A 57,671-nucleotide genomic window follows, 5' to 3' on the forward strand; every position below is an offset into this window, starting at 1 on the left:
GTCACCTTCTGTATGCGCACCAACCAAATGGAGGTGCATAATAAACGCGCCGAACCGTGGCGGGTGACGCTGATTGATACCGGCGATAACACCCTCACCGGTAGCCGGTTAAAACGGGTTGCCGACTATGTACAAGACGAAGAGGCCTTTTGCTTTACCTATGGCGATGGTGTCGCAGATGTCGATATCACCGCACCCATCGCCTTTCATCAACAGCACGGTAAACAGGCTACGGTAACGGCCGTACAACCCCTTGGGCGTTATGGCGCACTGGTCAGAACGGGGAATAGCGTAAGCGGATTTCAGGAAAAACCCCAAGTGACGGAGCATGGATTAACGGGGGATTTTTTGTACTGCATCCTGCGGTACTAAGCAAAATTCCCCATGAAAACTGCTCATGGGAAGGGGAGCCGCTGACCTAGCTGGCAGCTCAAAGCGAACTGGAGGCGTTTGAACGTCGGGGCTTTTGGCAACCGATGGATACCTTGCGTGATAAAAATCACCTTGAAGCGTTGTGGCAGAGTGGGCGTGCGCCGTGGAAGTGTTGGGAATGAAACTATTTAACAGCCTCTATGCTGGAAAAAGGGTATTAATTACCGGTCATACCGGCTTTAAGGGAAGTTGGCTAACTTTATGGCTACAACAGCTCGGTGCCCGAGTTGTAACCGTTCACTCTCCCTCCTTAATCTCCCTCTCCCGGCGGGAGAGGGTTGGGGTGAGGGGTAAAATTTAGCGGGGAGAGTGAACGGTTACCCCGAGTTTACGGTATCTCGCTGGAGCCTGAAACCGCCCCTAACCACTGCTCACTACTGGACTTAAATATAACTGCTGATTATCGCCTCGATATTCGCAACTACGACAGGTTAGCCAAAGCGGTCTCAGCGGCACAACCCGATATTGTGTTTCATCTGGCAGCGCAGCCACTGGTGCGGAGATCATATCGCCAACCACTGGAGACCTGGTCCACCAATGTCATGGGAACGGCAAATGTTTTAGAGGCGTGTCGCCATACGCCATCAGTGCAGGCAATCGTTACGATAACCACCGATAAGTGTTATGCCAATCAGGAGTGGTCATGGGGTTATCGCGAAATTGACCAATTAGGCGGGCATGACCCCTATAGCGCATCCAAAGCCGGTGCCGAATTAGTAGCTGCAAGTTACCGTTCCGCCTATTTTAACCAATCGGGTCAGCCCCTATTGGCCACAGCCCGTGCGGGTAATGTCATTGGCGGTGGCGACTGGTCAGAAGATCGACTGATACCCGATCTGATTCGTGCCATTGCATCAAAACAGATACTGGAAATTCGCTCACCCCAAGCGACTCGCCCTTGGCAACATGTACTTGAGTCGTTAAGTGGTTATCTATTGTTGGGGCAGCAACTTTTAGAGGGCAAAGCCGGTTATACTGAAGCATGGAACTTTGGTCCTGAACCGGATGGTAATCGCAAAGTCATTGAAATATTAACCCATATGCAGCAGCATTGGTCAGCAGTAGAGTGGCAAACGGCAGAGCAACCCCAACCGCACGAGGCGAACCTACTCTATCTTGATAGTGCCAAAGCGCGAACTAAACTGAACTGGCAACCGGTCTGGACATTAGAGCAGGCTCTGGAAAAGACAGTAGCGTGGTATCGAAATTGGATGGAAGAAGATTATATTTTGTCAAAGCAACAACTGAATGACTATATCCGTCAGGCTAATCAGAATAGAGCTGTCTGGATAACTGCATAAACCGAACAATTAATAGGGGAGTAAAATAAATGTATGCAATTGAGTTTGAAACCGAAGTAAGCGATGGTGTGGTTAAAATTCCCGAAAATTACAAATTAACAAAGAATCAGCATGTTAGAGTGGTTATTTTGCTTGAAAATCAAAACCAGGATGCAGAACTTCATGCACTATCGAATCACTCTGCCGGATTAGTAGAAGATTGGCTTGATTTAACTGAGGATGAGATATGGAGGTGACATCGTCCGAAGTGGTTTTATGTGAATTCTATTTTTCAGATTTTAAGCAGAATAAATTGCGGCCTGTGGTTGTATTTAAAGATAACTTACCATTTGATGATTTTGTCGGTATGGCTGTGAGCAGCAGAGTTGATCGATTAAATGATGATGAAATTATTATTGATGACTCTGATTTTATAGCAGGATTTTTAGTTAAACGCTCGAAAGTCATGGTAAGAAAAACATTTGTAATATCAAAGCAGGTTATTGTAAAAAATATGGCACGCTTTCAGAGTCAGCTTTCAAGAAAATACAATACCATTAGAGCGCTTTAACGGAGTTCATCTATGAACTGCCGCCACTGCCACACACCCCTACAACATACATTTATCGATCTGGGCTTTGCGCCGCCCTCTAATGCCTATCTGACCCAATCCGATTTATCAAAACCCGAAAAATATTATCCGCTAAAAGTGATGGTGTGCAATCACTGCTGGCTAGTCCAAACCGAAGACTATACCCAAGCCGATGAACTGTTTAATGCCGAGTATGCGTACTTCTCCAGTACATCAACCGGCTGGTTGAAGCATGCTAAAGCGTATGCCGAAAAGATGACAACGCTACTCCAACTCAATCAGCAGAGTCTGGTGATTGAAGTGGCTTCGAATGACGGTTATTTACTGAAAAATTTCGTTGAAAACAGCATACCCTGTCTCGGCATCGAACCGACAGATAGCACTGCCGATGCGGCTGAAAAGCTGGGTATACCGGTATTACGGCACTTTTTTGGTGAAAAATTAGCCAAGCAGTTAGCCAACGAAGGTAAACAGGCTGATCTCATCGCCGGTAATAATGTCTATGCCCATGTGCCGGACATTAATGACTTTACCAAGGGACTTAAAGCCGGATTAAAACCAACGGGCACGATTACACTGGAATTTCCGCATTTGATGCAACTGATTGCTCATAACCAGTTCGATACCATCTATCATGAGCACTTCTCCTACTTATCGTTACAAACCGTCAGTCAGATTTTTCAGAGTGTTGGATTACGCATTTGGGATGTCGAACAGTTATCAACCCACGGTGGCAGCCTGAGAATCTATGGTTGCCACGATGAAGATAAGCGTGCAACGACAGCTGCGGTAAACGAACTGTTAGCACAAGAGATCCAAAGTAGCTTACAGCAAGTCACTACCTATACCCAATTTCAACAGAACGCAGATCGGGTAAAAAATGATCTACTACAGTTTCTAATTGAACAGAAAGGGGCGGGTAAAACGGTTGCGGCTTATGGAGCTGCGGCAAAAGGCAATACCCTATTAAACTATGGTGGTGTAAAGCCCGATCGACTCCCGTTTGTCTGCGATGCAGCCCAAGCTAAACAGGGTAAATATATGCCAGGAAGCCACATACCCATTTTAGCGCCAGAGGCGATTCAGCAAGCAAAGCCCGATTTTATTCTGATTTTGCCGTGGAACATTGCTCCGGAAGTACAAAAGCAGCTAACCTATATTCGTGAATGGGGTGGAAGGTTTGTAGTAGCCGTGCCAATGATACAGCAAAATTAACAATCATCAGGAGAATAAGTGTCATGCGACAATTTGCAGCTGTTATTGAACATTGCACAGAAACTAATTTATATATCGGTTATGTGCCAGGATTTGATGGCGCTCATTCGCAAGCAGAGACATTGGATGAGTTACACTCTAATTTACAGGAAGTGATCGAGATGCTTCTTGAAGAGGGAGAGCCAAAATTGTCAACTGATTTAATTGGCATACAGAATATTGCCATTGCATAGATTATGGGAAATTTACCCGTATTAAAACCACAAGAGGTGATTGCTATTTTGCTAAAAATGGATTTTGTGGAGGTGAGGCAACGAGGTTCTCACAAACAGTTTCGCCATGCCGATGGTAGAACAACTACTGTTCCCATGCATAAAGGTCGGGACATTTCGCCGCTCCTGTTACGGAAAATTGCTGCGGACATAGGTCTGACCATGGCTGTTTTCATAGGTTCTAAATAACGAGTGCAGTAATATGGAGTGGTCAGAAGTTGTTGATAACCCGATGTTTGCCAACTTGCCGTTTAAGATAGAGTTAACTAGGTTCGGCAAAGTGCTTATGAGCCCAGCTTCGAATGAACATGGTTACATTCAAAGTCGATTGGTAACGCAGTTTGGGAAAAAAGAGAATGGCATTGTCATTACTGAATGCTCAATTCAAACCGCCGAAGGGGTAAAAGTAGCGGATGTGGCATGGTTATCCGATGATTTTGTCAAACAACATGGATTCACTACACCCTATCCAAAAGCACCGGAGTTGTGTGTTGAAATTATGCCGCCATCCAATTCGATGGTTGAAATGAACGAAAAAATCCAACTCTATCTGGCAACAGGGGCAGTAGAGGTTTGGGTTGTTCATGGTTTGGACAAAATTGAATGCCATAGCAAGAGTGGAATCATAGAGCAATCAAACATCTTTCCAAATTTATAACTAAATTTAGTAACTATTCAGGGGTGAATTTCCATAAACTCTGGCCACTTTCCATTGTAGAGCAGTCACAAAGCCTCAGCTGGGGATACCCCATTCTTCTGGCAGGTAGAGAGGTAGCTGCGAATTCTGGCAAACATCATAGCTCCCTCCTTTGAGCGGAAACATCCAGAGATTTTCTGCTGAACCTTGCTCATACGCAGATCGCGCTCTCCCTGATTGTTAGTAAAGGGCACTTCAAGCTCCACCATGAAGCGCAGGACATCCTCCTCGTACGCCAACAGGCGTTCCAGTAAGTTTCTGGATTTAGAACGCTTTAACCGTCCTCGCTGCCCTTTTTTTCGTTGAGACTCATCCGGAGGGGGTGTTTCGTTCTCACCCCTCTTCAGTATTTGCCGGTATCGCTCCCTGTAGCCTTCGACTGCTGCCGTATTGAGTACTCCCCCCGCCATATTCACGGCATCATTGATCTCCAGCAATAATGTTTGCATATCGTGAGCCCACTGAAACTTGTCCTGTTCCCAGGCTCGCTCCAGCTCTCTTATATGATGAGCATTACAGAGGACATGAATACACAGGAGTTGGTAGTAAGGTTTCCAGTGGTCATGGACCAAAATACCGGTATAGTTGGGAAGGACTCCCATATCCACAATAGCCTCCATGCCGCGTTTGTCATGAGGCATCAGCCAAGTCAAGGTGGCACTGCAGACAACATGAAGCCACTTTCTTTTCCCGCCAATGTTGATTCCGGTCTCATCGGCATGGAGAAGGAGTGACTTGGTGAGTTCACTTTTAACCCAGGTTTCAAAGGGAGCGAGCATCTCGTATACCTGTTTATTGAAATTGTAGATGCTGCCCGCACTCAGCGGGATGCCGAATTGATCTGTGAAGTGCTCCTCGATCCGATTGTAGGGTAGCAACTGAAAATTAGACATATAGACGGAGTGACTTTTAACCTCGGAACCATATTGGGTCTTGACCTTCACAAATTCCGGGAAAGGAGCTACCACTCGATTACCCTACCAATCTTCCAGAATCTCAGCCTGATACTCTGTCACCACTCTTGATATCTGGATATCGAAAATCTGACGGCGCTCATAACCGATGCATTGGAATTGACCGTCAGATGGGAGCATGGTCTGATCGACCTTGATCGGTACGATATAGTCCGGATCCTCTACCAACTCAAGATGATGACCTGTATGCCCATTCTGTCCACCGGGCTTTTTATCGGAGCCGGATTTGCCCCTCTTTTTGCGATTAGGATCGGTTGCCGGCGGCTTGCTGCTGTTACGGCTATTGAGTCCCAAGCGATTGAGCAGCAGCGTGACTAGCGTTAGCAGCAACTCCAGTGACATACGAAGTCCCGGAGAGAGGTTCTCCTCCTCTTCTGCAATCTGCTTTTTGACCTTCTCAATGGTCTCTTCGACATTGATGTTTTCGACTTTCAAGTGTAAATTCGCTGCTCAATCATTTACGATAGAGCAATGATATCACGGGATTTTAGATAGGATTTTTTCTCTCTGAGTGGCCGTATGCGGCGATTTCTTCACTGAACATATGGGGGGATGCCTGTTAGTTAAAGGAATGCGTTGTATCGCTTATTAAGGCAGGCTAATCGCGGATTTCTGACATACTGCAGACCGCTTCTGAAAATTCAGTTTTTGAGGAAAAACCCTGTCAAGCACTTTTTTAGATTTTTTTTACTATCTTACCCCCCCCCTGAGTAGTTACTCACCATTTAGGTTATGCAGCCTAAGTTATCAACTTAAAACGGAAGACAACCGGTCGTGCCCCTGATGTTGTTTTGAGTCCGTCCGGAATGGGTAGCTGTAGGCTATAATGCGGGGGAAGTATGTTGAAACTGAGGAGTAGAGGATATGAAATATGTTGCTGAAATCGATTGCCCACCAGAAATTTTACTGGGACTTCATGTCGATGTCAGTCAGTTTGCTGAAATGATCCGTTTTAAAGCGGCGATAGCACTGTTCAAAGAGGGACAGCTCTCTTCCGGTATGGCGGCGCGCTGGTGCAAAATATCGAGAGTTCAGTTCTTAATGAGGGCGATGGATAGTGGTGGAGCAGAGTTACTGGAAAATAGTGAAGACGATTTTTTGCGGGAGATTGGATTGCTTTAATGGTAGTCATCTCAAACACTACACCCTTTATCGCTTTAAGCAGTGTCAAGTTACTGCACCTTTTGCAGCAATTCAGAGTCACCGCCAAACCAGCATCACTACATAGCCTCGCTTTCTTGGCGACAATAACACCCCCTCTTCTCAACATTTCCTTGTTGAAAAGTCAGCTATTTCAAATTGTACAGCAGTGTTGAGTGAGCTTGTCTCCAGTGTGTAATGAGGGTTATCCCGAATTTCGGAGCGGGGATCTCCATCGTCTTTTAATTGATGAGTCGAATCTGGCAGGGGCGCCCGGTGAGTTGGGCTAATTTCGTTACCGACAGTTTTCGTTCAGTCATAACGGCAATCATCTTTCCCCAGATGCGCTTTAAGGTCATCTTCCCCTGCATAACACTTTGAAATGTCTTGCTCAATACCAGTAACTGATTGATGATGTGAGCTATTTGCAAGCACTGGTAGTAATTCTTGGTCGCCAGATAACTCACCCGTGAAAATTTGTGCTCTAATGCATATCCATGATTTTTTTGGGTATTAAAGCCTTCGTTCTCTATTTTCCAGCGTAAGCGTCCGGTACGGCTCAATTCCGGTGCCGTATTCCAGTTGATGGGATAGGAGCTAATGTGAACGAACCGATTTTCAGTTATCTGCCCCTCTTTGTCGGTGGTTGTCTCTATGCATTCCAGCCAGTGTAGTTTCACGCCATGATAGTCAATATCGTTAATCCATATATAGTTTTGCTCAATGACATTATCCTGTTGCCGTATAATGATTTTTCGTTGATTGCCGGATGTTAACTGGCACAAGGATTTAACCTCTTCCCAAACAGATGGCAGATTGCCATCCTTGAAGGTGACTATCCAGCCCCAACCATACTCTGAGCAAATTTCGAAGAATCCCTGATAAGGATAGAGTCCATCGGCAACCAGACAGACGGGTAGACGCGGAAACGCCGATTTCAACTTTTTTGCTAGGCGTTTGAATGCCTTACGCTCACAATCCTGTTTGTCATAGTTGCCCTCTTCGGGGTTTTCCAGCCACTCTGTGGCAATGGAGATGGCGAAGCCGTTAGCGGTAATCAGTTTGGCCTCTAAAACCATGTTATGCCAGCTACTTTTACCGCTGCTGTAGTCTTTGTGCAGCGCCTGATCATGGGGACACTCTGTAAAACTATGAATCCCGCTCGCATCCACCGCGATGACAAACCATTCACCAAACAGCCGTTGATTGTGGAATATCTTCTTTTTCAACAGCGCCCTAACCATGGATTGAGTCAGTTTTTGCAGTTGATCCTCCGTGAGTTGTCGCATGATATTATCGACGGTATCCATATGAGGTAGCGGCATTTTGAACAACCGCTGGTAGTTTTTGCGAAAGCGTTTCTCTTCGCGCAGATTATTCATTTCATTACGAGAACCGGCTTTAAAGAGAAACATGGCAATGCAGGCCGTAATAAGAGCCGCCAAATCATAATTGGTAGATGTCCGGCACTCATCCAGCTCTCTCATCTGCTCAAAGAGAGCAGGAAAGAAGTGTGTGATGGTCAGGTGGAGTTGATAGACGACATCTTTGCGCTGTAATTTACGTTTATTCCGATTCTTTTTTTAGACCGGACGGATTGGTTCGAAGCTGATTTTCGTGCAGTTGACATGCGGTTACCTCTCAAAATTGAAGATATATGGCTATTTTTGCTGGAAAAAATAATTTTTTTGCCAATGTAAGTTTATGAAGTTAGTCGGTTATGGAGCTGCCCCTGAATTGCTGCCGTCATCGTCTAGACTGTACGACACCAAAATGAAGCGGTATTCTGATCGAAGATTCTAGGTTCAGTTGGCTTGAGCAAAAACAGAATATTGCGTGCAATGCATCCGTTGATTACAATGCATTCATTGTTGTCAATCGTGGAGCGACTCATGAGTACCCTAACCGTTCGTAACCTGGACGATGCCATAAAATTGGGCTTGCGCATGCGTGCCGCACAGCATGGTTGGTCTATGGAACAGGAGGTGCGCTACATCCTGCAAACCGTGGTGTCTGGTACTCCCCCTGAAGCTCCGGCGACAAGTTTCGCTGAACGGGTGAATCAGCGGTTCAAGGGGTTGGGTGCTAATGATCTGCCTATTCCTCACAGGCAAGCGCCCCGCCCTGAGCCCGATGCCTCATGAGCAATGCTTATTTGCTCGATACCAATGTGTTGTCAGAACTGATGCGTGAGAACCCTGCTGGCAGCGCCTCTATGATCTCTCCTGGTACATACGCTGCCTGAATGAATACATCGCCCGCGAGGCCAATGCCGAAGACAAGGTCAAAGGACGATTCTGGGAGGGGCGCTTCAAAAGTCGTAACCTTACGCCACCATAGCGTAAAAAGCCCCGAAAAATTTGTTTCAATCGCGACACTGGAGAGTGGCCAACAAATCGTGCTCTACCAGACCGATATCGGCCATGCCGGAGAGTTGATCGATGAGATTCTGCGTCTGCGCCATTCCGGGTTACCCAAACCCACTATCATGTGCGATGCGCTCAGTCACAATCTGCCTACGGTGCTGGATGAAACACAGCGACACGATACATTCTGCAACAGCCACTGTAGGCGGGGGTTTGTGGATGTGGCAGAGCTGCATCCGGATAACGGCCCATGGGTGTTAGCGCTCTACGACCCGGTGTGGCACCACGATGCTCACTGCAAGGAGGAGAAGTACACCCCGGCAGAGCGGCTGGCTTACCATCAGCAGCACTCACTGCCGCTGATGGCGCAGCTCAAACAGTGGGGCGAGGCGCAGATTGAGAGTGGCGATGTCGAGGAAAACAGTCCGCTGGGCAAAGCGATCCGCTATCTGCTCAACCACTACGACAAATTGACCGGATTTTGCCGCATTGAGGGGGCGCAAATCGATAATAACCAGATGGAGCGCATGCTCAAGCTGGTGATTCGGGGACGGCGTAACAGTCTCTTCTTCAGAACGCTCGGCGGAGCCGGTGTCGCCGATGTCATTCTCTCTCTGGTCGCTACTTGCTATTTGGCCGGGGTCAATCCGTTTGATTACCTGGTGGCGTTGCAGCGTTATGCCCATCAGGTTAATCGCCACCCACAGTTGTGGTTCCCTTGGAACTATCAGCAGACACTGGCATCGTTGTCAGTTCCCCTGAAGGCTGCGGCTTAACCGAGCCCACTCCCTCCCTCTGTTTAAGTCTATCAGGCCGGCCCCGGGGCTGTTACGCTATGGTGGCGTAAGGTTACAATTAAACAGAAGCTGATTAAACCGGGCAAAAAGTTGCCGCCAGTTTTTCCCATCGTGATCTATAATGGCGACACACCCTAGAGTGCGGCACGCAATGTGAATCAGTTAATTGAAGCCGTTCCCGGTGGATTACAGATCTATATGCCAAGCCAGCGCTACCACCTGCTCGACGAGGGGCGTACCGCATACGATATCGCCAATAACCACTTTAGTGATATTCTGGAGTTGGAGAATAATCCGGATCTAAAGCAGATAGAGGCCGTGGTCGCCCGGCTGACTAAACAGCTTAAGGGGGAGCACAATCGTGAACTGCGTCGCGCTTTTACTATCTGGATTAACCGTATGGTACTTAAACGCCTGGCACCGGCGGACAAACTACCCAAAATCAATGAGTTAAGCGAGGTACAATCGATGTTAGCGGAGCGAATGACCCAGTTGACCGAAGAGTGGAAACAGCAGGGGGTACAGCTGGGGGTACAGCTAGGGGAAAAGCAGGGCGTGCAAAAAGGTGAGCGCAAAATATTAGAGCGGCAAATCATCCGCCGTTTTGGTTTTAATGCGCTCAGTAACGAACTACGGCAGAAGCTGGCAAGCGCCACAATCGAAGAGCTGGAGCAGTGGGGGGATAATATTTTAGATGCCCAAACACTGGAAGAGGTGTTTTTGTAGGAAATAGATATAATGGAGTGGTCAGAAGTTGTTGATAACCCGATGCTTGCCAACTTACCGTTTAAGATTGAGCTAAACCGGTTTGGCAAACTATTGATGAGTCCGGTATCGAATGAGCATGGCCGTGTACAAATGCGCTTAGGTACCCGTTTAGCTCAGAAAAATAGTGGTGAAGTGATTAGCGAATGCTCTATCCAAACCAGTAGAGGCGTTAAAGTTGCCGATGTAGCTTGGCTTTCCGATTCATTTGTGGCGCAGTACGGTTTTACAACGCCCTATCCCAAAGCGCCGGAGTTATGTGTTGAAATTGTGTCTCCATCTAACTCAATGGAAGAGATGCGAGAGAAGATTCAGCTCTATCTGGAAGCGGGTGCGGTAGAGGTATGGATTGTAAAGGGGTTGGATAGTGTGCAGATTTTTAATGTGGCAGGCGAAGTGGAGCAATCGCAATACTTTTCGGTATAGCAATCCTGGTCAATGTAATTCATCAGATAATTGATAAGATTAGATGTACTATATTTAAGTCCGTCCCGACCTAAGGAGCGCAATAGATGCCCACGATCAGCATACTCTACAACAGGGCAGACATGGCTCGGGCTAGGTGCCTTTGTAGAGAAGATAAGCTCGTCTTTTAAAGGTGCTAGTGAGATGAAGTTCAGCACGGTCTGCCTCCCCGATTTTGCTAATTAGCTTATAATCGAAACTCATCTAAAAAATCAGGCAGAGCACCATAGCGAGGAAAATAGTTATCAGATTCTGTCTGTTCTATGATCCATTGAATCACATCCAATGGCTCTTCACCCGCAGCGAGTTTTTCATCCTCCTCTTTGTATAAGAATTTGATCCATCCCCTTGGTTCATCTTCTAATTCGCAGCTTTTAACAGTTGAGATAACTGATTTTATTCGCTCTATTTTAATCTCAATATTGTTAATCTTTTTCTGTCTGTTTATTAGCTCGTGTCGCATAAAGTCTATCATTCTGGCTGAGTCTTTCCATTTGGTCTTTAAATGGTTAACTATGGCTAAGATAGTCTCTTGGCCTAACTCCCCGCTATGGACTTGATCGTCAACAAATATCCCTTCGGATAGCACAACAAAGATAACTTTTTTATCGGCGCTTTTTCTACCTTCTCCGTACGCATATTTTCCATTGCTATCGAGATAGATTTCATCAAAAAAAACCTGCACTCCTGCCATGCTACCCGACACTAAATCACCACGATAATAATCATTTAATAGGCAGTCAAAACGCTTACTCTGTAACGCTTGTTCGCGTCCATCAATCTCTACATAAAATGAATCAAACATTCCCATTTTCTAACTCTCCTGAAATGGTTTTTCCCGCTGAGCCTAGAGAGGCCAGATGGGGTATGACAGCCAAGTTGACGAAGAAGGGTGGGGCGTTGGTGGAGTTGAAACGACTCTAGGCGCGCTGCCGCCACACTGTGTCACGGGCGGCAAGTGAGGTCGCGGGGAGGGGAATAACGCTCTCTCAGAGCTTGAGAATTGTAACGACCGTCCAGCCGCTCGGTCAACGCCGTTATTAAAATATTTAGCAGAATAGGGCCTACTCCTCTACTATAAGCTAATAAGCTAATGGTAAACTGCCCCCCTCTTTAAAATTTAACGCTTTGACAGGAGCCCATGTGAGTCACGCTACCTCCCCTTCCCGACGAGAGTCGATTCTGGCCCAGCTACAACAACTGATGGCAGAGGCGATGCCGACTGCCCCCTCTGAGGCCGATATTGATCTGCCCTTTTTGGAGATGGGCGCTAACTCATTGATGTTAATGGATGTGCAACGCACAGTAGAGAAGGAGTATGGCCTGACCCTGACCATCACCCAATTTTTTGAAGAGCTGACCACCATCAATGAGCTGGTGAGCTATATCGATACCCAGTTGGCCAGTCGTGACCCTGCGCCTACCGCGACAGCCAAGCCTAAACCTGAACCGCTACCTGCGCCCGCTCTGTCAGCGCCAGCGCTACTGCCAGTGACTCAGGGCTCTGCGTCAGAAATCGAGGCAATATTTGCCGCTCAAATGCGCACTGCCACCGAGGTGATTAATCGCGTGGTGCAGCAGCAGTTACAGTTTCTGCAAGGGGGGGAGGCGATACCTCACACAGCTACGGCTGCCGCGCCCCCCCCTTCTCGTCCAACGACGGCCCAACCTAAATCGTCGGCGGCGCAACAGCCGAATAAAATGCTCTCGCCGCTAGAGATTCGGGCCAGAGGGCTAACGCCGACCCAGCAGGCCCACTTAGAGTCGCTGATACAACAACTTAATCAACGCACGCTACAGTCGAAACAGCAGGCCGATCACTATCGATCGGTACTCGCCGACAGTCGCGCCTCAGTCGGGTTCCGTTTTACGACTAAAGAGATCCTCTATCCGATTGTTGGCAATCGCTCTAATGGGGTGACGGTGTGGGATATCGACGGGAACGCCTATCTCGATATCAGTATGGGGCAGGGGGTGAGCTTTTTCGGCCACCACCCCGATTTTATCGATGCGGCGTTAAAGGCCGAAGGGGAGGAGGCGATCCAGATGGGGCCACGACCCCACAATACCGGTGAAGCGGCCGCGCTAATCGCCGAGATGACCGGCTTTGAGCGCATCACCTTCACCAATAGCGGTACCGAGGCGGTAATGGCGGCACTGCGGTTAGCGCGTGCTCACACCGGTCGCGATAAGATTGTGATGTTTGAGGGGGCCTACCACGGCCACGCCGATAGCGTGATGGGGCTCTCGGAGCGGGGTGAGAACTACACCATTACCACGAAACCGGTCTCCCCGGGGACACCACAAGGGGCGGTCGCTGATCTGTGGGTGCTCCCCTACGATAGTGAAGAGGCGCTCGACTTTATTCGCCACCGTGGTGCCGAAATCGCAGCGGTAATCGTCGAACCGATACAGAGTCGCAATCCGAAACTACAGCCGCGAGCCTTTTTACACCAGCTACGCCAGCTGACTCGTGAGGTGGGGGCGTTGCTGATCTTTGATGAGATGATTACCGGCTTTCGAGTCCATCCTCGCGGAGCGCAGGGGTGGTTTGAAGTGGAGGCCGATATGGCCACCTACGGCAAGCTAGTCGGAGGCGGCATGCCGATAGGGGTCGTCGCTGGGCCGGCGGCGATTATGGATCGAATCGACGGCGGGCCGTGGCGCTATGGTGACAACTCCTACCCTGAAGTGAATCGGGTCGTCTTTGGCGGCACCTTCTGCCAGCACCCTTTAGCGATGAGTGCCGTGGTGGCGGTAATGCGCTACCTAAAACAGCAGGGGCCGGCGCTACAGCAGCGGTTAAACCGGATGACGAGCGACATGGCGACTGAACTCAATCAGTGGTTTGCCGCCGAAGAGGTGCCGATTGAGGTGGTTTGGTTCGGATCGCTATTTCGGTTTGAGTTTAAAACTAACCTAGAGCTGCTGTTTTACCATCTGCTTTTGCGCGGTATTTTGATTTGGGAGTGGCGCAACTACTTTCTTTCAACAGCCCACAGCGAAGCCGATGTAAAACGGGTGATTGAGGCGGTGAAAGAGAGCGTGCTGGCCCTACGGGAGGGGGGCTTTTTGCCGCCAAAAAAGGGGGCTAGGGAGGGGGCGGTGCGCTATCCGCTCTCTTTGGCGCAGCAGCAGTTGGCCGCTTTAGCACAGATATCTCCCCAAGGCTCGATGGCCTACCATGTCTCACCGCTCTTAAAGTTAACCGGAGCGGTTGATAAAGCTGCGCTACAGCAGGCGCTACAGCAGGTGGTTGCCCGCCACCCCGCCCTGCGTACAACGATCGATGTGGTTAAAAAAGAGCAGCAGATTAACGCGCTCGAACTGCCACTGCCCGCTATCGATCTACGCCAGAGTCAGGCACCTGAACAGGCGGCGGCAGAGTGGTTGTCGCAGCACGCTCAAACCCGATTTGATCTCACCACCGGCCCGCTGTTTGTAGCCCATCTACTCCAGTTAGGGGAGCGTGACTATCGGCTAGTACTGAAAGGACACCATATTATTGTCGATGGGCTATCGATGAATCTTATCGTGCAGGAGCTGGCGCAGTTCTACAGTGCCCATCTCACCGCTGAGACGGTGACCCTACCGCAGCCGCTCCCTTTTAGCGCCTATCTACAGTGGCAGCAGCAGCAGAGCTTCTCGGTGGCCCAAGCCTACTGGTTGCAGCAGATCGATCCGGCCATGACACCGCTGGAGTTACCGGCCGATCGCCCTGAACCGACGCTTAAGAGCTATCGCGGGGGGCGCATCAGTCGTCCGATTGGGGTTGAGCTGTTGCGTTCGGTGAAAGCGTTGAGTCGAGCCGAGGGGTGTACCCACTTTATGACGCTACTAGCGAGCTACGCCCTCTGGCTACATCGGTTAAGTGGTCAATCGGAGCTGTTAGTCGGCATGCCGGTCGCCGGTCGCTCGTTAGAGGGGGGGGAGAGTGTGGTGGGCTACTGCACCCATCTGATTCCGATCCGCTCCCATTTTGAGGCCGAACAGCCGTTTAAAAGCTATCTGCGCACGATTCGCACTACCCTGTTGCAGGGGTATCAGCATCAGGACTACCCCTTCTCTCGCCTGATGGAGAGCTTGGCGCTACAGCGTGATGGGCGTCACGCCCCGTTGGTTAGGGCGCTGTTTAATCTAGACCGCCCCGGAGAGGCGCCGCCGATGGCCGATTTGACGGTCGAGTGGCTATCGCAGCCGATCTACTTTACCGCCTTTGAGGTGATCTTTAACCTCACTGAATTGGGTGAGGCGATGGTGTTGGAGTGCGACTATAACGCCGATCGTTTTGAGGCGACGACCATTAGCGCCTGGCTAGAGGGTTTTCTCGCCCTGCTACAGGGGATTGTGGCCACGCCGCAGCGCTCTGTCGCCACCTTACCGCTACTTTCGACCGCGCAGTGGCAGCGGTTGATCATCGACTTTAATGCCACCGAGGTGCCGCTGCCGCCGGTCAGCTCGGTCATTGAGCTGTTTGAGGCCGAAGTGGCCAACGCGCCAGCGGCGACGGCTCTACGCTGGTCGGGAGGGGAGCTTACCTATCTTGAACTTAAGCAGCAGGCAGATGCGCTAGCGTACCACTTAGCGGTGGCTGGGGTGAGGAGCGAAGCGATTGTCGCGCTCTGTCTGTCGCGCTCGCCGACGCTAGTGGTGGCGATTTTGGCGATACTAAAGAGTGGCGGTGCCTATCTGCCGCTCGACCCCGACTATCCGCCCGAGCGGCTTACCTTTATGTTGCAAGATTCGGGGACGCAGCTACTGTTGAGCGAGCAGAAGCAGCTTGCGCGGCTAACTCTGCCCACTGGGGTCACCGCCGTTGAGCTCGATGGCGTCGAGGCCGCTTGGTTAACGGGGGAGTATCGCGCCCCGCAGATTATCACCACACTCGACTCACTCGCCTACCTTATCTATACCTCCGGCTCGACCGGACGACCGAAGGGGACGATGTTGACCCAACGCGGCTTGGTGAACTATCTCAGTTGGGCCGTAGCCTACTATCGGACTCGCGAGGGGCGTGGCTCGCCCCTGCACAGCTCAATCGGTTTTGATGCGACGATTACCAGCCTCTTTACCCCGCTGATCTCTGGGCGTCTGTTACAGCTACTGCCAGAGGGGGGGCGGGAGATCGACTCTATTCGCCAAGCGCTGCTCGGTGAGGCGGGGGAGGGGAACGACTGGTCGTTAGTTAAGCTCACCCCGGCCCATCTGGAGCTATTAAATGCCCTGCTCCCGCCTGAGAAACTGGCCGGATTGAGCCGCTATCTGGTGCTCGGTGGTGAGGCGTTACTGGGCAAAACGATCCATGTTTGGCGGCAGCACGCCCCCGATACCCATATCATCAATGAGTATGGCCCGACCGAGACGGTGGTAGGGTGCTGCATCTACGATGATCGCCGTCCTGAGCCGACAGCCGCCGCGGTGCCGATTGGCCGCCCTATTCAGAATACCCGCCTCTACCTACTCGATAGCCGTTTACAACCGGTCGCCGAGGGGGCCGTCGGCGAGCTCTATATCGGTGGTGCTGGAGTGGCGCGGGGCTATTTAGGGCGAGAGGCGTTGACCGCAGAGCGTTTTATCGATATCGCTAATAGCGGTCTGAACAGTGGCCCGATAGCCGTGCCACAGGAGAGGCTCTATCGCAGTGGCGATCTGGCTCGAATGGGCAGCGACGGTAACCTACGCTATCTTGGCCGAGTCGATAACCAGATTAAGCTACGCGGCTACCGCATTGAGCTAGGTGAGATCGAACAGGCGCTGATAGCGCAGAGGCAGGTTAAAGAGGCGGTAGTGGTGCGACAGCAGCGCAGCGAGCACGATCAGCGCCTCTTAGCCTATCTCGTCGTCGAGGCGGCGAGTACCGCGCCCGAAACGGAACTGCGACAGGCGCTAGCGCAGCAGCTACCGGAGTATATGATTCCCGCGCGGTTTATCTTTCTGCCACAGCTACCGTTGACCCCTAACGGTAAGGTTGATCGGGCGGCGCTGCCGCAGCCGACTGTTGAGTCGGGAGGGGCGGGGGCGCTGCTCTCTCCCCGCTCGCAGGCCGAGCGCCAAATCGTTGCGATCTGGTCGCAGCTTTTGGAGCGGGAGAGTATCGGCGTGGAGCAGAACTTTTTTGAGATAGGGGGCCACTCGCTACTGGTGCTACCGCTTAGCGAGCAGCTCTCGGCGCAGTTTAACCGCAGTGTCGAGCCGGTCGCTATCTTCCAATATCCGACGGTGGCGATGCAGGCCCGTTGGCTAGCGGGAGAGGAGATAACCGCGAGCGGGGGGGGGCAGCGTAAGCGTCGTAGCAGTGAGAGACGACGGCAGGCGCTAGGTGGGGGCAGATGATCAACGCCGCGAGGGGGCAACGGTTACTGCTGCCGCTGTTAGTGGTGAGTGTCGTGCTGCTGTGGCAGAGCCCTGTGATCTATCCGCTAAAACTGCTGGTGATCTTCTTTCATGAGATGTCCCATGCCTTGATGGCGCTCGTTACCGGGGGGCGGGTCTATTCGATGGAGGTCAATAGGTTGCAAGGCGGCTTGGTGCAGTCGAGCGGCGGATCACGATTTCTGATCTTAACCGCCGGCTATCTCGGTTCGCTCTTTTGGGGGGCGCTCATCTACCTGCTAGCGCTACACAGCTCGCGTGATCGCTGGATTGCGGCTCTACTCGGGGTGGTGCTGTTAACCATTACCCTGCTCTTTGTTCGTAACGGTTTTGGGGTGGTATTTGGTCTGTTGAGCGGGGTGGCGCTACTACTCTTAGCTCGCTTTGGTCAGCCGTGGTTGAACGATCTGGTGCTGCGTCTTATCGGCATTACCAGTCTGCTCTATGTGCCGCTCGATATTATTAGTGACACGCTGTTACGCTCCCATCTGCTCTCTGATGCCCGTATGTTGGCCGAGGAGTTTGGTGGTAGTACGATCCTTTGGGGCATCCTTTGGTTGGTGATAAGTCTGATAGTGATCTATTGGGTATTGCGCAGCCGACAGCGTATCGAATTGAAATCTAACTAGGAGTCTATCTATGTCTGAACAGGGTGTTCCCCCGCTTGCGGTCGTGGGCATGAGTCTGCGTGCCCCTGGAGCTGATAATCTACAGCAGTTTTGGCACAACCTCTATCATGGGATCGAGTCGATCACCTTTTTTAGTGAGGCTGAGCTGCGTCAGGCGGGAGTGAGTCAGCGCGAGTTGGACGATCCTGACTATGTGGCCGCAGCCGGCCGACTCGACGGGGTGGAGCTATTCGATGCCGCCTTTTTCGACTTCACCCCGCGTGAGGCGGAGATTCTCGATCCACAGCACCGCCTGCTTCTGGAGGGGAGTTGGCAGGCGTTAGAGCACGCCGCTATCGATCCGCAGCGGTATGAGGGGCGGATTGGCCTCTTTGCCGGCGTGGGGTTTAACGGCTATCTGCTGCACAATCTGCTCGGCCATTCAGAGCTGCTCCAGAGCGTTGGGGGGTGGCAGCTAACTTTAAGTAACGATAAAGATTTTGCCGCTACCCGCGTCGCCTATAAGCTCAATTTGCAGGGGGCGGCGGTGTCGGTCAATAGTGCCTGTTCAACCTCTCTAGTGGCGACTGCGATGGCGTGTCAAAGTCTGCTAAGTTACCAGTGCGATGCGATTATCGCCGGAGGGTGCTCGATCCATCTGCCGCAAGATAGAGGCTACCTCTACAGCCATGGGGGTACCCTCTCGCCCGATGGCCACTGCCGACCGTTTGATATTAACGCCGCCGGTACCATCGATGGCAACGGCGTGGCGCTGGTGGTGCTAAAGCGGCTGGAGGACGCTATCGCTGAGGGTGATACCATTCATGGCCTCATTCGCGGCTTTGCGACCAATAATGATGGTTCGGTGAAGGTCGGCTACACCGCGCCGAGCGTGGAGGGGCAGAGCGAGGTGCTACAGGAGGCCCTAGAGCTGGCCGATCTGCCGCCGGAGGCGATAAGCTATATCGAGACCCACGGCACCGGTACCGATTTGGGCGATCCGATTGAGATTAGTGCCCTAAAGGCGATCTATGGCCGTGAGGGGGCACCGCGCTGTATCCTCGGTGCGGTGAAGAGTAATATCGGTCATCTTGATACAGCCGCCGGTAATGCCGGCCTGATTAAGACGCTGCTAGCGCTACAGCAGCAGACGATTCCACCAACACTCCACTTGACCGCCCCTAACCCCAAACTAGGCTTGGAGGGGAGTCGGTTTCAGATCAATCACCAGCGAGAGCCGTGGCCGCAAGGTGCTGTGCCGCGCCGTGCCGGCGTGAGCTCGTTCGGGATTGGAGGCACTAACGCCCACTTAGTGGTCGAAGAGGCACCGCAGCTCCCCCCCTCTCCAGAGCCGCCCGCTTGGCTGCTGCTGCCACTTGCCGCGAAGAGTGCCGCTGCCCTAACGGAGCTATCGGAGCAGCTAGCGGACTATCTGCACCACCACCCCGAGCTCAATTTGGCCGATGTTGCTGCCACGCTACAGTTAGGACGGAGCCACTTTAACCAGCGACAGGCGTGGGTTGTCCCGGGGGGCGATCTAGCCGTAGCGGTGGCGCGACTGCGTCAGAGCGACTCCCCTTGGCAGGTGGGTGGGATTGTGCGTCAGCGACAGCTAAAGCCGATTTTTCTCTATCCGGGGCAAGATGCGCAGTTTGTCAATATGGCCGCCGGTCTCTATCGGGATGAGCCGCAGTTTCGGGCAGCGCTGCAGCCCTGTATCGAGCTGGCGCAGCAGCGCTACGGCTATGATCTACTGGCTCGACTCTATCCTGAGGGGGTGGCGCAGGCGCAACCGGCGCTCGATCAAGGCGCGACCACTGAGCCGCTGCCGCTCTTTGCGGTGGAGTATGCGCTAACTGAGCTGTGGCGTAGCTGGGGGGTGGAGCCGCAGGCGCTGTTTGGCTACTCGTTAGGGGAGTATGTTGCGGCGGTGGTGAGTGGGGTACTCTCGCTAGAGGATGGCATCGATCTGGCGATGGCTGGGAGTGCGCTACTAAAACAGATGGCGCCGGGGGCGATGATCGCGGCGGCCGCTTCAGCCGAGCAGTTAAGGCCGCTGCTGCTAGCCGATACCCACATTGCGCTGGTGATGGCAGCTAATCAGTGTGTTGTCGCCGGAACGGTGAGTGGCATGGCGGCGCTGCAACAGCAGCTTGAGGGGGCGGGGGTTCACTGGCGCGAAGTCGGGATGGGGCTACCGTTCCACACCCCGCTGATGAGCCCCTTTTTAGCCCCCTTTAAAGAGCTCTTAGAGCGAGTGCAGTTCCACCCGCCGCAGATCCCCTACCTCTCTTCGGTGACCGGCGAGTGGATCACTGCCGAGCAGGCGACTTCGCCCGACTACTATCTGCGTCTAGCGGCCGAGCCGTTACAGATAGAGGCGGCGCTCAATCGGATCTTGACCGAGCTGGCCACCGCCGGTGTGGGGGTGGTGCTGGAGATTGGGCCAGGTCAGCTCTTCACTCCGCTCGTGCTGCAACACGCTGCGCGTCCCGACTGGCTCGCGGTGATCGCCTCTCAGCACGATCCGCGCTATAGCCGTCTTAGTGACTCCCCCCACGAATCGACCCCGGCACTCTTAACTGCGCTAGGGCGGCTCTGGAGTGAGGGGGTCGAAATCGACTGGGCTCAAGTCGCTAGCGAGGGGCGCAGGCGGCTGCCGCTGCCGGGCTATCCGCTACAAAAGCGGCGTTTTTGGATCGAGCCGGCAACGGCTGTGGCGATGGCAGAGGACAAAAGCGGTAGAGAGGCTAAAAACGGTAGAAAGAGTGACATTGGCGACTGGTTCTACCGCTTGCAGTGGCTTCGAACCCCCCTACCTACCGCCACGCCGCAGGGGCGATGGCTGCTGCTAGGTCGCGACCTGTCGTCTCTGGAGAGGATAGCTGCGGCACTACAACACTCAGGCTGCGAAGTTGTGCAGCTACAACACCAGCCACACCAATCACTTAGCGGCTCGGGGGGGCTATTTTCGGGAGATATCACCGATCATGAGCTGCTGCAGGCACTCTTTACCCAGCTCAAACCGCACGCTCCCGACCATATTCTCCATCTCGATCTCTGGGGGTTAACACTAGAGGAGGAGCCGATGAAACAGGCTGCCTTCTACGCCGTTACCGCCTTGGCCAGGGCACTCGGGCGACACTATCTGTCCCATGCGCCGGAGTTGATTCTGCTAGCGGATGGCTTGGTTGAGGTGACGGGGGAGGAGCCGCTCTTCCCAATGAAGAGTAGCGCCCTAGGGCCACTGAAAGTGATGACTCAAGAGTACCCTGATCTCACCACCCGAGCCATTGATGCCCCAACCGAGGCAGCGTTAGCGCAGCTACTGCCGCTACTCGCTGAGGGGGAGAACGGTACCACGGTTGCGCTGCGGGGGCGTTACCGCTGGCAGCTCAGCTTTACCCCCACCCCCCTGCCGCCGGTGACCGAGATACCGCAGCGACTACGACGAGGGGGTGTCTATCTCATTACGGGTGGTTGGGGCAATATCGGCCTGACGCTGGCTCGCTATCTGGCCGAGACGGTGCAGGCAACATTGATCTTAACCGGTCGTAGCGCCCCACCGCCGCAGGCGCAGTGGCCGCAGCTACTAGCCGATAGCTCGATAAGTGCTAAAACGAGAGCACAGATAGTACAGCTACAAGCGATAATCGCCGCTGGGGCAGAGCTACGGCTACTCCAGGCCGATGTGGCCGATCCGATCGCAATGGCCGAGCTGTTTGCGAATGTTAACGCTCAATTTGGTTCGATTCATGGCGTCATTCATGCCGCTGGTATTGTGGGGGAGGCGTCGTTTGCTACCCTAAATGAAGATCACTCTCCTGCCATTATCGAGCAGCAGTTTCGGCCTAAAGTAGAGGGTGCCTTGGTATTGGCGCAGCTATTAGCTGAACAGCCGTTCGACTTCTGCCTCATCTGCTCCTCGTTATCGTCGATTTTAGGGGGACTTGGCTTTAGCACCTATGCCGCCACTAACCTCTATGTCGATGCCCTGTGTAACGCTCTAAATCGACAACAGCCGGGGCGCTGGTTGGCGGTTAACTGGGAGGGGTGGGATTTTGAGAACGAGGCGGCACCAGCGACAGCCGATCATCTGGCGGCCCTAGAGTTAGGGATGCAAGCAGAGGAGGGGAGAGAGGCATTTGCCAGAGTGTTAAACCAGCCCCAACTAGAGCGAATTGTGATCTCCAGTGCCGATCTACAGCAGCGCATCGCCCAATGGATTGAGACAGCCGCGATAGCTCTAGAGAGTGATAGCGAGAGTGGCCAGAGTGCTGCCACAGCCCACCCAAGACCTGAACTACTCGGCGCCTATGTCGCTCCCGAAGGGGAGCAGGAGCAGCGGCTAGCGAAGTTATGGCAGCAGCTACTCGGCATTGAGGGGATTGGCAGCGAAGATAACTTCTTTGAGCTAGGGGGGAACTCGCTGCTTCTGACCCAACTGGTGGCGATGGTGCGGCGTGAATTTCAGCGAGAGTTACCGCTAGCGGCCCTGTTTGAGTCCCCGACCATTCGCGCCATGGCGGCTCACTTAGCTGTTGTTGATGAGGGAGCGGAGGGAGAGGAGTGGGAGGAGGGGGTGTTGTAGGGTGCCCTCATCGGCCTCCCTCTATCCCCGAAGAGTAGGGGGAGGGTGAGCCATCGGGCCGAGTCTGGTAGTAGCGTAGCGACCAAAAATAGTGTTCCGGATGGCGGCGAACCATCGCCTCTAGGGAGTGATTGATACCACTGACGGCAGCCAACTCATCCTCTAGCTGTAGGCCGTTTAGGGGGGGCTGAATCTCAAGTAGATAGCGCCCTCTCTCCGGCGCAAACCAGCAGTGGCAGGGTAGGATCGCGGCACCCGTTAGCTTGGCGAGTTTGACGGGGGTAGTTAAAGTCGCTTTGGGAGTCCCAAACCAAGGGGCAAACAGCGAACCTTTTTGCCCCAAATCCTCATCGACCACCATATAGACCAAATCGAGCTGTCGCTGTTTTAGGGCTCGAATAAGTGGCCTTAACGGCTCGTTGCGGGTGATTAATCGGGCACCGAAGCGACTACGACCTCGCATCAGTAGCCAGTTGAGGAGAGGATTGCGGGTATATTTGGCGAAATAGGCGCTACGGCGGCAGTAACGAGAGAAGGGGAGCCCCCCCCAATCGATAGCGTGAAAATGGGCGGTCACTGCGATAATGGGGCGCTGCTGTTGGCTGAGCTGTTGTAGATGCTCCAGACCCTGAATGTCGATCTGATTCTGTACCGCTGTGGCGCTATGCCACCAAATTAGCCCTAAATCGAGCATCAACTGCCCACCAAAGCCGAAGCTTTGCCGCATAAGCTGGGCGGCGTGAGGGGGGGGGAGCTCAGGAAGAGCTAGCGCCAAATTAGTTTTGACAATATGGCAACGCTTACGGTTTTGGGCCAGCAGCAGCGTGCCGAGTCGGTATCCCAACCGGCGCCGCCATCGGTGTGGTAGGTGGGAGAGTAGCCATAGCAGACCCAGACCTAACCAAGTCGGCCAGAACTGTGGCCCGAAAAAACGGAGTTTAAACGGGGGCAGATTAAGTAGGGGATCAGCCATGGCTCTATGGTAGCCGCTGCTGCTGCTTCTGCCACACCACCACCTTGCTATATTTAGCGAAGACATGGCTAAAGGAGAGCACCGCGACGATAAGTCCGGCAAAACCGTCGAGAAAGCCGCGTTTAAGAAGATAGAGACGGATAAAAGTCCAGAGCCCATGGCTTAGGGGGGAGAGGAGAGTGACCCGCTGGTTGCGGGCGATAAGCTCACGGGCACCAATGTCGGAGAATTTATCTAAAGTCTGAATGTGGGCTGAAATCGAATCGAAGGAGTAGTGGTGGATATCCCCCGCTAGACGGTAGATCCTCTCCCCCTTAACCTCAATTCGGTCATGGGGATTGACTCCGCCCCAGTGGGCCGTGCGGCGGTTAAAGAGGCGAATTTTACGATCAGGGTACCAACTATGGTTGAGCCAGCGATAGACATAGAAGGTTTTGCGTGCCATCTGATAGGCATCGTGCTGATCTAACCTCTCTTTAAGAGCCAAAATCGAGGCCTGAAGCTCGGGTGAGAGGCGCTCATCGCAATCGAGGCTCAATACCCAGTCGTAGCTAGCGAGGCTGAGGGCATAATTTTTCTGTTCAATATAGCCATCGAAGGGGTGCAAGACCACCTTATCGGTATAACGGCGGGCGATCTCGCAGGTGGCGTCGCTGCTGAACGAATCGACGACAATAATCTCATTTACAACCGGTAGCAGGCTCTGCAGGCAGGCCTCAATCTTCTGCTCCTCATTATAGGAGATAATGGTGGCGGAGATAGCTGGCATCGGTTAGCTCGCCTTAAAGGGGATCGGCTCTCCCGCAGTATCTATCTGGTAAACACAGTTACGACCAGAACTCTTAGCCGCATAGAGGGCTGAGTCGGCCAGATCGAGCAGGGCATCCATACTGCTACTCTGGTAGAGGGTGCCGCAGACCGTGCCGATGCTGATGGTGACGCTGATATCGGCCGGGTTGAGCTGCTCGACCTGCTGGCGAATCGACTCTAGGCAGCGCCCCGCATCGGCAGGCTGACGACAGGAGAAGAGTAGGGTGAACTCCTCGCCGCCGTAGCGAATCGCGGTGCAGGCGTCGATACTCTGTAGTAGTACTCTCGCTACACCGGCGATCACCTTATCGCCGGCGGCGTGGCCGTAGGTGTCATTAATCTTCTTAAAGTGGTCGATATCGCACATCACCACCCAGAGTGGTTGATACTGCTCACGCAGGGTGTCGCTATGTTCGGTCAGGTAGCGGCGGTTATAGAGGCCGGTGAGTTTATCGGTAACCGAGAGCAGCCGTAGCTCATTGGCCTGCTGTTTTAGGGCGCGGTACTGCTGTTTGATCATTAATAGCGAGCGGATGCGGGCGATAAATATCTCCTCTAGGAGCGGTTTGGTGACAAAGTCGTTGGCACCGGCGTGGAATATTTCGATTTGGGTCTCGTTATCGTTGTTTCCGGTAATCACCAGCACCGGTAGCTCTTGACGGGAGTAGTGCATTCGGGTCCGTATCACATGGAGTAGATCGCCGCCGGTCATACTCCCTTCGAGATTAAAGTCGGTGACGACAATATCGATTTGCAGATTGTCGCTATCGCGCTCCTGCTGTAGCAGTTGATAGGCCGCCTCTGCACTCGGCAGGTGGGTAACCTGTAGGCCATGTTTGGCAAAGGTTCGGGTGGCGATGAGGGCGGCGGTACGGCTATCTTCGACATAGAGAATATGGCCGCTTAACGCGCCGTTGTGGCGGGCAAATTCGGTGATAAAGTGGCGAAAGGCGCGATAGCCGTTGGCTTTATCAAAGTAGTCGGTCACACCAGCGGCAAACCCCTCTCGCAGCAGGCGCTGATCGGCATCACCGGAGATGACCACGAGCGGTTTATAGCGGTGCCGCTCATCCTTACGCACCGTGCGACAGAGATCGAGACCATCCATATCGGGCAGCATCAGGGCGGTGGTAATGAGGTCAAACTGCTGCTGCTGCAACTGTGTTAGTGCCGCTTGTCCGGTACGGCAGGGGGTCACTTCGACCTTATGCTCTATGGTGTCGCAGATCACCTGCTGCACCAGCCGGCAAGAGACCAAAGAGTGGTCAACAATCAGCACATGGAAGAGACGGGAGGAGGAGGGAAAAGACATAGGGTAACCACTCTCATTTAGCTTTAGTTAGTTTAGGTTTAATCATCTTTTAGGTGACGAGCGACGGCGAGCCAAGAGCCGACTAGCCCTAGCAGCGCCGAGCCGAAGAGCAGTTGGGTTAGAGAGGTCAGTGTCAGGCCTTGTAGTGTCAATTGGCTATGGTAGAGCTGTGCTAGCTCTGCCACCGAGGGTTGGAGTAGTCCAAGGGCGCTCTCTACTAAAATGACGGCGATCAGCCCGCCACAGAGCCCGTACCAAAAACCGGTATAGAGGAAGGGGCGATGGATAAAGCCATCGGTAGCACCAATGAGTTTCATAATGCTGATCTCTTCCCGACGGTTATCGATAGCGAGACGAATAGTATTCCCGACCACTAAAATAACCCCCAGTGAGAGGAGTAGCGTTAATATCGACACACTGCGATAGGTCAGCTCAACTAGCGCCTGTAGCCGCTCTACCCAAGTCATATCGAGCTGGGCTAGTTCGATGTCAGGTAGCTCGCTGAGGCGTCGCTGGAGTTGCTGTAGCTGGAAAGGCTCGGCCATGCTGTGGGCGGGGGTGACATGAACCATATCGGGCAAAGGGTTGGTATCAAGGGCATCAATGGCGCTCTCTAGCCCCGAATATTGGCGAAATTCGGCCAGAGCACGCTCTTTAGAGACAAATTCGACGGCGGCGATCTCTGGTTGGCGGCGTAGCTGTTGCAGTAGTTCGTTGGTTTGGGAGGAGGAGAGCTGTGGGCGCAGAAACAGCGTCAGTTGCATCGTGTCGTCCCAGCGGTCGATCACCACGCTACTATTTTTGATCAAAAGATGGAGACCGGTGGGCAGGGTGAGTGCAATCGCAATCACCATGACCGTCATTAGGGTGGCTAACGGCTTTTCGACTAGCTCACCTAGGGTGGAGAAGAGGGTAAAGAGGTGGACGGCCGCATAGTGCCGTAGGCGGCCCCGTAGGGTGTGGCGATGGCGACGGATAGTGACTGAAGCAGGTGGTTTCATGTGGCACCTGCTAGGGAGCTATGGCGTAGTCTCCCCCTCTCTAGTGTCAGTACTGGAAACTGAAATTGGTTAATGAGCTGGGTATCGTGGCTAGCGATGAGTACGGTAACGCCAATGCGGTTAAAATCGACAAATAGCTGCATAATGTCGCGTGATAGATCGGGATCGAGGTTGCCGGTCGGCTCATCGGCCATTAAAATCAACGGTTTGTGAATCACAGCGCGAGCGATGCCGACCCGCTGCTGTTCGCCACCGGAGAGGGTAATCGGATAGGCGTTCTCTTTCGAGAGTAGGCCGACTTTGTCGAGTGCCGCCCGTACTAGGCGGGTCATATCGTTCGGATCGTAGCCGGCGATCATTAATGGCAGAGCGACATTGTCATAGACGGTATGCCCGAACAGTAGCCGATGATCTTGAAAGATCATTCCCAGTTTGCGGCGATGGTAGGGGAGCGCCTTGCGTTTAAGCTGGGAGAGGTTGTGGTTATCGACCACAATTTGGCCGCTAGTGGGCCGTTCGATGAGCGCAATGAGCCGCATTAAGGTGCTCTTACCCGCCCCCGAGTGGCCGGTAATAAAGGCCATGGTTCCGGCTGGAATATGGAACGAAATGCCGTTGAGCGCCTCAAATCCGTTGGGGTAGCGCTTGCTGACATTGGTAAAGTTGATCATGATTTTAGCGTCATCTCCGCTCTAGCCCTCCCTCTCCCGCCATCGACTCGTGGCATGATTGCTCTAAATCTGGGCCAATGCTACCCAAGTTTTAGCACGGTGTGAAGCGCTATTTCGGTGCTTGATGGCACTATATTGGCCGAATTTGCAGTTGGCTGTTGCAATAGGCGGGGCTCTTTGCTACTATTGCTCTCGTCGAATGCGGGGTGGAGCAGTCCGGTAGCTCGTCGGGCTCATAACCCGAAGGTCGTAGGTTCAAATCCTGCCCCCGCTACCAAATTTAGCCCCGTTTAACGGGGTTTTTTATTGGTACCGGACTGACCGGCCTGCATAGAGGTGCAGGTAACATTAATTGATAACAGGATGGGCCGTATGGCCCATTTTTTTTTGGAATGGCATGGCAGGTGAAAAATATTGAGCAGCTTTTAGCGCCGTCGATTACCGCTCTCGGTTTCGAGATGTGGGGCGTGTTGCTATTGTCACAGGGGCGCCATAGCGTGTTGCGGGTCTTTATCGACTCTCCCGATGGGATAACTGTCGATGATTGTGCCACCGTCAGTCGTCAGCTAAGCGCGGTGCTTGATGTCGAGGATCCGATTCGGGGTGACTATACTCTGGAGGTCTCCTCGCCCGGACTCGACCGACCGCTATTTACGCCAGCGCAGGTGGAGCGCTATTGTGGTCAGACAGTGAGTGTGCGGTTACGGCAGATGGTCTCTGGACGACGCAAATTTCAGGGGGTCGTCACCCGGGTGGAGAGTGACGGTTCGATTGCACTCGATTTAGGGGGTGAGGATGAGCTGAGCTTTACCATGGAGGAGGCCGATCGGGTTCATTTAGTACCGCAGTGGTGAGGGGTGTTGGCGTGGCAGAGTCGCTCTGTCACGCCACTTGGCTAATTCGGGGTTTTGAGGGACAGAAAGAGAATGAATAAAGAGATTTTGCTAGTCGTTGAGGCGATGTCAAATGAGAAGGCTGTGGATAAAGAGATTATCTTCAGCGCGATCGAGAGTGCACTGGCCTCGGCAACGAAAAAGCGGTACGGTAACGACATCGATGTACGGGTGGCGATTGAGCGCAGCAGTGGCGATTATGAGACCTTTCGTCGTTGGGAGGTGGTGGATGACAGCCAGACCCAGATCCTCGAAATCCCCCAGCGGCAGATCACCCTAAGTGCGGCCCGTGAGGATGCCCCGCAGATTGCGGTAGGTGACTATGTTGAGGAGCCTATCGAGTCGATAGAGTTTGGCCGCATCGCTGCCCAGACCGCGAAGCAGGTGATTGTGCAAAAGGTGCGGGAGGCGGAGCGTAGCCGAGTGGTCGATGCCTATAAGAGTCGTGTCGGTGAGCTAATTAGCGGGATTGTTAAACGGATGGAGCGCGGCGCGGTTATTTTGGATGTGGGCAATAGTGTCGAGGCGCTGGTTAGTCGCGATCACCTGATCCCGCGCGAGGCGGTTCGTAGTGGCGATAGGTTGCGCGGCTATCTCTACGCGGTTCGACCGGAGGCGCGGGGGCCGCAGCTCTTTGTCAGTCGCACGGTGTCGGAGTTTATTGTCGAGCTATTTAAAATTGAGGTTCCTGAAGTCGGTGAAGGGGTGATTGAGATTATGGCCGCCTCACGCGATCCCGGCCTACGGGCCAAAATTGCAGTCCGCACTAAAGATCAGCGCATCGACCCAGTCGGTGCCTGTGTCGGTATGCGTGGCTCTCGGGTGCAGTCGGTGACCAATGAGCTCAATGGTGAGCGGGTCGATATTGTGCTATGGGACGATAATCCCGCTCAGTTTGTCATTAATGCCATGTCACCTGCTGATGTGCAGTCGATTATTGTCGATGAGGAGGCGCACGCAATGGATGTAGCGGTCGCTGACGATCAGCTCTCGCTCGCGATTGGTCGTAATGGACAAAATGTGCGCCTAGCGAGTGAACTCAGTGGCTGGGAGTTGAATGTGATGACCGAATCGCAAGCCGAAGAGAAGAATGAGTCTGAATCGCAGGGGACGATTGCGATGTTCCAAGATACGCTCTGTGTCGATGAGGAGGTGGCGATTATCTTGGTGCAGGAGGGGTTCGCTTCGCTCGAAGAGGTGGCGTATGTCCCTATTGACGAGCTATTAGCTGTCGAAGAGTTCGAAGAGGAGATTGTGACTGAGTTGCGTTCCCGCGCTCGTGATGCACTCTTGACTCGGGAGATCTCCCAAGAGGAGCACCGTAACGATACAGCGAATGACGATTTGGCAACGATGGAGGGGATGACCCCACAACTACTGCAGAGTCTAGTTGCAGAGGGGATTACGACCATGGAGCTGTTAGCAGAGCAGGCTGTCGATGATTTAATCGACATTGAGGGTATCAGCTCCGAATTGGCCGGTAAGTTGATTATGAAAGCGAGGGAACCTTGGTTCTCTGAACAGCAAAATAGCGCCTAGTCGGGAGAGTTAAATGTCAGAAGTCTCAGTTGAAAAATTTGCTCAGCTTATTGATGTCGACCTGTCTCTACTGCTTGAACAGTTGCTGGAGGCCGGTGTGTCGGTTAATGGTGCCTCAGATCGCCTTAACGATGAAGATAAGAGCCGCTTATTAACCTATCTGCGCCAGAAGAAGTCGCACGGTTTTGGCAGTGCGGGAGAGCCGCAGGAGGCCGAGAGTGAGCCTGTTGAGGACTCCCTGTCCGCGACCGAACCGAAGAAGATCACCTTAAAGCGTCGTTCAATGAGTGAGCTGAAGCAGAAAGGGAGTGTTGGTCGTAGTAAATCGGTGCATGTCGAGGTGCGCAAGAAACGAACTTATGTGAAGCGCAGTCTGCTTGATACGCCGCAGAGTCGTCAGGAGGATGCCCAGATGGTCGAACGACTAGAGCAGCATTTAGAGGAGAGTCGTCAAGCGAAGGAGGAGGCCGTTCGTAGAGAGGCAGCCGAAAGAGAGCGGCGCGAAGAGGAGGCTAGACGCAAGGAGGCGGAGGCGCGTCAGCTCGAAGAGGCTCGTAAACAGGCCGAAGAGGAGCTGCGTGCTAAAGAGGAGGCGGCGCGGCTAGCTAAAGAGGAGGAGATGAGACGCCAACTCGCAGCGAGTGACTCGGCGCGGCAGGCAAAGGGGGAGCCTAAGGTCGCAGTGACCACCCCTAAAAAGGGGGCGAAGGCGGATCGTGCGGCGACAGCGACAGCGGTGGTGGCGGCGGCGGCGGTGACGGTGGAAGATGAGGATGAGTTAGAGCTGCCGGTTGTCGTCGCTAAAGATGACTACAAAGATGATAAAAAGCGACGCATCAAAAAGAGTCGTAGTGGCCGAGTCGATGAGGCCAAAGAGCTCCATGTCGCTAGCGAAAAGAGTGGTCGGCGCAAAAAGAGAAAGAGCCTCTCCCCGGTCGTCTCCTCTGCCCCTAAACACGAATTTTCTAAGCCGACGGCCCCCGTGGTCTATGAGGTGTCGTTGCCTGAGACGATTAGCGTGGTCGATTTAGCGCAAAAGATGTCGATTAAAGCGGCTGAAGTGATTAAGGTAATGATGAAGATGGGCTCGATGGTCACCATTAATCAGATTCTGGATCAAGAGACGGCGATTATTGTGGTCGAGGAGATGGGGCATAGAGCCGTTGTGATGAAGGAGAATGCCCTTGAAGAGGAGGTGATTCACCAAAGCGGCGATGAGGCGGATGCGGTGACTCGTGCACCGGTAGTGACGATTATGGGCCATGTTGACCACGGTAAAACTTCGCTGTTAGATCATATTCGCGAGACTCGGGTCGCCGCTGGTGAAGCGGGGGGGATTACCCAACATATCGGTGCCTACCATGTCGAAACCGGGCACGGCGTGATCACCTTTCTCGATACTCCCGGCCACGCGGCCTTTACCGCTATGCGGGCGAGGGGGGCAGAGGCGACCGATATCGTCATTTTGGTGGTTGCAGCCGATGATGGGGTGATGCCGCAGACTCGGGAGGCGGTACAGCACTCAAGAGCCGCCGGGGTGCCGTTAATTATTGCGATAAACAAAATCGACAAACCCGAAGCCGATCCAGATAGGGTGAAAAATGAGCTGGCGCAGCTCAATGTTATCCCCGAGGCGTGGGGTGGCGATACGATGTTTGTCCATGTCTCCGCTAAGAGTGGTGAGGGGATCGATGAGCTACTGGAGTCGATTCTGCTACAGGCCGAAGTGCTGGAGCTTAAAGCGATTGATCACGGCCAGGCGCGAGGGGTGGTGATCGAATCTCGTCTCGATAAGGGGCGGGGGACAGTTTCATCACTGTTAGTACAGAGCGGCTGTCTGCAAAAGGGCGATATTATTCTGGCCGGACATGAGTTTGGTCGCATTAGAGCGATGCTAGATGAGGCGGGGCGACCGGTGGAGAGAGCAGGGCCTTCGATTCCGGTTGAGGTTTTAGGGCTCTCTGGCACCCCCGATGCCGGCGAACAGTTTGTGACCGTTACCGATGAGAGAAAGGCGCGCGAGGTTGCCCTGTTTCGGCAGGGGAAATTCCGTGAGGTCAAATTTGCCCGACAGCAGCAGGCGAAACTCGAACAGATGTTTAACCGCATGGAAGATGGCGATGTCAATACCGTGAATATCTTGCTAAAGGCCGATGTGCAAGGCTCTGTTGAGGCGATTAGTGACGCGCTGCTCAATCTCTCTACTGACGAGGTCAGAGTGAAAATTGTGGCCGGTGGGGTAGGGGGTATCAATGAATCGGATGCCCATCTAGCGGTCGCCTCTAATGCGATTATCATCGGCTTTAATGTCCGTGCCGATAGCGGCGCAAAACGAGTTATTGACGAGCAGGAGATCGATCTCCACTACTACAGCGTCATCTACGAGGTGATCGACGAGGTTCGTTTGGCGATGAGCGGCATGCTCGCCCCAGAGTTTAGGGAGGCTATTATCGGTCTAGCCGAAGTGCGTGATCTGTTCCGTTCGCCCAAATTTGGCGCCATTGCCGGCTGTATGGTGATAGATGGGATGGTAAAACGGCACAACCCGATTCGGGTACTGCGCGATAATATCGTCATCTATGAGGGGGAGCTAGAGTCGCTGCGCCGCTACAAAGAGGATGTGAATGAGGTTAAGGCGGGAGCTGAGTGCGGCATTGGGGTCAAAAACTACAACGATGTTAAGGTCGGCGATCAGATCGAGGTCTATGAGCGCATAGAGGTGAAACGGAGCCTGTGAAAGAGTTCAGTCGAAACCGTCGTCTAGGTGAGCTGCTACAGCGAGAGCTCTCGGCGCTCATTAGCCACGATATGGAGAGCCCACCGGGGATGCTGTTAACCCTATCGGGAGTCGAGGTTGCTCCCGACCTATCGGTAGCACGGGTCTTTGTGACTTTTATTCCCGATGAGCTATCGCAGCGGCAGGCGTGGCTGCTGCGGCTAAATCGTGCCGCGGGCCACTGGCGGGGTGAGTTAGGGCGGCTGTTACATCTAAAGCGGATTCCGAAGTTGCAGTTTGTCTATGATAGCTCTGTCGAACAGGGGGCGCGACTAAGCCAAGTGATCAATCAAGCACTAGCTAGTGATAAGCGGGAGAGGGACAAAGATGGGGCGTAGGCGACCTAAAGGGCGGCCAGTTAACGGTATTTTATTACTGAATAAGCCGATTGGAGCTACCTCTAACCATGCGTTGCAGCAGGTAAAACGGCTCTATCAGGCGGCTAAAGCGGGGCACACCGGTAACCTTGATCCGCTCGCGAGTGGGATGTTACCGATCTGCTTTGGCGAGGCGACTAAATATTCAGCCTTTTTACTCGATGCGACTAAGCGCTATGTCGGCACCTGTCAACTAGGGGTAACGACAACGACCGCTGATGCCGAAGGGGAGGTGATCGAGAGCTGTGATGTCCCCCCATTGAGTTTGGCGCAGATAGAGTCGGTACTAGAGCAGTTTCGGGGCGAGATTGAGCAGCTACCCCCGATGTATTCGGCCTTAAAACATAAAGGGCAGCCCCTCTATAAGCTCGCACGGGAGGGCAAAGAGATTGAGCGGCAGCCACGACGAGTGACTATCTATGAGCTGACGCTCCAGCAGCAGCGGCAAGATGCGCTGTTGTTAGAGGTCTTCTGCTCTAAGGGAACCTATATTCGCACCTTGGTGGAGGATATTGGCAAACAGCTCGGTTGCGGTGCCCACCTGTCACAGCTAGAACGAACTGCGGTAGGGCCATTTCAGGCCTCTGAGATGGTGACCATGGCGCAGTTAGAGTCGGTGCAGAGTCCGGCAGAGAGGGAGCAGTGGCTAGTCGGGTTGGATCGGGCGGTCGCCGATTTTACCCCACTTAGCGTAACGCCTACCGGCGAGTTCTACCTGCAGCAGGGGCAGCCGATTCAAATTGCCGCAGCGCCGGCAAGCGGATGGGTGCGGCTCTATAGCGGCGATGGGCGTTTTATTGGTGTGGGTGTCGTGCTCGACGATGGTCGTATCGGGCCGAAACGGATTATTCAGCACTAGCTATAGCGATAGAGTCGATCGGTTATCAACGGTTTTTGTCTCACAGTCACAATTGATCTGGAAACAGGCGGCTGTGAGGGGGTAAAATAGCGGTTTTCCGCGTTGTGTATGACTAGGAGTCAAAAAAATATGTCACTAACTTGCGAACAGAAGTCCGAAATTGTCAAACAGTATGGCAAAAATGAGAGCGATACCGGCTCGGCAGAGGTGCAGATTGCGCTGCTGTCGGCCAATATCGATGGGCTTTCGGGCCATTTTAAGGCCAATATTCACGATCACCACAGCCGCCGTGGTCTGCTGCGGATGGTTAGTCAGCGTCGTAAGCTGCTAGACTATCTTAAAAGTAAAGATGTTGAGCGCTATCGCTCGATTATCTCCCGTCTCGGTCTGCGTAAATAGAACACGCAACAATAACTCGTCTATTGCCACCTAAATAATCAGTCAGGATTCAATCATCGTGTCAGCTACCATCAAAGAGTTCCAATACGGAGCACATACCGTTCGTCTTGAAACGGGAGAGATCGCCAAACAGGCGAGCGGAGCCGTTATGTGCAGTATGGGGGATACTGTGGTCATGGTTACCGCCGTGGCTCTGCAAGAGGCGGTCGAGGGCCGTGACTTCTTTCCTCTAACGGTTAACTATCAGGAGCGTAACTATGCTGCTGGCAAGATTCCGGGCGGATTTTTCCGGCGTGAGGGGCGGCCGAGTGAGAAAGAGACCCTCACCTCGCGCTTGATCGATAGACCTTTGCGGCCACTATTCCCCGATGGCTTTACCAATGAGGTGCAGGTGATTGCCACCGTGATGTCACTTGACCCCGATATTGATGCCGAAATTCCGGCGATGATCGGTGCCTCAGCCGCGCTAACCCTATCGGGAGTCCCCTTTCATGGCCCTCTCGGTGCAGCTCGCGTCGGTTATCGTGACGGTGCCTATCTGCTCAACCCATCGATGAGTGAGCTGACCGAGTCTCAGCTCGATTTAATCGTGGCTGGCACCGAAAGTGCGGTGCTGATGGTGGAGTCGGAGGCGCAGCTACTGAGCGAAGAGGTGATGCTCGGTGCGGTCGTCTATGGCCATGAGCAGATGCAGACGGTGATTGAGGCGATCAAAGCGTTAAAGGCGGAGGCCGGTAAACCCGATTGGGAGTGGCAGCCGCCGCAGGCAAATAGTGCGCTTGCGGACGCTGTCGCCGCGCTAGCGAGCGATGGGGTGAGCGAAGCGTACCAAATTAGCGACAAAATGGCCCGTTATGCCAAATTGAGCCAAATTCGCAGCGATGTTATTGCCAAACTCAGTGATGAGTCGGCTGAGGTGTATTGGGAAGCGGCTGAGATCGGCAGCGCTATCGGCAAACTGGAGAAGAGGATTGTGCGCAGCCAGATTATTGCCGGCCATCCCCGCATTGATGGTCGCGATACGGCAACGGTGCGTCCCATTACCATTCGTACCGGTCTCCTACCACGAACCCACGGTTCAGCTCTCTTTACCCGGGGTGAGACCCAAGCGCTGGTAGTGACGACACTCGGTACGGCAAGGGATGCACAAATTATTGATGCGATTGAGGGCGAGCACAAAGACCACTTTCTGCTCCACTACAACTTCCCCCCCTTCTGTGTAGGGGAGACCGGTATGGTAGGGAGCCCTAAGCGGCGTGAGATTGGCCACGGTCGCTTAGCTAAGCGCGGTGTGGCGGCGGTGATGCCCGATCCAGAGCTGTTCCCCTACACCGTGCGGGTGGTGTCGGAGATTACCGAATCGAACGGCTCTAGCTCCATGGCTAGCGTCTGCGGTAGTTCGCTATCGATGATGGATGCAGGCGTACCGCTAAAGGCTGCGGTGGCCGGCGTTGCTATGGGCTTAATCAAAGAGAGTGACCGCTTTGCGGTGCTCACTGATATTATGGGCGATGAGGATCACCTCGGCGATATGGATTTTAAGGTCGCAGGCTCTGCCGAAGGGATCACGGCGCTACAGATGGATATTAAGATAGAGGGGATCACCCGCGATATTATGGCGCAGGCGCTAGAGCAGGCGCACGCAGGACGGCTCCATATTCTCGGTGAGATGAATCGGGTTCTCGCCGCGCCGAGAGAGGAGATGTCCGACTACGCACCGCGCTATATCACCTTCCGCATTAACCCCGATAAGATTCGTGATGTCATCGGCAAAGGGGGCGCGACCATTCGTGCTCTGACCGAAGAGACCGGAGTGAGTATCGATATCGACGATGAGGGCAATGTTAAGATCGCCTCGGTCGATAACATTGCCGGTCAGGAGGCGAAGCGGCGGATTGAACTGCTAACGGCCGATGTCGAAGTCGGCATGACCTATGAGGGCAAAGTGGTGAAGTTGATGGATTTTGGTGCCTTTGTCACGGTGTTACCGGGCAAGGATGGCCTAGTCCATATCTCCCAAATCTCTGAAGAGCGGGTCGAGAAGGTGAGTGATAAGCTCTCAGAAGGGGATGTTATTCGAGTTAAAGTACTCGAAATCGATAAGCAGGGGCGTATTCGCCTGAGTATGAAGGCGGCTGATAGCGACTAGAGGTGGCTGCCGAATTGCAACTAGCCAATCCACGCGGCTTCTGTGCCGGTGTGGATCGGGCTATTGCCATCGTTAACCGCGCGCTAGAGCTCTTCGGTACTCCGGTCTATGTTCGCCATGAGGTAGTTCATAACCGTTTTGTGGTGCAGCAGCTACAACAGAGGGGCGCTGTCTTTGTCGATACGCTAGCGCAGGTTCCGAGGCAGAGTACCGTCATTTTCAGTGCCCATGGTGTCTCCCAACGGGTGGTCGATGAGGCGCGGCAGCGGCAGCTACAAGTCTTTGACGCCACCTGTCCCTTAGTGACAAAAGTCCACCTTGAGGTCGCTCGTCACGATAGAGATGGGGATAATGTGGTGATGATTGGCCACGCCGGTCACCCTGAAGTGGAGGGCACCTTAGGGCGCTATCACGGTAGCGCCGGTGGGGAGATTGTGCTGGTCGAATCGGTTGCCGATGTGGCTAAACTGGCGTTTAAACAGCCAAGGCCGCTCTACTATGTCACCCAAACCACGCTATCGATGGAGGATACCCGTGACATTGTTGAGGCTCTAAAACGCCATTTTGCCGATATCAGGGGGCAAAATCGGGAGGATATCTGCTACGCTACCCAAAATCGTCAGGAGGCGGTTAAGGCGCTGGCGCAGCAGTGTGATCTGCTATTAGTGGTCGGTTCGGCCAACAGCTCTAACTCCAACCGCCTGCGTGAAGTGGCGGCTCGATCGGGGTGCGAGAGCTATTTAATCGATAGCGCGGCAGATATTCAGCTGCACTGGTTACAAGGACGGGAGCGGATCGGTCTCACCGCCGGAGCCTCGGCACCTGAGGTGCTGGTCGAAGAGGTGATTGCCTATCTACAGCAGCAGGGGGTTGACTACCAGCCGCTACCGCAGCGCTCTAACGAAGAGATTATCTTCCCCCTACCGAAAATGTTGCGCTAAAGGTTATGCTAGTGGGGTCTGTTTTTGTGATGGGGGTTGCGTTGAGGGTCGTTTTTTGAGCTATACTAACGCTACTGATGATTCAACTTAAATTCAATGAAAGGACATATTACCATGCAATATACCACTTTAGGTCGGCAGCTATTGCTCGCCACGCTAGTTAGCGTCGTCGCCGTCGGTTGCTCCTCTACCCAAGAGATTGAAGAGAAGCCGATTGTGGTTGTCAACACGCCGGAACCTATGCCTGCACCAGAGCCGGAGCCGGTAGTTGAGGTTCAGACAGCACCGGTCGTTGAGTCCACCGTCGTGCCGAATGGGAGCTACGAGGTCGCCCGCGGGGATAGTTTGTGGCGTATCTCTGCTAAAAGCGCTATCTATGGTAACCCCTATCATTGGCCGATGATCTATAAAACTAACCGTCACCAGATTAAAGATGCCGATTTAATCTATCCAGGCCAGGTGCTGGAGATAGAGCGCAATGCCACCACCTCGCAGATGGAGGCCGCTGTTGCCCACGCCCGTCATCGCGGCGCTTGGTCATTAGGCGAGATCGAGGAGAGCGACCGTCGCTATCTGGTCGAGTAGCTTAGCTGCGTGTTAGGAGGAGGGGCGATGTTTTTGATGATTAAATGTGGCTCACCGTGTCGTGTCGGTCTGTGGCACAGCATCGCAGCGCTGCTGCTGCTGGCTGTTTCGGCTGTTTCACCGTTACAGGCAGAGATTCGAGACGCTCAAAGCCACTTTTTTCAGGAGACCTTCTACGATTTTACCGAAGAGCTAGCGTTAGCTCAGGAGGAGGGGAAAAAGGGGGTGCTGCTCTTTTTTGAGATGGATGAGTGCCCCTTCTGCCACTACATGAAGGAGACTATTCTCAATCGTAGTGAGGTTCAGGACTATTTTCGAGAGCACTTTCGTATCTTTAGTGTCGATATCGAAGGGGATGTCGAGATAACCGACTTTAGTGGCGCTATCATGAAGCAGAAGGAGTTTGCGACCAAAGCGCATCGCGTTAGGGCAACCCCAGTGACCGCCTTTTTTGACCTAGAGGGTCAGTTGGTGCACCGCTTTACCGGCAAAACCTCCGGCGTAGAGGAGTTTCTGTTAATGGGGCGCTTTGTGGCCGAACAGCACTATAAAAACGAGCGGTTTGTGCAGTTCAAACGGCGTCATCGCCAGTAACAGTGGCCTTGTTCATCACACCGTTATGGTGAGCGCGATGGTGAGTAAAGGAGCCGCTATCCTCGTACTACTACTCTCACTGCCTTGGGCGCACGCTGAGGAGGCGGTGCCACTGCCAGAACCGTTGACGCTTGAGAGTGCGCTCGACTATGCGACAACCCTGCGTGGCGCGGTCGCTTGGCAGCAGCAGAGTGAGGTGGCGCGATTAGAGCAGCGGCGAGCCGAACTGGAGCAGCGCCAGGCGCCACAGCTCGATCTTGAGGGGCGGCTGCGCTGGCGTGGCGTGACCGATGAGGGGCTCGATCCCCGTTTTGATGATCACCGACTCGCCCTGCTCTATCGCCAGCAACTCACCGACTTTGGCCGTACCGATCTCTCTTGGCAGGCGCTCGATTTGAGCGAACAGGAGGTGCAGCTCCAAGAGCGGCAGCGCACCTATCAGCAGCGGCTAGAGGTGATGCAGCGCTTTTTTGCGGTACTGCTAGCCGATCTGCACAATAACTATCTGGATGAGCGCCTCTCAATCGCCTTTATCCGCTTTGATCGCCAGCGTGAGCGTCAACTTTTAGGTCAAAGTTCTGAGTTAGAGGGGTTGCGTTTAGAGTCTGCCTACCAACAGATTTTACTCGAAAAGCGCCAAGCCCAAAACGATCAGCGCTATCAACGCTCCTTGCTCGCCACTGTACTAGGGCATACCGGTCAACTCCCATCTGAGCTGCTAATGCCCTCCCTGACCTATCCGCCTGAACAGCCCCTACCGCCATTCGATAAGGTAAATCAGCTATTGCAGCAGCACAATCTGCAGCTAGCGGTGGTGGAGCAGCAGTTAGCTGTGTTACAGCGCCAGCAGTTAGCGCTAGATCGGGGCTTTGGGGCGACGCTACACGGTGAGGCCGAGGTAGCTGATGGCCCGGCAGAGGCCGAAGATGGTGCTAACCGCTGGCGCATCGGTCTGAAGCTGACGCTGCCGTTAAGTGACCGAGGTCAACGCAACGCGGAGCTAGCGGTGGTGGCAGCACAACGAGCAGAGCGACAGAGTGAACAGCAGCAGCTACGAGACAGGCTCTACAATCGGGCGCTGGAGCTCTGGTTGCAACTCTCCGAACTTAGCCAGCAGCTTCAGGCCAGTCGCGTCCATACCCTCTACCGAGAGTACTATCTCGACAATAGTCGCGCGAACTATGAGATGGAGTTTCAGGCCGATTTAGGCGATGCGATGATTGAGATGTCGGTGGCGCAAAAGCGCTATCTACAGACACAGATGGCGTTAATGTTGGCACACGAGGAGCTCGATGCGCTGCTAAATGGCCACTGGCGACCCCTGTTAGCCGGTAGTGCGAATGGTAATCATTGAGAATAACGGGAAATTTGCTATGTCACGACTCTTGACCCTCTGTTTCATGCTCGGATTGCTGCTATTGCCAGCGACTAGAGTTGTCGCCGAATCGTTGCAGCTTTTAGTGTTGCACTGGCTGCCGACGCTGCCGCTAGCCCCTCTTGACTCTGGCGAGGTGGTTAAGATTGCCGTCACCCCTGGAGAGAGGGTGAGTCGAGGGGCGCTACTGCTACAACTCAATAACCAAGTTGAGCAGCAGGCGGTGAGCGCCGCTACCGCCGAGCTTAACAGGGCAGAGCTACAGCACCGAGCCGCACTGCGAGAGCATGATCGTATTCGCGATCTCTACGATAGAACGCTTATCTCTGAGCGGGAGAGGGAGTTAGGTGAAGTGGCACTAGCCGAGGTCGAAAGCGCCCGACAACAGGCGAAGCTGAATCTGCAGCAGGCCGACAGAGCCCTGCGCTATCGGACTTTACGAGCACCTTTTGAGGCGATGGTCGTCCGACTCGATAGTCAACTAGGCGATCGCTTTAACGCCGCCACGGCCACTCGATCGCTCATAACGGTGGTGCCGGCCACTCAGCTACGCTTTATTACCGCTCGTCAGGGGTCAATGGCACCGGAGCCCCGTATTACCGTGCGGGTCGATGGCAAAGAGCTAGAGGCGAGTTATGCCGGCTTGGTCAATCGCTCCGGTGAGGAGAGCCTCTACCATAGCTATACGGTGCCGTGGCAGCCAGGTCTGGTTGCCGGTGAGGAGGTCTTTTTACCGTAGTTCTGGGGTATGCAACCGGCAGCAGCACTCATTGTCACCGGCGCGACCGCTAGTGGCAAGACGGCGCTAGCGACCTGGCTGAGTGATCAGCTTGGCGGTCGGCTGATTAGTGTCGATTCGGCGCAAATCTATCGTGGCATGGATATCGGTACTGCAAAGCCGAGCGCCGCTGAGCTAGCACAACACCCCCACGCCTTAATCGATATTCTTGATCCGGCTGAGGCCTACTCTGCGGCCCGTTTTGTGGCCGATGCCTCACAGGCGATGTGTGCGGCTTGGGAGGCAGGAGAGATGCCGATTTTGGTCGGCGGAACGATGCTCTACCTTAGGGCGTTGCAGCAGGGGTTAGCGCAGCTACCTGCGGCCGATGCCGAGTTAAGGGCAGAGCTCCAACAGCAGTTGCAGCAGCAGGGAGCCCTAGCGCTGCATCAGCAGCTACAGCGGCTCGATCCCTTGGCGGCAGAGCAGATTCACCCTAACGATCCGCAACGACTGTTACGGGCATTAGAGATCTCTCTATTGAGTGGCCGACCGATGACAGCGCTGTGGCGGGAGTCGTCCGCTAGGGTGCCACACATAACTTACTGTAAATTGAAGCTTGATCTCGACCGTAGTCTGTTACATCAGCGCATTGCCACCCGCTTTGCCGCTATGATCGAGCAGGGGTTGGTGGCGGAGGTTGAAAAGCTCTATCAACGCGGTGATCTCTCACCTGCTAACCCCTCGATGCGCTGTGTCGGCTATCGTCAGGTTTGGGACTATCTGCAAGGCGGGTTAAGCCACGGTGAGATGGTGGAGCGAGGCACGATTGCGACTCGGCAACTGGCAAAACGGCAGATGACATGGATGCGATCTATGAAGGATGGTTGCTGGCTCGATAGCAGTTCAGCTAGCGTCAAGGGAGAGGCGCTATCGATAGTGGAGCGCTGTCTGCGACAACTGCTCAAATCGTGCTAACACTTCAGCGACGCTAATGAGTGCCATCGCCTCAGGGTGGTTGACCCGTTGACCCCAGCGCACCTTATGTGGCTGTCGTCCTAAAAACTGTTCTACCGCCTCAGGATAGCGATTGACTAGCCATTGCTGGCTTAAATAGGGGCGGGCGCGATCGGGATTGGTCGCCGCGTAGAGGCCGATGACGGGGGTACCGACTGCGGTGGCTAGATGGGCTGGGCCGGAGTCGGGGGCGATAACGACACTCGCTTGCGCTAGCAGGTAGAGTAGCTGCTGAATTGAGGTCTGACCAATCAGATTGAGCGGTGTTAGCGTACAGAGCCGACTAATCGCCTCACCGTAGTGTCGTTCGGTGTCGCTACCGCCGCCACTTAAAACCACTTGAACACCGTAGTGGTGTTGTAGATGGTCGATAACCGCAGCATAGCGATCAATGAGCCAGTTGCGCTGCGCTTTGCTAGCGCAGGGGCTGACGACAACTAACGGCTGTGTAGCGAGTGGCCGTAGGGTTAACGAGGTAAACCATGCGGCCGCATCGGCACCGATGGGTAGCCGCCATTGGAGGGGGGCTAACGAGGGGGCTACCCCTAGTGCGGTGGCAAATTCGAGCAGACTCTCCACGACATGCTGCCGTGGTCGGTAAGCGATGGTATGATTGGTAAAGAGCCACTGCATATCTTTAGCGCGTTGGCGATCAAACCCGAGTTTAATCGGACTATTAAGACGCGCCACAATCAGGCTGGCGCGAATCGACATCTGTAGATGGAGGATAGCATCAAATTGATAGTGTTGAAGCTGGTGCCAGAGCGAGGTATAGCTCCGCCAGCCCCCTTTTTTATCAAATACAATCCACTCAACCTCAGCAATCGATTTAACCAGTTGATACTCTGTTTTGCCGATAATCCAGCTAATACGGCACTTAGGCCACTGCTGCTGCAAGCGTCGCAGCAGTGGCAGCGTGTGGCTAATATCGCCCAGTGCCGAGAGGCGCACCAGGCAGAGATGGCGGGGAGGGGAGGTGAATGGGAGTCGTGACACAGCAGCTTCCTGACAATTGGCGGCTTCAAAACCGCTATGATACAACGATTGCTTTCGATGGCACGCTCTTTTCGACCCCATTAACGCCTCTGTTTGCATCCGGATCGCAAGAGGTGATCGCGACCGCGAGCGGACGGGGTTCGGCTCGCTTTATTCGCTTTCAGGAGCAGATTGTGGTGGTGCGCCACTATCTGCGTGGGGGGGGGATGGCGCCGCTATTGGGTGATAACTACCTCTATACGGGTTGGCAGCGCAGTCGTCCGGTGAGAGAGGTTAACTTGCTGCACCAGCTCTGGCGCTGGGCGCTGCCGGTGCCCCGACCGGTCGCGCTACAGCTAGTGCGCCACCACGCCCTCTGGTGGCGGGGCGATTTAGCAACGCTGGCACTGCCAGAGGTGACGCCGCTGTTAGATCACCTCTGTACCACAACACTAGCCGATGAGTTATGGCGAGAGATTGGAGCTACCCTCGCCCGCTTTCACCGCAGAGGGGTCTATCACGCCGACTTGAATGGGCGCAATATCTTGCTTGATAGCGAGCAGAAGATCTGGCTAATCGATTTTGATCGCGGCCAGCTACGCCGACCGGCGCGTCGCTGGCAGCAGGCCAATTTGCAACGACTGCTGCGCTCACTGCTTAAATGGCAGCGACAGCAGCCCGATTTTCGCTTTACACCAAAACATTGGCAGGCGCTGCTAGAGGGGTATCAGCGGGAGCTGCCGTAAACAGCCGAGCCATCTTCTCCCTATTAGGCTGCTCGACGACCCCCTTTTCGGTCACAATGGCATCAATCAATGCCGCTGGGGTGACATCAAAGACCGGATTCCAGCCCTCAGCGCCGAGAGCTGCCATCGGCTGCCCCGCTAAGGTGAGTAGCTCATCGCTACTACGCTGCTCAATCGGGATCTGGCTGCCGCTCTCCAGACTCATGTCGATAGTGGAGGTCGGGGCGACCACCATAAATTTGACCCCGTGGTGGCGGGCGATAATGGCCAGAGGGTAGGTGCCGATTTTGTTAGCCACATCGCCGTTAGCGACAATGCGATCGGAGCCGACAATGACCCAGCCGATGTTGCCCTGCTGCATCAGGCTAGCGGCCGCCCCTTCGGCGATAAGAGTGACTGGGATCTGCTCTTGTACCATCTCCCACGCGGTTAGCCGCGCCCCTTGGAGCCAAGGGCGCGTCTCATCGGCGTAGAGCTGGCAGATTTTGCCATCGCTATAGCCCCGTCTCACCACCCCTAAGGCGGTACCATAGCCGCCGGTGGCCAGAGCCCCGGCGTTGCAGTGGGTTAAGACGGCAGTCGATGGTGTCTCAATGAGCGCCGCCCCTAGCTCGCCCATTTTGCGATTAGCGGCGATATCGTCGGCATGAATCTGAATGGCGGCGGCAGTTAGCTCATCTATCGTAGCGCCAGACTCTAGCCGCTGTTGCATCTGCTGTAGTGCCCAGTGGAGATTAATCGCGGTCGGGCGAGCCTTGGCGAGGTGGGCGATATCGGCCGCTATCGCGTCACGATTATCGCCGTGCTGCTGTGCCGAGAGCACCACTCCATAGGCGGCGCTAACTCCGATAGCGGGTGCCCCGCGCACCACCATGGTGGTAATCGCCGCGGCAACCTCTAGGGCGGTGTCATAGCTGTTATAGCGGATCTGCTGGGGCAGAAGGCGCTGGTCAAGCAGGTGTAGCTGGCGGTTATGCCAGCGGATCGGTTCTACGGTGGCCATGATCTGGATAGCCCCTACCAGCCAAAGCCGAGCCGCATCGCACCACCGAGCTCGTTATCGCTAGCCACGGCAGCGAGATCGAGTTCAAGCCCGATGCGTAACCCGAGCCCTAAGGAGAGGCTGTCGCGGCCGCTTTGACTAAGATCGGTACGATAGCCGGCCCGAAGTTGCACATAACGCCAGCCGTTAATTTCGCCACCTAATCCCAGCACTCGGCTGCCATCGAGCCCCTCAAAGCCCTTATCTTCGGTTAGATCGAGATCGGCGGCCAGAGTGTAGCCGTTGCCTCTATAGGCGATACCGGCCGTTATCATCGGATCTATCTCTAGCGAGCCGGGGCTGACACCCGCTGGCAGGGTCTGGTTAAAGTAGTCAAACGATTGTGGAATGAGATTCTGGATCGCGACACCGACGGTGATTTGATCATCAAGAGGCATCATCATCCCTAAATCGAGATTAAAAGCGTTATGTTCGGCCAGATAGTCATCACTGTCGAGAGTATCGCTGTCGAAATCGCCATCTTGGACGGTGGCGCGGTAGTGAATGGCAGAGACTTGCCAAGATTTGGGGGTGATGCCGATGGCGACTTGGCGGCCGTTGAAGATATATTGGTTGGCGAGCGAGACACCGATCTCACTAATGAGATAGCCACGGGCATTGATTTCGCTTTTAATATCGTCGTCGGTATCAAATTTCATAATATCGTCAACCTCGGTAGCCGCTGGATTAATGTAGGTGTAGTTTTGATTGTTACAGGCGTCGATAATCGTGCTGGCGTTGTTTGAGGGGGCGCTACGAAGGCAGTTAGCAAAGAGACCTACATCGTCTAATAGATTGTCGAATGTGTTGGCATCCCGATAGAGTAGATAGCCTCCAACACGGCCACCGGCACCGAGATGGAGTGCATAACCCCAGCTAGGTGAGGGGACGGCTAGGGCGACTGTTGCGGCCAGATCAGCAAATAGGGGGGCGCTGTCGAGTTGGATGAGATCCCGATTAACAACCTCCCCTTTCAGGGCAATATCATCATAGGCAGCCGCCGCTTCGGTAAATGCCTCTTCGGTTAAAATCGTCCGCGTGCTGTATTGGTTCGCTCGGTCGATAGCGTCAGCTAGCGCTTGAATCGTGCCGTTATCGTTATCGCCCTGTAGTCGATCGATGGTATCGAGCATCGAGTCGGGGTCGTAAACCTTAACTCCGAATTGGGGTAGGGCAACTGACACAGTGTCATCGGCTTCGATGAGGGCTAAGCCAGCGGGATTAATGAGTGGCGAGAGAGCCGGATCGGGTAGGGCGATGCCGACCCCTCCCATTGCCATCGCTCGGGGGTGGAGCGAGGAGAGGATGCCGGCTTGTAGCGTGGTCGGAAGCAGTAGAGCGGCGGTGATAGCTGTGGTGAGACGGAGAGTTCGATATGGCATGATCATTACCTCTGATATGTTCGCTTAGTTTAGACTTTTGTGCACGACTTCGTAGAGATCGCGTGATAAGTTAGGTAGCTCAAGTAGCTGCTGTAGGCAGTGCTGCATCTGTTGTTGAATGGTGGGGGTGTAGCGCCGCCACTGGGTTAGCGGAGTGACTAGGCGGGCGGCAATTTGGGGGTTAAAGCGGTTCAGTTCGCTCACTACCTCGGTCACAAATTGGTAGCCGCTCCCCCCGGGAGTATGGAACGCCACCACATTGCGCATCGCAAAGCTAGCGACGAGTGATCTGACCCTGTTGGGATTTTTCCATAAAAAATCGCCTCGTTGACTTAACCGTTTCACATCCTCTAGGGTCTGCTCTAATGGGGCGGTCGCCTGAATGGCAAACCACTTATCGAGCACTAACGGCTCGTTTTGCCAGCGGCAGTAGAAGTGGTTAAGCGCCTCATCGCGATAGCGGTTTAGGTGGTGGACGAGTACGCCGAGGGCGCTAATGGCGTCGGTCATATTATCGGCCTGCTGATACTGCTGCCATGCGAGCTCGAATATCTGCTCGCTTTCGGTTTCGGCGAGTAGGGAGAGGAGCCGATTTTTTAGCTTGCGCCGAGCTATCTCGGCGGCATTGAGGGTGTAGCGACGGCGATCTTGCTGTCGTTGCTGGTAGAGCTGTAGCAGGCGGGGGTGGTTCTCCTCTGTTAGCTGCTGTTGTAGCTGGCGCAGGGTGGTAAAGAGCCGTAGCGGCTCTACGGCCTCGACCCGCTCCATTAGGTAGAGAATATCGGGCAGGGTGAGGGCATCGGCCTTAAAGCTCTCGTCGAGTTCGGAGTCGAGTAGCCTCTGGTAGGCGGCGCTAAAGTTGGTATCGATATCGCCCTGCGGTCGGTGATGGTAACGATTGAGAAGCACCTGTTCAGCTAGCTGCTGGCCGGCGTCCCAACGGTTAAACTCATCTGTGTCACAGGCCATTAGCTGTGCAAGTTCTGCCGCTGAGGCGCCGGAGTGGAGTTTAACAGGCGCGGAGAATTGGCGTAGTAGGGAGGGGGTGGTGTTGGGGGGGACATGGTAGAGGGTAAAGGTTTGCTCAAACTGCTCTAATAGCAGTAACTGCTCCTCTTGACCGCCCCCCTCTTGGCCCTCTTGGCTTAGTTGGAGTGCGATCGGTTGACCCTCGGCGCCAATGAGGCCACAGCGGATCGGGATCGGCTGGGGCGCTTTAGGGCGACCATCGGCGGCTGGGGGGAGCTGTTGGCTGAGGGTGAGGGTGAGGGTCGCCTGTTGTGGATCGTAGTCTCGTTTAACGGTGACAGTGGGGGTACCGGCTTGGTGATACCAGCTTAAAAAGGGGCTGAGATCGAGCTCGTTAGCATCGGCTAGCGCCTCTAGCCAGTCGTCACAGGTGACCGCCTGACCGTCGTGGCGTTTAAAGTAGAGATCGGTTCCTTTGCGAAAGCGCTCTGCTCCGAGTAGGGTGTGGAGCATGCGGATGAGTTCTGCCCCCTTCTCATAGACAGTTAGGGTATAGAAGTTATTAATTTCGACATACGATTCGGGTCGAACCGGATGGGACATCGGACCGCTATCTTCGGCAAACTGGTAGGTTCGTAGCATACGCACGCTCTCTATTCGTCTGACGGCAGCCTGACTCATATCGGCGCTAAACTGCTGGTCACGAAAGACGGTGAACCCCTCTTTTAGACTGAGTTGGAACCAGTCGCGACAGGTGATCCGATTACCGCTCCAGTTGTGAAAATATTCGTGGGCAATCACCCCTTCAATGCTGTCAAAATCGCTGTCGGTCGCGGTTTCGGGGTTAGCGAGCACATAGCGGGAGTTAAAGATGTTAAGCCCTTTATTCTCCATCGCCCCCATATTAAAGTCGTTGACGGCGACGACCATATAGATATCGAGATCGTACTCGCGTCCGTAGTGCTCTTCATCCCAGCGCATCGCCCGTTTTAGGGACGCGATGGCGTGATCACACTTCCCCTCATTCCCCGGTTCGACATAGAAGCGAATCGCCACCTCGCGGCCGCTACAGGTGGTGAAACTGTCGGCTACTTCAACTAGATTGCCACCGACTAGCGCAAATAGGTAGCTCGGCTTTGGGAAAGGATCGTGCCATGTGACCTGGTGGCGATTGTGATCTAGGTGCTGCTGGTCGATACAGTTACCGTTAGAGAGCAGTACCGGATAGAGGTCTCGGTCGGCGATAAGGGTGGTGGTGAAGGTGGCCATCACATCGGGGCGATCTAGATACCAGCTAATGCGCCGAAACCCTTCTGCCTCGCACTGGGTGCAGAAGTTACCGGAGGAGAGGTAGAGCCCTTCGAGGGCGGCGTTTGCCGCAGGGTTTAGCTCCACCTCACTCTCTAGGATAAAGTGGGCGGGGGGGTTGAGTAGCAGCAGACCGCTCTCGTTGAGATGGTAGTCGGCCTCAGAGAGTTTGTCACCGTTAATCGCTAGCGAGATGAGCTTTAGCTCCTCCCCATCGAGTTGCAGCGCGTCGTGTTCGCCGGCTCTCTGGCGCTGGAGTTGGAGACGACTTCTCACCCGGGTGGCGTTGGGTATTAGCTCCACCGTCAGTTCAGTGGTGGTAATCGTGTAGGGGGGAGGCGTGTAATCTTTAAGATAGATGGGGGTTGGTTCAGTGTGGCTCATAGGTTAAATATCGAACTCTCTTTAGGTGTAGAACTGCACTTGGGGCGGATAGTCGGGTTTTTGGGTCACTTGTAGCATCGCGGCGTTGGCAATATTAAAACGATAGAGGTGGGAGAGGGGGATCTGTAGTAAAAGATGGAGCACTGCTCGTATCTGGCCGGCGTGGCCGACTAACAGCACCCTCTGCCCCTGTGCCTGATCGCAGAGCTGTTGCCACCCCTGTTCGATACGGGCGATAAAGTCGGGTAGCGGCTCCGCCCCCTCAGGGCGCTGGTGGAGCGGATCGTGGCGAAATCGCGCCATGATGCCCGGATCGCTCGCCTCCAATTCGGTTGCACGATACCCCTCCCAGCTACCAAAGCTGATCTCTTTGAGCTGCTCAATGGGGGTGACCGGTACTTTAAGCTGCTGACCTAATTCGGTCGCGAAGTCGTAGCAGCGGCGCATGGGGGAGGTAAATATCTGCTCCCAGTCGCGGCGACCGGCAACGGCGGCACGCATCTGCTGCCACCCCTTGTCGCTGAGAGGATCATCCATGTGGCCGCGATATTTGCGCCCCCCTTCGGGCTCGCCGTGGCGAATAATGTCAATGATTGTGGTTGCTATCATGATTATAGTATCCAGAGAAGTTGCAGGAGAGTAAAGAGCCCCACTCCGATTACCATTAGCACTAGGCTGTATCGCAGCAGAGTTAAGAGCTTAGCAATCGGTTCGGCTAGCTGCTGCTCCGGGCCGTTAAAGGGGGCCTCGCCTAGCTGTAGGGCAGCGCTAGCGCTGACAAATAGTAACTCATGACTCTGATCTAGCCCCTTCGGCTGTTGGCGCCACTGCGGCAACATATCGCCCATACTGCCACAGATGGCGTAGCCGAAGGCGGTTAGATGGGCTACCGGCCAGTTAAGTAACCGCCAGAGTAGCTGTGGTGCCGAGTCGGGTGGTTCAAAGTGGTGCAGAGTGATCTGAGAGCAGCGGTAGAGCATCATCCCGGCCGGGCCGAGTAGGGTGAGCCAGAAAATAGGGCCAAAAAAGCGCTGCTGCGACTCGATAATTAGCGTTTGAAATAGCTGTCGTACCAAGTCGGGAGGGGGGGCTGGCGCGTCTCCCCCTAAGAGCGGCGCGATGACGGTGCGACTCTGCTGTCGCTCTCCCGCCTCCCAGTGGTGGACAAACGCCTCACCTAGCGGCTGTAGATCGCGATCACCTATCGTGAGTAGCACAATAAAGGTGGTGAGCGGCAGTAGCAGCCACCAAGGTAGCTCCGATTGCACCTGAGTTAGCAGGGCCGCCGGTAGCAGCAGCCAGACTAGCGCCCCGGGGCCGGCCCATTGAGTGGGGAGGTAGCGCCTTAGGCGTATGAAGGCGTTATCAAACCACGCGAGCGAGCGATCGGGGACAAAATCGGGACGAAACTGCTCAATAATCAGCGCCAGTAGCAGGGCGATAAGGATCATATAGCCTCCTAGTTAGGGGGTAAGGGCTTGGCGCAGTCGCCACCAGTGAAACATCGGCCCCGGATCGGTTTTGCGAGCTGGGGCGATGTCGGCGTGGCCAACGATGTGGTGGGGGCTCAATCGAGGGAAGTGGTCGAGTAGCCAACGAGTGGTATCGAATAACTGTTGGTACTGTGGCTCGGTAAAGAGGTGCCGCTCGTCACCCTCTAGTTCAATGCCGATGGAGAAGTCGTTACAGTGACGGCGACCGCGATAGCAGGAGTGGCCAGCGTGCCAAGCGCGGCGGTCAAACGGCACAAACTGCACCAGCTCGCCATCGCGACGAATTAGCAGGTGGCTAGAGACCCGCAGTTCGGCGAGGGGGGGAAAGTAGGGGTGATCAGAGGGTGTGAGGGTGTTGGTAAAGAGCTGCTCTATAGCACTAGAGCCGAACTCGCCCGGGGGGAGGCTAATGGCGTGTAGCACCAGTAGTGACACATCTTCCGGATCGGGGCGACGATTCTGGTTAGGTGAGGCGCAGTAGCGAGCTGCGGTCAGCAGAGAGGGCGGCAATAATGGACTCCGAGGCTAAATTGGGTAGTAGGGGTGAAATTTTTCTGTGTTTAAGTCACGATTTGGGTATATTACCCTAAAACGGCATTAAATAACCAGATAACATAGCGGTTAAGGAGGAGTCGATGCAGTCAGAGGGATCACAGTTCCCAGCGTATCTCTCACCGCTGCTGATTGAGCAGCAGGTGGCGGCAGCGCTAGCCGAAGATATTGGTAGCGGCGATTTAACCGCCGAGCTAATCTCTGGAGAGGAGGTGGTGGAGGCGACGATTCTCTGTCGCGATAGTGCGACTCTGTGCGGTATTCCTTGGGCTAAAGCGGCCTTCTATCAGTGTCACGCCTCAATTGAGCAGCAGTGGTGGGTGGCTGATGGCGAGTCGGTGGCGGGGGCGAGCGAACTTGCGAGGCTGCGTGGCCCTGCAGGAGCGCTGCTCACGGCCGAAAGGACAGCGCTCAACTTTATGCAGCTTCTATCGGGGGTAGCGAGTTTAACGCGGCGCTTTGTCGAGCAGGCCCATCGTGTCAATCCGGCGGTCGATATTCTCGATACCCGAAAAACGATACCGGGGCTGCGGTTAGCGCAAAAATATGCCGTACTCTGTGGCGGGGGTAAAAATCACCGTATTGGGCTCTATGATGCCATTTTGATTAAAGAGAACCATATCGCCGCTGCCGGCTCTATTGCCGCTGCAATCACCCGAGCGCAGCAGCGCTACCCTGAGGTGTTAATTGAGATCGAGGTGGAGACGCTACAGGAGCTACAGCAGGCGCTCGATAGCGGCTGTCAAAGGATTCTGCTCGATAACATGTCGCCTGAGTTGATCGCTGAGGCGGTAGCGATAACCGCAGGCGCGGCCGAGCTAGAGGTCTCCGGCGGGGTGACGCTGCAGCAGTTACCGGCCATTGCCGCGCTAGGGGTGCGCTATATTTCGGTCGGGGCGATTACGAAGCAGGTGGAGCCGGTCGATCTATCGATGAGGCTGAATTGAGCGTTATAGAGAGTCAGAGAGGGGGCACTGTTGAAACAGCTATTAGCTAAAATAGAGCAGCGACAGGCGACTATCGGTATTGTCGGTTTAGGCTATGTCGGGCTGCCGCTACTGCTGCGTTTTGTCGAGGCGGGGTTTCGCGTGATAGGCTTCGATACCGATCCGAAAAAACCGCAGCGGCTAAATCGTGGCGAGACCTATCTAAACCACATCAGCGGAGCACAGATAGCGGCGGCACAGCACGGTTTTCACGCCACCACCGACTTTAATGGGGCGAGCGAGTGCGATGCCCTTTTAATCTGTGTGCCGACGCCGTTAGGGGAGCACATGGAGCCCGATTTGAGCTTTATTACCGCGACCATGGCCAATCTGTTGCCCCATCTGCGGCCACAGCAGCTCATTGCGCTCGAAAGTACCACCTACCCGGGGACGACAGAGGAGATTTTGCAGCCGCTGCTAGTCGAGGCGGGCTGGCGCATTGGCGAGACTATGGCGCTAGTTTACTCCCCTGAGCGCGAAGATCCGGGCAATGCTAACTTTACTACCCGCACCATCCCTAAAGTGGTCGGCGGGGTCACCCCGACCTGCTTAGAGGTCGGTATCGCCCTCTACCAGCAGGTGATTGATCGGGTGGTGCCGGTTAGCTCTACCCGAACGGCAGAGATGAGCAAGCTGTTGGAGAATATCCATCGTGCGGTCAATATCGGGTTGGTGAATGAGATGAAGATGGTGGCCGATCGGATGGGAATCGACATTCATGAGGTGATCGATGCGGCAGCGACCAAGCCGTTTGGTTTTGTCCCCTACCGCCCTGGGCCGGGATTAGGGGGGCACTGTATTCCCATCGATCCCTTTTACTTAACTTGGAAAGCGCGGGAGTACGGTGTGAATACCCGTTTTATCGAGCTAGCCGGTGAGGTGAACCATGCGATGCCGCAGTGGGTGGTCGATAAAGTGGTCTTCGGACTGAACCGACAGCGTAAGGCGGTAAACGGCAGCCATATTTTGATCGTTGGCATCGCCTACAAAAAGAATATTGACGATATGCGCGAATCGCCGGCGGTAGCGATGATGGCGCAGCTACAGCAGCTCGGGGCGAAGCTGAGCTATAGCGATCCCTATCTGCCCCACTTTCCTCCGATGCGCCGCTACCACTTTGAGTTAACCCATACCCCCTTAACCGCAGCGATGCTAGCTAGCGTCGATGCGGTGGTCATCGCCACCGATCACGACTGTTTTGATTATGAACTGATTCGCTCCCACGCCTCGCTTATTATCGATGCTCGGGGAGTCTATCGCCAACCGGAGCCACATATTGTTAAAGCCTAATCTCTATCGTCAGGCGAGCTTTATGCTAAGTGTCAATCAGCTACCACAGCTACCCGAAGATAACGGTTACGAAATCGCCTTTGCCGGCCGCTCTAATGCCGGTAAATCGAGTGCTCTTAATACCCTGACCGAGCAGAAGAGTCTAGCCCGCACCAGTAAAACACCCGGCCGCACCCAAATGCTCAACTACTTTGGCCTTGATGAGAGTCGCCGCTTAGTCGATCTGCCCGGTTACGGCTTTGCCAAAGTGCCCGCGCAGGTGAAACGGGAGTGGCACCGCCTACTCGAAGGTTACTTTGCACAACGGCAATCGCTGCAAGGGGTGGTGGTGGTGATGGATTGTCGCCATCCGCTAAAAGATGACGATCAATTAATGTTGCAATGGTGCCAGCAGAGCCAAGTGCCGGCCCATATTCTGTTAACCAAGGCGGACAAACTGAAGCGGGGAGCGGCCAAAACCACTCTGTTACAGGTCGATAAGGCGTTAGGGCTACTTGAGTCGGACGCCTCAGTACAACTCTTTTCGGCGTTAAAACGGGAGGGGGTGGAGCGGCTACAGCAGCGGCTCGATCAGTGGTTAGTGATGGAGGAGGAGTGATGGCATGGGACGGCGTCTAATCGTGTGGAGCCTTTTGTGGTTGGGATTGGGATTGGGGGTAGCCGGGTGCGGGGCGAAAGGGGATCTCTATCTACCCTCGCAGGGGGCAGCGGCAGCGGAGCAGAACGCAAATTGAGCGAGCCGCTGTTAATTGCCCTTAGCCGCCTGATAGTAAGGCATCATGTTAGGAATAAGCGCCTCCAGCGTCTGCTGGCGATTATCGGGGCTAGGGTGGGTGCTGAGAAATTGCGGTGTGCTGCCGCCTAGCTGTCCCATCTTCTGCCACAGGGTGACCGCTGCGCGAGGATCGTAGCCCGCTTTGGCGGCTAGTTCGATACCGATCTTATCGGCTTCGGTCTCGCCGGTGCGGCTATTGGGTAACTCGACGGCTAGTTTGGCTGCTGCCACACCGGCGGTGGTGGTCAGTTGCGAGTCGCTGACAGCACCGAGGACGGCAATGCCCATCTTGGAGGCGAGGGCTATCGACATCCGTTCGGCGGAGTGGTTGGCTAGGGCGTGGGAGATTTCGTGACCAATGACCTGCGCTAACTCGTCATCGGACGGTTGAATGGCTTTAATAAGGCCGGTATAGACTGCCATTTTTCCGCCAGCCATACACCAAGCGTTCACCTGTTGATCATCTTCGATGACATTAATCTGCCACTCCCAGCTTGCGGTATCGGGACGCATGGCCACAGCCTGAGGGATGATACGATCCGTAATCTGTCGGACTCGACGGGTGAGAGCGGGATCGGTATTGAGTTTCCCCTCCTCACTGACACTATCAATCGTCTGAGTATAGGCCTGTTTGGAGGAGGTAATCGCCTGCGCCTCTGAGACCAGCAGTAGCTGTTTACGACCGGTAGGGGTGGTCGAACAGGCGCTAATCACCCCTAGCAGCAGAACAATTATCAGGGAACGATAGTGCATGGCAAAAGCTCCTAGGGGACAGCTATTAGTGGGGGAGATGGGGCGGTGGCTAGCCGAGGGCGCGAATCCGCTTATTGAGCCGGCTTTTGGTGCGAGCAGCGCTATTTTTATGCAACAGCCCCTTTTTGATGGCGCGGTCAATGACAGGAACGGCTGACTGATAAGCGGCGCTAGCGGCCTCTTTGTCGCCGCTATCGGCACTCTTAACTACTTTTTTCATCGCTGTGCGCAGCGCAGAGCGCTCCGAGGCGTTGTGAATACGGCGCTTGTCCGCCTGACGGGCGCGTTTACGGGCTTGTGCTGAATTGGCCAATGGTCTCTCTCCGAAGAAATCTAGGTTAAAACTGAAAATAGCCGCGCATTATTTCACACTCTTTTGAGTTGTCAAGCCAATTTGGCGCAATCAGTTGTGTTAAAGTAGCCTTGGATGAGGGCTCGGTTATCTCAGATAGAAAATAGCTAATTAGGGAGAGGTTTGGTAATGCAGGGGCAACATAGTGTCTTTACTGTAGAGCAGATGGAGCAGGTACTCGATGGATGCCAATTTCAGAGCAAAATTGCGGCCATCTTGGAGCGATTACCGATGTTTAACCGATATTCGGGTGAGGACACGATGGCGCTAGCTAGCTTTATGGTGCTCTATCGAGTGCCTAAAGGGAAAGTGGTGATGCTAGAGGGGGAGTACGACGATTTTATGTGTGTACCGGTCACCGGTTCGTTAGATGTCTTAAAAATAGATAAGGGACAAAAGCTAGTCCACTTAACGACGATAAAACCGGGACGGCTGTTTGGCGAGATGTCGCTGCTCGACAGCATGCCCCACTCCGGTACAGTTCGCACGCTAGAGGAGTGTGAACTGCTGGTGATGCACAAGACTCACTATGAGCAGCTCGGCAAGCGTTACCCTAAAACGGCGCTGCGCTTTACTCAGTCGATTGCGGTGTTAATGAGTCAACGCCTGCGGCGCGTCAGCAGTAAGCTTATCGACATGTTATAACTTTTTGCTCCGTTTTAGGCTATCGCTCGGGGGTGGTTTCGGGTATGATGGTGCCATAAATTCAACGGTGACCCCATGGGTTCCCCCGCGACGATAGATTGTGGACCCCGTCAGGCCCGGAAGGGAGCAGCGGCAGCAGTCGATTCGGGTGCCGGGGTGTCGCTGATGCGGGTCACCACCCTAATTTTGCTACTATCTCTCGATTGTGTCATGAGTTATCAGGTTCTTGCCCGTCGTTGGCGCCCGCGCACCTTTGCCCAGCTAGTGGGACAGCACCATGTGGTTAAACCGCTGCTGCACGGCCTGCAGTCGGGACGACTCCACCACGCCTTTCTGTTTACCGGTACCCGAGGGGTGGGTAAGACCACAATCGCGCGAATTTTAGCCAAGGCGCTAAACTGTAGCCTGCCGCAGCAGGGTGAGCCGTGTGGCGAGTGTGGTAGCTGTGTGGCGATCGATGAGGGGCGCTTTGTCGATCTGTTAGAGGTCGATGCCGCCTCGCGCACTAAGGTCGATGATACCCGTGAGCTACTTGATAATATTCAGTATGCACCGGTGCACGGTCGTTATAAGATCTATCTCATTGATGAAGTGCACATGTTATCGCGCCATAGCTTCAATGCGCTGTTAAAGACGCTGGAGGAGCCGCCAGACCATATTAAATTTCTATTAGCGACCACCGATCCTCAAAAGCTACCCCCTACGATTCTATCGCGCTGCCTGCAGTTTGGGCTGCAGGCGTTAACGCCAGAGCAGATTCGCTCCCAATTTGAGACTATTTTGCATAGTGAGCAGATCGAAGCTGACGCTGAGGCGCTATGGGAGCTGGCTTTGGCGGCTGATGGTAGTCTGCGTGATGGTTTAAGTCTGTTGGATCAGGCGATTAGTTATGGTGGCGGTCGCGTCGTTCTCGATGAGGTGCGACAGATGCTCGGTACCGTAGGACGGCAGCAGTTAATTGTGATGCTGAACGCGCTGGCTGAGGATAATCCGGCACAGCTACTACAGCAGGTCGAGCAGGCGGCGAGGCAGGGGCGCGATCTGCGTCGGCTGCTTAACGATGTCAATCGCCTCCTGCAGCAGTTAGCGCTGTTGCAGCAGATTCCTGACTATCCGGGGATCGAGCAGCGCCAAGCGCTGACAGCGCTGTCACAACAGCTAAGTCGTGAAGATGTGCAGCTCTACTACCAGATCGGAATCCACGGCTGGCGCGATCTCGCCTACAGCCCCGATGTGCGTACCGGAGTAGAGATGACGCTGCTGCGAATGCTCGCCTTTCGTCCGCGTCAAAGCCATCGCCAAGAGGAGAGGCGAGGGGGAGGGCACCGCAGTGACGACTCCGTCGAGCCCCATCCTGCCCCCCTCTCTCCCCCGTCAGCCGCCTCACCTCTGCCGGCGTTCTCTGTGGTTGCAGAAAACGATAGCCAGTGGCGCGAGTGGAGTCGGCAGTTGCGGGTTAAACCGATGACGCAGCAGCTAGCGCAACACTGTCAATTAGTGGCCTGTGACGGGGGACGGTTACAGCTTCAGACCCAGTCGGCTGTCGGTTCACTGCTCGATAGGGAGGAGGAGCTGCGTCAAGGGCTACAGCGGTTGTTAAATCGACCCGTCGAGCTATCGTTGCGGGTTATAAGTGCAGACGAGGGTTGTGCCCCGTTAGAGACGCCGAGAGTGATAGAGCAGCGGGAGTGGGCCGAAAAGCAGACCCAGGCAGAGGCGGCTATGGCTGCCGATGCGGTCGTGGAGCGCTTGATTGAGCTGTTTGGGGCGCAGCTTATCCCCAGTTCGATCAAGCCGTTGGAGGGGGGCGATGAGTCAGCGCGATAGCTTAGTGCCGCTTGCCGAGCGGTTGCGACCTAAGTCGCTACAGCAGGTGGTGGGGCAGCGCCATCTCCTCTCTGAGGGGCAACCGCTGTGGGGAGCGCTACAGTTAGGAAGGGTGCACTCAATGATCCTCTGGGGGCCGCCGGGAACGGGCAAAACGACGCTCGCAAGGCTGCTAGCTCAGCAAGGTGGGCTACAGTTTATCGCCCTTTCGGCCGTGTTATCGGGGGTAAAAGAGATTCGTGCTGCTGTGGCCGCCGCCAAGAGCCATCGCCAGCAGCGAGGGGAGGGGACGCTGCTGTTTGTCGATGAGGTACACCGCTTCAATAAGAGCCAGCAGGATGCCTTTTTACCCCACATCGAAGATGGGACGCTCATTTTTGTTGGCGCTACCACCGAAAACCCCTCGTTTGAGTTAAATAATGCCCTGCTATCGCGGGTCAGGGTCTATCGCTTACAGTCGTTACAGGTAGAGGAGCTAGTGCAGCTTATCCATACGGCCTGCTCTGAGCTAGGGGAGCCGCCGTTAGTGATCGATAGCGAGCTAATCACCGAACTGGCGCAAAGGGTCGATGGCGATGCCAGACGAGCGCTGAATTGGTTGGAGATGGCGGCCGATATGGCCAAGGTGAGCGCGGTC

Annotated in this window: 50 protein-coding genes, 1 tRNA gene, 1 other RNA gene and 4 pseudogenes (2 of these 56 running past the window's edge); 39 read left to right on the plus strand and 17 right to left on the minus strand. The window is 54.5% G+C overall.

From position 1 onward, the window contains the following. From rfbF to D5085_11105, 8 genes and pseudogenes are all read left to right on the plus strand, one after another. Positions 1-554 (plus strand): annotated as a pseudogene (gene rfbF, locus D5085_11070) (glucose-1-phosphate cytidylyltransferase) (it extends 219 nt beyond the left edge of the window). A gap of 213 nt (positions 555-767) precedes the next feature. Then, positions 768-1,733, plus strand: a complete 966-nt coding sequence (gene rfbG / locus D5085_11075) for a CDP-glucose 4,6-dehydratase (GenBank protein ID QEP43617.1) — start codon at positions 768-770, stop codon at positions 1,731-1,733. A 29-nt stretch (positions 1,734-1,762) separates the two neighbouring features. Next, a complete protein-coding gene (locus tag D5085_11080) occupies positions 1,763-1,969 on the plus strand; it encodes a hypothetical protein (protein QEP43618.1) in 207 nt (68 codons plus the stop codon). After that, a pseudogene (locus D5085_11085) lies at positions 1,960-2,273 on the plus strand (type II toxin-antitoxin system PemK/MazF family toxin). Before D5085_11080 ends, D5085_11085 begins: the two are co-directional and overlap by 10 nt. 22 nt (positions 2,274-2,295) lie before the next feature. After that, on the plus strand, positions 2,296-3,519 hold the full coding sequence (locus D5085_11090; protein QEP43619.1) for a methyltransferase domain-containing protein: 1,224 nt from the start codon (positions 2,296-2,298) through the stop codon (positions 3,517-3,519). A gap of 23 nt (positions 3,520-3,542) precedes the next feature. Further along, entirely contained in the window at positions 3,543-3,752 is a 210-nt protein-coding gene (locus tag D5085_11095) for a type II toxin-antitoxin system HicB family antitoxin (protein ID QEP43620.1), read from the plus strand. 3 nt (positions 3,753-3,755) lie between these two features. Next, a complete protein-coding gene (locus D5085_11100; protein ID QEP43621.1) occupies positions 3,756-3,980 on the plus strand; it encodes a type II toxin-antitoxin system HicA family toxin in 225 nt (74 codons plus the stop codon). A 13-nt stretch (positions 3,981-3,993) separates the two neighbouring features. Beyond that, positions 3,994-4,449: a Uma2 family endonuclease gene (locus tag D5085_11105; GenBank protein ID QEP43622.1), complete on the plus strand. Its 456-nt coding sequence runs from the start codon at positions 3,994-3,996 to the stop codon at positions 4,447-4,449. A gap of 65 nt (positions 4,450-4,514) precedes the next feature. Here the strand turns inward: D5085_11105 and D5085_11110 are convergent. After that, positions 4,515-5,897, minus strand: a pseudogene (locus D5085_11110) (IS66 family transposase). A 429-nt stretch (positions 5,898-6,326) separates the two neighbouring features. Here D5085_11110 and D5085_11115 point away from each other — a divergent pair. Further along, positions 6,327-6,584, plus strand: a complete 258-nt coding sequence (locus tag D5085_11115; protein ID QEP43623.1) for a UPF0175 family protein — start codon at positions 6,327-6,329, stop codon at positions 6,582-6,584. A gap of 260 nt (positions 6,585-6,844) precedes the next feature. Here the strand turns inward: D5085_11115 and D5085_11120 are convergent, their stop codons facing one another. Further along, positions 6,845-8,089, minus strand: a complete 1,245-nt coding sequence (locus D5085_11120) for a hypothetical protein (GenBank protein ID QEP43624.1) — start codon at positions 8,087-8,089, stop codon at positions 6,845-6,847. 405 nt (positions 8,090-8,494) lie between these two features. Here D5085_11120 and D5085_11125 point away from each other — a divergent pair, with 405 nt between their 5' ends. From D5085_11125 to D5085_11145, 5 genes and pseudogenes are all read left to right on the plus strand, one after another. Continuing rightward, positions 8,495-8,746 (plus strand): pantothenate metabolism flavoprotein, encoded by a 252-nt coding sequence (locus tag D5085_11125; GenBank protein QEP43625.1) that lies wholly within the window; start codon positions 8,495-8,497, stop codon positions 8,744-8,746. A 61-nt stretch (positions 8,747-8,807) separates the two neighbouring features. Then, a pseudogene (locus D5085_11130) lies at positions 8,808-8,930 on the plus strand (transposase). After that, the gene (locus D5085_11135; protein QEP43626.1) at positions 8,848-9,744 is read left to right on the plus strand and encodes a transposase; all 897 of its coding nucleotides are present in this window, start codon (positions 8,848-8,850) and stop codon (positions 9,742-9,744) included. Before D5085_11130 ends, D5085_11135 begins: the two are co-directional and overlap by 83 nt. Before the next feature lie 174 nt (positions 9,745-9,918). Next, positions 9,919-10,491, plus strand: coding sequence for a DUF4351 domain-containing protein (locus tag D5085_11140; GenBank protein ID QEP43627.1), 573 nt, complete (start codon positions 9,919-9,921; stop codon positions 10,489-10,491). Positions 10,492-10,503: 12 nt separating this feature from the next. Continuing rightward, a complete protein-coding gene (locus D5085_11145) occupies positions 10,504-10,956 on the plus strand; it encodes a Uma2 family endonuclease (protein QEP43628.1) in 453 nt (150 codons plus the stop codon). Between the two features lie 226 nt (positions 10,957-11,182). Here the strand turns inward: D5085_11145 and D5085_11150 are convergent, their stop codons facing one another. Further along, a complete protein-coding gene (locus D5085_11150; protein ID QEP43629.1) occupies positions 11,183-11,806 on the minus strand; it encodes a hypothetical protein in 624 nt (207 codons plus the stop codon). Positions 11,807-12,138: 332 nt separating this feature from the next. On the opposite strand from D5085_11150, the gene D5085_11155 reads away from it, so the two are divergent. The 3 genes from D5085_11155 to D5085_11165 are packed head-to-tail and all read left to right on the plus strand — an operon-like array spanning position 12,139 to position 22,566. Beyond that, positions 12,139-17,328 carry an amino acid adenylation domain-containing protein gene (locus D5085_11155; protein QEP43630.1) on the plus strand — a complete coding sequence of 1,730 codons (5,190 nt, stop codon included), beginning with the start codon at positions 12,139-12,141 and terminating at the stop codon, positions 17,326-17,328. Then, positions 17,325-17,996 (plus strand): M50 family peptidase, encoded by a 672-nt coding sequence (locus D5085_11160; GenBank protein QEP43631.1) that lies wholly within the window; start codon positions 17,325-17,327, stop codon positions 17,994-17,996. The genes D5085_11155 and D5085_11160 overlap by 4 nt, the downstream gene beginning before the upstream one ends. 10 nt (positions 17,997-18,006) lie before the next feature. Continuing rightward, the gene (locus D5085_11165) at positions 18,007-22,566 is read left to right on the plus strand and encodes an SDR family NAD(P)-dependent oxidoreductase (protein ID QEP43632.1); all 4,560 of its coding nucleotides are present in this window, start codon (positions 18,007-18,009) and stop codon (positions 22,564-22,566) included. A gap of 7 nt (positions 22,567-22,573) precedes the next feature. Here the strand turns inward: D5085_11165 and D5085_11170 are convergent, their stop codons facing one another. The 5 genes from D5085_11170 to ftsE are packed head-to-tail and all read right to left on the minus strand — an operon-like array spanning position 22,574 to position 27,333. Further along, positions 22,574-23,698, minus strand: coding sequence for a lipid A biosynthesis acyltransferase (locus D5085_11170; protein ID QEP43633.1), 1,125 nt, complete (start codon positions 23,696-23,698; stop codon positions 22,574-22,576). After that, the gene (locus D5085_11175; GenBank protein QEP43634.1) at positions 23,544-24,308 is read right to left on the minus strand and encodes a glycosyltransferase family 2 protein; all 765 of its coding nucleotides are present in this window, start codon (positions 24,306-24,308) and stop codon (positions 23,544-23,546) included. The genes D5085_11170 and D5085_11175 overlap by 155 nt, the downstream gene beginning before the upstream one ends. 3 nt (positions 24,309-24,311) lie before the next feature. Next, positions 24,312-25,661 (minus strand): response regulator, encoded by a 1,350-nt coding sequence (locus D5085_11180; GenBank protein ID QEP43635.1) that lies wholly within the window; start codon positions 25,659-25,661, stop codon positions 24,312-24,314. Between the two features lie 38 nt (positions 25,662-25,699). Beyond that, entirely contained in the window at positions 25,700-26,662 is a 963-nt protein-coding gene (ftsX, locus tag D5085_11185; protein QEP43636.1) for a cell division protein FtsX, read from the minus strand. Continuing rightward, complete coding sequence (gene ftsE / locus D5085_11190) at positions 26,659-27,333, minus strand: cell division ATP-binding protein FtsE (protein ID QEP43637.1); 675 nt, start codon at positions 27,331-27,333, stop codon at positions 26,659-26,661. Before ftsE ends, ftsX begins: the two co-directional genes overlap by 4 nt. 200 nt (positions 27,334-27,533) lie before the next feature. On the opposite strand from ftsE, the gene D5085_11195 reads away from it, so the two are divergent. From D5085_11195 to miaA, 14 genes are all read left to right on the plus strand, one after another. Next, positions 27,534-27,610: transfer RNA gene (locus D5085_11195), tRNA-Met, on the plus strand. Between the two features lie 115 nt (positions 27,611-27,725). Further along, entirely contained in the window at positions 27,726-28,187 is a 462-nt protein-coding gene (gene rimP, locus D5085_11200; GenBank protein QEP43638.1) for a ribosome maturation factor RimP, read from the plus strand. 72 nt (positions 28,188-28,259) lie between these two features. After that, complete coding sequence (nusA, locus tag D5085_11205; protein ID QEP43639.1) at positions 28,260-29,765, plus strand: transcription termination/antitermination protein NusA; 1,506 nt, start codon at positions 28,260-28,262, stop codon at positions 29,763-29,765. 13 nt (positions 29,766-29,778) lie between these two features. Continuing rightward, positions 29,779-32,502 carry a translation initiation factor IF-2 gene (locus D5085_11210; GenBank protein QEP43640.1) on the plus strand — a complete coding sequence of 908 codons (2,724 nt, stop codon included), beginning with the start codon at positions 29,779-29,781 and terminating at the stop codon, positions 32,500-32,502. Beyond that, on the plus strand, positions 32,499-32,879 hold the full coding sequence (gene rbfA / locus D5085_11215) for a 30S ribosome-binding factor RbfA (protein QEP43641.1): 381 nt from the start codon (positions 32,499-32,501) through the stop codon (positions 32,877-32,879). Before D5085_11210 ends, rbfA begins: the two co-directional genes overlap by 4 nt. Continuing rightward, entirely contained in the window at positions 32,869-33,777 is a 909-nt protein-coding gene (gene truB, locus D5085_11220; GenBank protein QEP43642.1) for a tRNA pseudouridine(55) synthase TruB, read from the plus strand. Before rbfA ends, truB begins: the two co-directional genes overlap by 11 nt. A 129-nt stretch (positions 33,778-33,906) precedes the next feature. Beyond that, the gene (locus tag D5085_11225; GenBank protein QEP43643.1) at positions 33,907-34,176 is read left to right on the plus strand and encodes a 30S ribosomal protein S15; all 270 of its coding nucleotides are present in this window, start codon (positions 33,907-33,909) and stop codon (positions 34,174-34,176) included. 58 nt (positions 34,177-34,234) lie between these two features. Then, positions 34,235-36,325 (plus strand): polyribonucleotide nucleotidyltransferase, encoded by a 2,091-nt coding sequence (gene pnp, locus D5085_11230; GenBank protein ID QEP43644.1) that lies wholly within the window; start codon positions 34,235-34,237, stop codon positions 36,323-36,325. Positions 36,326-36,327: 2 nt separating this feature from the next. Next, positions 36,328-37,266 carry a 4-hydroxy-3-methylbut-2-enyl diphosphate reductase gene (locus D5085_11235; GenBank protein ID QEP43645.1) on the plus strand — a complete coding sequence of 313 codons (939 nt, stop codon included), beginning with the start codon at positions 36,328-36,330 and terminating at the stop codon, positions 37,264-37,266. Between the two features lie 114 nt (positions 37,267-37,380). After that, on the plus strand, positions 37,381-37,851 hold the full coding sequence (locus tag D5085_11240; GenBank protein QEP45138.1) for a LysM peptidoglycan-binding domain-containing protein: 471 nt from the start codon (positions 37,381-37,383) through the stop codon (positions 37,849-37,851). A gap of 36 nt (positions 37,852-37,887) precedes the next feature. Beyond that, positions 37,888-38,445, plus strand: a complete 558-nt coding sequence (locus D5085_11245; protein ID QEP45139.1) for a thioredoxin — start codon at positions 37,888-37,890, stop codon at positions 38,443-38,445. Positions 38,446-38,470: 25 nt separating this feature from the next. Then, positions 38,471-39,799 carry a TolC family protein gene (locus D5085_11250; GenBank protein QEP43646.1) on the plus strand — a complete coding sequence of 443 codons (1,329 nt, stop codon included), beginning with the start codon at positions 38,471-38,473 and terminating at the stop codon, positions 39,797-39,799. Beyond that, complete coding sequence (locus D5085_11255) at positions 39,786-40,559, plus strand: hypothetical protein (protein ID QEP43647.1); 774 nt, start codon at positions 39,786-39,788, stop codon at positions 40,557-40,559. The genes D5085_11250 and D5085_11255 overlap by 14 nt, the downstream gene beginning before the upstream one ends. Before the next feature lie 9 nt (positions 40,560-40,568). After that, a complete protein-coding gene (miaA, locus tag D5085_11260; GenBank protein ID QEP43648.1) occupies positions 40,569-41,516 on the plus strand; it encodes a tRNA (adenosine(37)-N6)-dimethylallyltransferase MiaA in 948 nt (315 codons plus the stop codon). On the opposite strand, the gene D5085_11265 is transcribed toward miaA, so the two are convergent. Further along, on the minus strand, positions 41,469-42,632 hold the full coding sequence (locus D5085_11265; protein QEP43649.1) for a lipopolysaccharide heptosyltransferase family protein: 1,164 nt from the start codon (positions 42,630-42,632) through the stop codon (positions 41,469-41,471). The genes miaA and D5085_11265 overlap by 48 nt on opposite strands. On the opposite strand from D5085_11265, the gene D5085_11270 reads away from it, so the two are divergent. Then, positions 42,536-43,276, plus strand: a complete 741-nt coding sequence (locus D5085_11270) for a 3-deoxy-D-manno-octulosonic acid kinase (protein QEP45140.1) — start codon at positions 42,536-42,538, stop codon at positions 43,274-43,276. The two genes, D5085_11265 and D5085_11270, sit on opposite strands and share 97 nt — an antisense overlap. On the opposite strand, the gene mtnA is transcribed toward D5085_11270, so the two are convergent. Genes mtnA through ampD form a run of 6 tightly spaced genes read right to left on the minus strand, consistent with a single transcriptional unit; the run spans position 43,221 to position 50,364 of the window. After that, complete coding sequence (gene mtnA / locus D5085_11275; GenBank protein ID QEP43650.1) at positions 43,221-44,279, minus strand: S-methyl-5-thioribose-1-phosphate isomerase; 1,059 nt, start codon at positions 44,277-44,279, stop codon at positions 43,221-43,223. The genes D5085_11270 and mtnA overlap by 56 nt on opposite strands. Positions 44,280-44,293: 14 nt before the next feature. Continuing rightward, entirely contained in the window at positions 44,294-45,706 is a 1,413-nt protein-coding gene (locus tag D5085_11280) for a hypothetical protein (protein ID QEP43651.1), read from the minus strand. A gap of 18 nt (positions 45,707-45,724) precedes the next feature. Next, entirely contained in the window at positions 45,725-48,361 is a 2,637-nt protein-coding gene (locus D5085_11285; GenBank protein QEP43652.1) for an aminopeptidase N, read from the minus strand. 21 nt (positions 48,362-48,382) lie between these two features. After that, positions 48,383-48,970 (minus strand): histidine phosphatase family protein, encoded by a 588-nt coding sequence (locus D5085_11290; protein ID QEP43653.1) that lies wholly within the window; start codon positions 48,968-48,970, stop codon positions 48,383-48,385. Positions 48,971-48,972: 2 nt separating this feature from the next. Beyond that, positions 48,973-49,812, minus strand: a complete 840-nt coding sequence (locus D5085_11295; GenBank protein ID QEP43654.1) for a hypothetical protein — start codon at positions 49,810-49,812, stop codon at positions 48,973-48,975. A 12-nt stretch (positions 49,813-49,824) separates the two neighbouring features. Next, on the minus strand, positions 49,825-50,364 hold the full coding sequence (gene ampD, locus D5085_11300; protein ID QEP43655.1) for a 1,6-anhydro-N-acetylmuramyl-L-alanine amidase AmpD: 540 nt from the start codon (positions 50,362-50,364) through the stop codon (positions 49,825-49,827). Between the two features lie 125 nt (positions 50,365-50,489). Between ampD and nadC the strand changes: the two genes are divergently transcribed. Genes nadC through D5085_11315 form a run of 3 tightly spaced genes read left to right on the plus strand, consistent with a single transcriptional unit; the run spans position 50,490 to position 53,280 of the window. Further along, positions 50,490-51,353 carry a carboxylating nicotinate-nucleotide diphosphorylase gene (gene nadC, locus D5085_11305; protein ID QEP43656.1) on the plus strand — a complete coding sequence of 288 codons (864 nt, stop codon included), beginning with the start codon at positions 50,490-50,492 and terminating at the stop codon, positions 51,351-51,353. A gap of 27 nt (positions 51,354-51,380) precedes the next feature. Further along, on the plus strand, positions 51,381-52,682 hold the full coding sequence (locus D5085_11310; GenBank protein ID QEP43657.1) for a nucleotide sugar dehydrogenase: 1,302 nt from the start codon (positions 51,381-51,383) through the stop codon (positions 52,680-52,682). Next, the gene (locus D5085_11315) at positions 52,633-53,280 is read left to right on the plus strand and encodes a YihA family ribosome biogenesis GTP-binding protein (GenBank protein QEP43658.1); all 648 of its coding nucleotides are present in this window, start codon (positions 52,633-52,635) and stop codon (positions 53,278-53,280) included. Before D5085_11310 ends, D5085_11315 begins: the two co-directional genes overlap by 50 nt. Before the next feature lie 147 nt (positions 53,281-53,427). Here the strand turns inward: D5085_11315 and D5085_11320 are convergent, their stop codons facing one another. Together D5085_11320 and D5085_11325 are read right to left on the minus strand one after the other, a co-directional pair. Continuing rightward, on the minus strand, positions 53,428-54,210 hold the full coding sequence (locus D5085_11320; GenBank protein ID QEP43659.1) for a M48 family peptidase: 783 nt from the start codon (positions 54,208-54,210) through the stop codon (positions 53,428-53,430). A 49-nt stretch (positions 54,211-54,259) separates the two neighbouring features. Continuing rightward, positions 54,260-54,523, minus strand: coding sequence for a 30S ribosomal protein S20 (locus D5085_11325; protein QEP43660.1), 264 nt, complete (start codon positions 54,521-54,523; stop codon positions 54,260-54,262). Between the two features lie 168 nt (positions 54,524-54,691). On the opposite strand from D5085_11325, the gene D5085_11330 reads away from it, so the two are divergent. From D5085_11330 to D5085_11345, 4 genes are all read left to right on the plus strand, one after another. Next, a complete protein-coding gene (locus tag D5085_11330; protein QEP43661.1) occupies positions 54,692-55,207 on the plus strand; it encodes a cyclic nucleotide-binding domain-containing protein in 516 nt (171 codons plus the stop codon). Between the two features lie 74 nt (positions 55,208-55,281). After that, an RNA gene (gene ffs / locus D5085_11335) (signal recognition particle sRNA small type) lies at positions 55,282-55,378 on the plus strand. A gap of 39 nt (positions 55,379-55,417) precedes the next feature. Next, a complete protein-coding gene (locus tag D5085_11340; protein ID QEP45141.1) occupies positions 55,418-57,034 on the plus strand; it encodes a DNA polymerase III subunit gamma/tau in 1,617 nt (538 codons plus the stop codon). Next, positions 57,018-57,671, plus strand: the start of a protein-coding gene (locus D5085_11345) for a replication-associated recombination protein A (GenBank protein QEP43662.1). It continues 654 nt past the right edge of the window; the window shows 654 of its 1,308 coding nt (coding positions 1-654); the start codon lies at positions 57,018-57,020; its stop codon lies off the right edge, out of view. Before D5085_11340 ends, D5085_11345 begins: the two co-directional genes overlap by 17 nt.

The organism is Ectothiorhodospiraceae bacterium BW-2 (genome assembly GCA_008375315.1).
Classification (GTDB): domain Bacteria; phylum Pseudomonadota; class Gammaproteobacteria; order Thiohalomonadales; family Thiohalomonadaceae; genus BW-2.

What these genes read in the sequence shown, in the direction of transcription:
- D5085_11080 (QEP43618.1), top strand. Translation starts at nt 1,763, where the DNA reads ATGTATGCAATTGAGTTTGAAACCGAAGTAAGCGATGGTGTGGTTAAA.
- D5085_11090 (QEP43619.1), top strand. Translation starts at nt 2,296, where the DNA reads ATGAACTGCCGCCACTGCCACACACCCCTACAACATACATTTATCGAT.
- D5085_11095 (QEP43620.1), top strand. Translation starts at nt 3,543, where the DNA reads ATGCGACAATTTGCAGCTGTTATTGAACATTGCACAGAAACTAATTTA.
- D5085_11100 (QEP43621.1), top strand. Translation starts at nt 3,756, where the DNA reads ATGGGAAATTTACCCGTATTAAAACCACAAGAGGTGATTGCTATTTTG.
- D5085_11105 (QEP43622.1), top strand. Translation starts at nt 3,994, where the DNA reads ATGGAGTGGTCAGAAGTTGTTGATAACCCGATGTTTGCCAACTTGCCG.
- D5085_11115 (QEP43623.1), top strand. Translation starts at nt 6,327, where the DNA reads ATGAAATATGTTGCTGAAATCGATTGCCCACCAGAAATTTTACTGGGA.
- D5085_11120 (QEP43624.1), bottom strand. Translation starts at nt 8,089, where the DNA reads ATGAGAGAGCTGGATGAGTGCCGGACATCTACCAATTATGATTTGGCG.
- D5085_11125 (QEP43625.1), top strand. Translation starts at nt 8,495, where the DNA reads ATGAGTACCCTAACCGTTCGTAACCTGGACGATGCCATAAAATTGGGC.
- D5085_11135 (QEP43626.1), top strand. Translation starts at nt 8,848, where the DNA reads ATGAATACATCGCCCGCGAGGCCAATGCCGAAGACAAGGTCAAAGGAC.
- D5085_11145 (QEP43628.1), top strand. Translation starts at nt 10,504, where the DNA reads ATGGAGTGGTCAGAAGTTGTTGATAACCCGATGCTTGCCAACTTACCG.
- D5085_11150 (QEP43629.1), bottom strand. Translation starts at nt 11,806, where the DNA reads ATGGGAATGTTTGATTCATTTTATGTAGAGATTGATGGACGCGAACAA.
- D5085_11160 (QEP43631.1), top strand. Translation starts at nt 17,325, where the DNA reads ATGATCAACGCCGCGAGGGGGCAACGGTTACTGCTGCCGCTGTTAGTG.
- D5085_11165 (QEP43632.1), top strand. Translation starts at nt 18,007, where the DNA reads ATGTCTGAACAGGGTGTTCCCCCGCTTGCGGTCGTGGGCATGAGTCTG.
- D5085_11170 (QEP43633.1), bottom strand. Translation starts at nt 23,698, where the DNA reads ATGGGCTCTGGACTTTTATCCGTCTCTATCTTCTTAAACGCGGCTTTC.
- D5085_11175 (QEP43634.1), bottom strand. Translation starts at nt 24,308, where the DNA reads ATGCCAGCTATCTCCGCCACCATTATCTCCTATAATGAGGAGCAGAAG.
- D5085_11180 (QEP43635.1), bottom strand. Translation starts at nt 25,661, where the DNA reads ATGTCTTTTCCCTCCTCCTCCCGTCTCTTCCATGTGCTGATTGTTGAC.
- ftsX (QEP43636.1), bottom strand. Translation starts at nt 26,662, where the DNA reads ATGAAACCACCTGCTTCAGTCACTATCCGTCGCCATCGCCACACCCTA.
- ftsE (QEP43637.1), bottom strand. Translation starts at nt 27,333, where the DNA reads ATGATCAACTTTACCAATGTCAGCAAGCGCTACCCCAACGGATTTGAG.
- rimP (QEP43638.1), top strand. Translation starts at nt 27,726, where the DNA reads ATGGCATGGCAGGTGAAAAATATTGAGCAGCTTTTAGCGCCGTCGATT.
- nusA (QEP43639.1), top strand. Translation starts at nt 28,260, where the DNA reads ATGAATAAAGAGATTTTGCTAGTCGTTGAGGCGATGTCAAATGAGAAG.
- D5085_11210 (QEP43640.1), top strand. Translation starts at nt 29,779, where the DNA reads ATGTCAGAAGTCTCAGTTGAAAAATTTGCTCAGCTTATTGATGTCGAC.
- truB (QEP43642.1), top strand. Translation starts at nt 32,869, where the DNA reads ATGGGGCGTAGGCGACCTAAAGGGCGGCCAGTTAACGGTATTTTATTA.
- D5085_11225 (QEP43643.1), top strand. Translation starts at nt 33,907, where the DNA reads ATGTCACTAACTTGCGAACAGAAGTCCGAAATTGTCAAACAGTATGGC.
- D5085_11240 (QEP45138.1), top strand. Translation starts at nt 37,381, where the DNA reads ATGCAATATACCACTTTAGGTCGGCAGCTATTGCTCGCCACGCTAGTT.
- D5085_11245 (QEP45139.1), top strand. Translation starts at nt 37,888, where the DNA reads ATGATTAAATGTGGCTCACCGTGTCGTGTCGGTCTGTGGCACAGCATC.
- D5085_11250 (QEP43646.1), top strand. Translation starts at nt 38,471, where the DNA reads ATGGTGAGCGCGATGGTGAGTAAAGGAGCCGCTATCCTCGTACTACTA.
- D5085_11255 (QEP43647.1), top strand. Translation starts at nt 39,786, where the DNA reads ATGGTAATCATTGAGAATAACGGGAAATTTGCTATGTCACGACTCTTG.
- miaA (QEP43648.1), top strand. Translation starts at nt 40,569, where the DNA reads ATGCAACCGGCAGCAGCACTCATTGTCACCGGCGCGACCGCTAGTGGC.
- D5085_11270 (QEP45140.1), top strand. Translation starts at nt 42,536, where the DNA reads ATGGGAGTCGTGACACAGCAGCTTCCTGACAATTGGCGGCTTCAAAAC.
- D5085_11265 (QEP43649.1), bottom strand. Translation starts at nt 42,632, where the DNA reads ATGGGGTCGAAAAGAGCGTGCCATCGAAAGCAATCGTTGTATCATAGC.
- mtnA (QEP43650.1), bottom strand. Translation starts at nt 44,279, where the DNA reads ATGGCCACCGTAGAACCGATCCGCTGGCATAACCGCCAGCTACACCTG.
- D5085_11280 (QEP43651.1), bottom strand. Translation starts at nt 45,706, where the DNA reads ATGATCATGCCATATCGAACTCTCCGTCTCACCACAGCTATCACCGCC.
- D5085_11285 (QEP43652.1), bottom strand. Translation starts at nt 48,361, where the DNA reads ATGAGCCACACTGAACCAACCCCCATCTATCTTAAAGATTACACGCCT.
- D5085_11290 (QEP43653.1), bottom strand. Translation starts at nt 48,970, where the DNA reads ATGATAGCAACCACAATCATTGACATTATTCGCCACGGCGAGCCCGAA.
- D5085_11295 (QEP43654.1), bottom strand. Translation starts at nt 49,812, where the DNA reads ATGATCCTTATCGCCCTGCTACTGGCGCTGATTATTGAGCAGTTTCGT.
- nadC (QEP43656.1), top strand. Translation starts at nt 50,490, where the DNA reads ATGCAGTCAGAGGGATCACAGTTCCCAGCGTATCTCTCACCGCTGCTG.
- D5085_11315 (QEP43658.1), top strand. Translation starts at nt 52,633, where the DNA reads ATGCTCGGGGAGTCTATCGCCAACCGGAGCCACATATTGTTAAAGCCT.
- D5085_11320 (QEP43659.1), bottom strand. Translation starts at nt 54,210, where the DNA reads ATGCACTATCGTTCCCTGATAATTGTTCTGCTGCTAGGGGTGATTAGC.
- D5085_11330 (QEP43661.1), top strand. Translation starts at nt 54,692, where the DNA reads ATGCAGGGGCAACATAGTGTCTTTACTGTAGAGCAGATGGAGCAGGTA.
- D5085_11340 (QEP45141.1), top strand. Translation starts at nt 55,418, where the DNA reads ATGAGTTATCAGGTTCTTGCCCGTCGTTGGCGCCCGCGCACCTTTGCC.